This is a genomic window from Bacillus sp. FDAARGOS_235 (genome assembly GCF_002073415.2).
Classification (GTDB): Bacteria; Bacillota; Bacilli; order Bacillales; family Bacillaceae_G; genus Bacillus_A; species Bacillus_A toyonensis.
In genome coordinates this window covers 173,015-230,685 of record NZ_CP020437.2, presented here as the reverse complement: position 1 = coordinate 230,685, position 57,671 = coordinate 173,015, and the positions used below count along the sequence as shown (strand labels likewise).

Below are 57,671 nucleotides of genomic sequence, written 5' to 3'. Positions count from 1 at the left end.
TTGTTGGCGAATATGCTGCTAACTTTGTAAAAGATGGAATGAACATTGGACTAGGCACAGGATCTACCGTATATTGGACGATACAAAAATTAGGTCAACTTGTACAAGACGGGCTATACTTTCAAGCTGTACCAACATCAAAGGAAACTGAAGCTTTAGCAAAGCAACTAAACATCCCGCTGATTTTTTTAAATAACGTACAAAGTCTTGATCTTACAATTGATGGAGCGGATGAAATTGATTCCGATTTACAGCTTATAAAAGGCGGCGGTGGCGCATTACTTCGTGAGAAAATTGTTGCCTCCTCCTCTAAAGAACTCATTATTATTGCTGATGAATCAAAACTTGTGGCTCGTTTAGGTAATTTCCCATTGCCTGTTGAAATTATCCCTTTTTCATGGAAACAAACCGAAAGTAAAATTCAATCTTTAGGGTGTCAAACAACGTTACGTATAAAAAATAATGGAACCTTTATTACCGATAATAATAACATGATTATCGATTGTATATTTCCTAATCATATATCTAATCCTGCTAATTTACACGAACAATTAAAAATGATTACTGGTGTAGTTGATTCAGGATTGTTTATAAATATGACAAAGAAAGCGATTATCGGTACTAAAAACGGGATAAAGGAACTATAATGAAAGCTGACTTTTTAAAGTCGGCTTTTTATTATTTTCTTCTTCTCTTTATAGGTATTTATTATGATATACTATGAAAACAAAAGCTGATTACACTAGAAAGGACTGAACAATTTGCAATCCAAACTCATAACAGAACTTACAGATTTAGAAACTGCCTTTCACATTCGAAAAGAAGTATTTATAAAAGAACAAGGTGTCCCTCTTGAAGATGAATTCGATACATTTGATGAAATTGGTGAAGAATGTAAACATATTTTAGTTTATTATAATGAACTTCCTGTAGGTACAGGTCGTATACGATTTGTTGATGGTGCCGGAAAATTAGAACGCATTTGTATTTTAAAAGATTATCGTACATACGGATTAGGTAAAGTAATTATTCAAACGTTAGAAGAAATTGCCCGTAGTAAAAAAGCTACAAAAGTGAAACTACACGGGCAAACACAAGCTGAAGGATTTTATAAAAAATTAAACTATCAAACTTCTTCCAATGTATTTATGGAAGATGGCATTCCACATATACTTATGACGAAAGTATTATCATAATAGAAAGGTTACTATATGAATTTACATGAAGTATTCTTATAGTAACCTTTTTTGTATCTTATTCGTTTTGAATTATTTTTGGTGGATATTCTAATATCATATCTATAAACCTTCAATTTGCTGGCAGTATAATGTTCCTACCGCTTTCGAGTTATTAAAACCAACGACCCGCAAGATGAAATTCTTGTACAAAAAATTTAATCCCCATGTATTGAGAGTCATACATTCATGTACCTAATAGTGACTTCTATATAAAATTAAAAATTGATACTATTACACCTACCCCTGTATTGCTGGCCAATTTCAAAATTTTTCAAGAGGACTATTTATATAGTTTTTATAATATATAACCTTTACAATTATTTAGATTGCATGATTTGGAATGCGGTATGCTATATTTTTTTCTTTAATGGTATTTGAACCCTCTGAATAAAGATCTATATCCCGTCAATATTCTCCTGTTTTCTCTTTAAAAACCTACCAAGTAGTTTGCTAATTCGGCTAGCTGCTTTTTTTCTATATAAAATTAAAAATTATCCGTAATAGTAACACTTCTGCACTTTGTACTATAAATTTTCATATATTGTATTATGCTTGTCCAAAACGTGAGATTATTACTTACGTTATCTAAATGAAAGAAAGGAGTGAAAATATGCTCTCATCTAGTCGTAAATTCACGCACTTTAATTGTGGTGCACAAGCCCCTAGTACACTACCTGCCCTTGGTTTTGCTTTCAATGCTACTTCACCTCAATTTGCAACATTATTCACCCCACTACTATTACCTAGTACAGGGCCAAATCCTAATATTACCGTTCCCGTAATAAATGATACAATTAGTATTGGAACTGGTATTAGAATTCAAATAGCTGGTATATATCAAATTAGTTATACACTAACAATTAGCCTTGATAATGTTCCCGTAGCACCGGAAGCAGCACGATTTTTCTTGACACTAAACTCATCAACTAATATTATTGCAGGATCTGGAACCGCAGTCCGTTCTAATATTTTTGGCACTGGTGAAGTTGATGTATCCAGTGGTGTCATTCTCATTAACTTAAACCCTGGTGATTTAATTCAAATTGTACCCGTTGAAGTAATTGGTACTGTAGACATTCGTTCGGCAGCGTTAACGGTTGCACAAATTCGGTAATAAAAACGCAATGTGAGCCGAAATATATTATTATAGATTCGACACACATTTATATTAAATAAGCATATTTTATTGTATGGTGACTATTTAGTCATACAAATTTAAAGCTTTCATAGGAGCACACTTTAATGTGTGCTTTATTTTTACTTAAAAACTAAAACATTCTCAAATTATATACATATCAAATAGCGTTTTCAATTATTTACGATAGCGGATGTTAACCTTTTGTACAAGCACTTTTTCCTTTTGTTTAATAATATATATTGATATCTCAAAGAAAGGAGAGTAACATAAGTATGGCAAATTATTTTTATAAAGATGGTAAAAAATATTATAAAAAACAATCACATTCGGACGATCAAAAAAATAACTGTTTTATTGAAACCCATACAATTGCTGGTTCTGCAGAAAATGCAAATGGAAATATACCTGTATCTGTTTTCCTTGAAACCACTGCTCCACAAACTGTATTCGAGGATTTTACAAACAATCATAATAAAACATTAATTCAGTTATTCGTCGTCGGCATGAGTGCACCCGTTCAAGTAACTATTCTCACAAGAAAATCTAGCCGCCCAATTACTACAACATTACAACCTGTTCAAACAAAAATATTTCAAGTTGAAGATTTTCAAAGTCTTACTCTTACAAAACAGGAAGGTTCTACTAGTATAGTTAGTTTATTTGTCCAAAAAACATTTTGTATTTGCTGTAACGAGAATAACGATTCATGTGATGAATATTATCAAGATTGCAATTAATAGATTCACTCACCAGAAGAACCCCTTTTATAAAGGGTTCTTTTTTTCACTCACCACATTTTTAAAAACATTTTAGAATCATACTCAACGATTTTTCTATACATTTCTCATTTCTCCTTTTTTATTATATTAACGCTTTTGTTTAATTACGGGACTTATCATCATTTAATGGAGGAAAGTAAAATTTATAAAAAAGACGACGCTGAATACGTCGTCTTTTTTATAAGCAGAAAAGTGAATTCTCAAGCTTCCTTTTTTTGCATCAAAGCCCATTATCTTTTATTTCATTTTGAGGTAAAACTTACACTGCTCTCCATAAGGATAAAGCATAAATCCAGTTTGGATCCCCATTTCCTTGATGATTTTGTACGGCTTCATACACTTTTCCTTCGTATAGGACTCTATCACCCTTTTTATACGCTTTCTTTGCATCCCACTCTCCATATGAAACGCTTTCAGTTTTTGTAGTAATTGTGAATATATCACTTTGTACGGATTCATTTCCAGCTACATCAACAGCTTTCACTACATATTTATAAGTCTTATTAGCGAGTAAATTATTATCCATATAAGAAGTCGTATTAGATGTTGCGATTTTTTTCATTGTTCCTTCTATTTCTCTATAAATATCGTAATGGTCTACACCAACATTATCGTCAGATGGACTCCACATTAGGTCCACACTTGACGCTGTCGTTCCCATACTATGTAATCCTTTTGGTTGTGTTGGTGCTTCTGTATCAGGAGCCTCAACTGTTGTTTTTGCTGTAAGCGCTGTACTTTCTTTCGATACATTGCCAGCTGCGTCAATTGCTTTTACAGTATAAGAGTATTCTGTACTTGGTTGTAATTTCTTATCAATAAAATGAGTGCCTGGTACGGTGTCAATCATCTCTCCGTTACGGAAGATTTGATACCCTTTTACTCCTACATTATCCGTAGAAGTGTTCCATGTTAGTTCTATACTATTCGCTGTTACTTTTTGTGTCTGAATTCCATTTGGAATACTTGGCGCTTCTGTGTCTGGTTTCACATTATTGATGAGATTTACATCAATTACATTATAGAACGCATTTGCTGTATCAGCTACATCCCATACAGCTAAAATCACATGGTAGCCACTACGATCCGTAGGTACATTGATTTTGTGTGCTACATTATTTGAAGCTGCGGAACCATCATGTTGTACAGTTCCAATTGGCTCAAAGTCTGCTCTTGTTAGTGCTTTATTTGGATTCCAGCCTATTTTAGTAATGTAGTAGTGCCATTTGCTTGTTAAATGTGGCGCTGTAAACTTCCAAGTAAACGTATTTTCTCCGCCAGTGATTGTATTTTTAAACCAACGATCCGCTGTTTGTTGATCCAAAATACCACCAAATTTTCCGCCTGCAGAAGCGATTTGTCCATCAACTGGACCAGCTTGCGGGAATCCTTTTGGTGCTTCTAAGCTTTGTGGTTCATACATAACACTTCCGCAGTTTACATTTAGTGCACCATAAGTTGGACTACATAAAGCGGAACGGCTGCCAGGCTTTTCAACAAAACCATGCGCGTAAGCATTTTGAGGAATAAGTGTCGTGCCGATAATTCCCGCTGTTAATGCAACAGCTCCTAGACTTTTTTTGTTCATTTTCATGTTCTGTAGATGTTTTAAAATTCGATTATTCATGTTCATGTCCCCTTCTTGTTATACTTCGTAGTGTAATGTGGGCTTTGATGTAAAAGAATAACACGAGACAATATTGTAGTGATGTATGCATAAGTTATGCATACACCGTAGTAAAGAAATATTTCATTCCATTTGATATATTTCACTTACTGAATATATCATGACATAGAAATTACCTAAACACGTGCAGAAGTTGTGCAGAAACAGTGAAATTATTACTAACACATAAAACTACATCTTAAAATTATAAAGTAAAAGTTCGCAATAGCAATTATAAATCTTGTAAAAAAAGGCCATATAAAAGCATTTTGTATAAGCGGATGGATTGCACCAAGTCTTCTCGAAATATTTCTTAATCAACTTGATATGCATAGTAATGTGAGATTAAATTTTTTGAAACACCCTTCCATTTCCATATTCAATATATATCTCTATTGGGTACGTGAAATTACTTATGTATTGCGAATAATCCTTAATGTTTCAAAATAGTCTCATAAAACTTGTCATACTCTTCATAGTATTGGATTTTTAATTTTTCTATTAAACTTGTATCTGGTGAAATAATGTCAATTACGTCTGTACTTATATACAGCAAATAAGTATCGTTATAAAAAGAAATATACGCTTGCTGACCACCACTAACGACATACTTGCAATATTTATATACTTCATCTTCATTGACACCTTTAATCGTAGTAAATATGATTGTACTTTCAAGATCATCAACGTCTACTTGCGTTTCGGTCCAATTTTTAATCTTCATGAACCTTCCAATTTTTGTTTTCTCATTTACTCTCTTACTTTTACCATATGTTATATAACCGGAAGTAAATGAAACGTCAATTGTATCGGGGCTTTTAAAAAGTTCAGTCAGTAGTCCTCTTAATTTTCTCAAATTCCCCTCAAATAATTCTATATCGAATCTAATTCTATTTTTTGCCTCCACTTGAAAAAATGGTGTAGCTGTCATATCTTCAAAATTCACATTTAATACCTTCATTCTTTCCATATAATTAATTCCTCGCTTCATATAACATAAAAGTGTCTACATCATTTAATATAGACACCCTTTCACATATATAGTTTTAATACCGGCCAGTAAATTTAAAAACTTCATCAACTGCTTGCGTATACCCACCTGATTTTCGGAGAGACTCCTTCAAATTCAAAGCAGCTTCTTTATATGATGGATTACTTAATACTATTTCTACACTTTTACTAAGTTTATCCGCAGTTAATCCTTGCATTTGCAATTTAACTCCTGCTCCGAGACTCTCTACTCGCTTTGCGATTACTGGCTGATCTGCATTTTGCGGAATTACAACGAGTGGAACTCCGTTATATAGTCCTTCATGCATACTGTTCATCCCGCCATGTGTAATAAATAATTTTGTATATGTAAGTAGTTCAGTTTGCGGTACATAGTTTTTCACAATGAAGTTTTTAGGAATATCACCTAAATCACTTATTTTCGTTTTACTACCAATAGACATAACAATTGTATGTTTACTATTTTCGAATGCCTTCATACAAAGTTTATAAAAATTAATTGCTTCATTAAAAACAGTACCTAGTGAAATGTAAATCAGGCTTTGTTCTTCAATTGAAGTATAATCAAAATCTTCATTTTCCCCTTGTGCAGAAATAGATGGACCTACAAATTTAAATGTTTCATTAAACGTATTACCAAAAGGTTGGAACTCCTTAATCGTATACACAATAGTAAGCGGTGCTGGATTACAGAAAACTTCATACGGTGAATTTATTTCAACACCATATTTCCCTGCAATTTCTCTAGTTAAGTTTTGAAAATCATTATATATTCTATTCTGCACTTCCACTGGGATATTTTTAGAAAGATGGTCTAACATTTGTTTAAATGATTTTTCATCCTGCGCAAAAGATGTACAGGAATTTATGGCCGGAAGATTAAGAATTTGGGCAATTAAATGACCACAGCCAAACATAGAATCGTGGATCATGTAATCAAAATATTCTCCTTCAATTTGCTCTAAAACACTAGGTATTACAATATCTGCTGTATGTAGAAGGCCGTTTATTCTTTCCTGTAAATAATTTCGACCACCGGAAAGAAATGCTTGTATAAATTTTTGATCATCTATTGTTCGTACAGTAGCACCTGTCTTCTCAATACGCTCCCTGAAAGCCTCTATTGAAAAATAAACGACCTCTTCACCGCGAGAAATCAGTTCTTCTACAACTTGTAATGTTGGATTTATATGTCCTTCTGATCCAGCGTTAATGAATAAAATACGTGCCATTCAAAATACTCCTTACATTTTAAAATTTCTATGTTGTAAAGAGTATGGATATTTTCCATACTCTTCACGGTATTTTATGTATCATTTTCCTGCTCAATTGACCTAGCAAGCCTAAAACCGAGATCGTCTATATGAAATGTAGGATGGCTACGACGGCGACAAGTCGCACCGCAACCTCTAGCTGCTTCAGCCCAACTACCACCACGAAAAATTCGGTACGATCCGTACACTTTTTCATCATACAAATCATAGCACCATTCCCAAACGTTTCCTAACATATCATAAAGTCCCCATGCATTCGGCTCTTTTTTACCGACGTCATGAATTTGTCCAATTGAATTTTCATTATACCACGCTATTTTCTGAAGTTCCCCATATGTATATCCCGTCGTACCTGCTTTACATGCGTATTGCCACTCTGCCTCATATGGCAATCGGTAGCCGTCAGATTCTATATTACAACTAACCTTTTTTCCATCATCACTAATAGAATAATACGCTGTTAATCCCGCTTGTTTAGAAAGTAAATTACAAAAAGCAATTGTATCATTCCATGAAATATTTACAATTGGTTTATTACTATCTTTATCATTATTTAATGTAGGATTTGTAATGGCATTATATATTTCCATTGTTACAGCATACTTTGCAAGAAGGAATGGTTTTATTTGAACTTGCCATTCTTTTTTTATTCGATCATCTCTTAATACTACCTCTCCTGCTGGAATTTCCATCATATTAGAATCAATCGAGCGAATGAATGTATTCAATAGTATCCCCCCATATTACTTCTTTTTAAAATCTAACTACTTATCGTACTTCTTCAAAAACCGTTTCACTTCATTTGGAGATTTTAAAATAATCACTTCTTTTCCTTTACTTAATTGATCTAGTCTTTTTAAAATGGCAGGTTTTTTCTTATTCGGATACTCCCATATCCATTTAAAGAATTGTAAATCTAGTCTTTCTTCACATCCGGCACCCATATCCGGTCTTGTTTTATTTCGATATTGTACAATTCTTTTAAAAGCACGATAAACACAAATCGTTCTATGAATATCAAGAAAGATAATTGTATCCGCTGCATTCAGTCTTAAATCCATCGTCCCGCCATAATTCCCATCAATAATCCACTCTTCTTCTTTAATTAAGTTTTTTTGAACTTTTCTTTGTTCTTCTCGAGGAACACCTTCCCAGTTCGCTTTCCAAAACAATGCATCAAGATGATGCACCTTAATATTTAGTTTATTTCCTAACTGCTTTGCTAATGTAGATTTTCCTGAACCACCAGAACCAATTAATATGATTTTTTTCATATTCATACGGTCCTTACTATAGATTCTTCAATATCTTCCTTATTTGCAAAAATCCAGAAGAACATCTCTTCATTCAACTTTAATAAATTTGGTAACTGAACAAAATAAGTAATAAAGATAACTTGAATAGAAAGCATGACATACCAAATAGATTGTAGTTCTTCTCTCGTTAAAATGCTTTGTTTATAATATCCTTCAAAGATTTTGCTGACAATATGTAACCATTTCCCTCTTCCTGTTTCATCACTAAATAGCTCACTTAATATACTTGTACAGCAGTAGCATAAATCGAATACTCTTACATTGCTTTCTAAAAGTTCAAAATCTATAAATCCTTGAAATTCATTGTCATGAAAAATCACATTCGATAAGTGCATATCACGATGAATAATTTGTTTTGGTAGTGGGTGAACCGTTTCCTTCAAAACTGTACGTATTTGATCCATTTTTCGAACGACATTCCGATGGACAGATGCATTCTTTTCTAAAATTGGTAAGGCCCATTTGTATACCACTTTATACAATTCTCTTTTTATTAACTCGTTAGCACTATTCATTGAATATAGTGCTTGATGTAAATTAGCTATCTTCTCTCCAATTGTACTTCCTAGCTCTTTTAGCTTTTCTGTATCTTTTATTTCTAGTACACTTCCACCAATATATTCGTACAAACAATAATACTTCTCTTTATAAAATACGTACCTTTCATCATTTCTCATTTTTACTAGTTTTTGTACTTTAACTCCTTTTTCATCAAGCTGTTCTAATACATTTAGTTCAACTAGAAAATGTTTTATCGATCCCTTTTCCTTTAAAATATACGCTTTATTATTACAGTAAATCTTCGTTACGTTTGGTTGAACTTCAATAGTTGTGATATCTTCATCTTCAAACCAAAACTTTGCAATTTCTAATATATCCTCCATATACAAATACCCCTTTTAAAATTCACTTATTTCTTCCGTAACATAAATTCACAAAGCATTCCTATCCCAACACCAATTGTATAAGCAACTACATCACTCCACAAAAATCCGTAACCTAAAACGAGTCCCCCTATAGTCGTTGCACGAATATTATCAATCCAAGGTGCATGGTACAATTGGCTAATTTCAATCCCGTAGCAAAATATTAAACTCATAAAAGCTAATTTCTTCGTTTCTATTTTAGGAAACAAAAATCCGAATCCAACGAAAATCATTAATGCCCATAAAGCATCACCTAAGTAATCATTTAATAAATGAGGTAACGCAAAAGCAAATTTTCTAGAACTAAGACCTAACATAATAACGACTATAGTAAACATTACATATAGTAATTGATTTCGTTTTATATTCATTTCAAAAGCTCCTAATTCATCATGTAAAACTGCAAATAGCTAGTAAAATACAATCATTTTACTAGCTATTTATTACTTGCTTTCATAATAAGAAAATGTGGATTTGTACTTAAATAATGATATGATTTTCTGTCTACTTCTCTCATCTTTTCAATCGGCTTCGGTTCCACTATTTTTTCTAATACAAAATAGTTTGTTGTTTCATTGATTATGTCTTGGAGCGACCTCCTAAAAAAACTAACTTCTATTGTAATATTTGGTTTAACCCAAGTATCTACTAATAATTGTTTTTCAAAATAATCTTCACATGTAAACTTTGTGAAATCCATAAAAGGATGATGAACGGAATATATAAGTTCTCCACCCGGCTTCAATACGCGCTGAAACTCTTGAAATACTTGCGTCCAATTTTCTAAGTAATGAAGAGTTAACGAACTTACAATGATATCATACGTATTATTTTCAAATGGCAATGTTTCTTGCAAATCGTGACAAAGGAACGTTGCTTTTTCTCCCATACTTTCTTTTACGGCTTTTACCATTTCAGGACTTATGTCAATTGCTGTAACGTTAGCCCCTCTTCCTACGAATTGAGAAGTATACCATCCAGCGGCACACCCAGCATCTAGTATTCTCTTCCCTTCTAGTTCCCTTGGAATAATCTCCATCATCGCAGGTCTTTCATAATAACTATTATATGGATTTGCCAAATCTACATTTTCTTTATATGTACTCGCTAATTTATCATACGTATCTTTGACTGCGTCTTTCATTATATCCACCCCTAATACATATTAATCCATTAACTCTTGCTGCTTTTTCTTTGAAAATGATTGTAGTACTAACTCATACGACCAATCGATCATTTTATTAATTTGCTCCTGTTCTACTCCCTTATGTATATACACTGTATTCCAATGTTTCTTATTCATATGATACCCTGGAATTATTGTGTCTGGATAATCTTCTCTTATTCGTAAAGCGAGCTCAGGATTACATTTTAATGTAATTGCAGCTTTTTCACCTTTTTCATGGTTCACTATCGCAAATATTTTATTATTGAGTCTCATACATGTTGCACTCCAGCCATTTGGAGAATCCTCTGTCGCTTTTCTTTTTGATAAACAATATGCTCTCGTTGCATTCATTTTAAATGGCACCTCTTATTCTTTCACTATTTGATTACGATGCATCACAATTTGCTTCGTCGCTTTAAATTGCTGTTCCCCATAAAACTTTATGAGTTTCTCTCCGCAAAATAGACTAACAATATCAATATGAGATATCTCTTCCAGTAACATTGTAAGCATATTCTCTCCAATGCCTTTATTTCTTACACTTTCATGTACGACAACATCTTCTATGTACGCTCGAAAAACACCATCTGAAACGACTCTAGCAAACCCAATTAACTCATTTTCTTTCCATACCCCAATTGCTATGCTATTCTTTAACATTTTTTCAATATCGATTTCTTTTCTTTCTGGCCACCAACCGACAGAGTCGTAAAGCTTCTTTATTTTCTCTGCACAAATTGGTCGTTCATGTTGTAATTTATACGTGTACATATTCTTTCTCCCATCAACTAGTATACATAATATTATTATAATCTCTTTTCTAAAAAGTGTTGACTATACCCTTTCGGATGATCTTCAACGACACCATATTCTCGGTAGCCGTGCTTTTTATAAAATCCCGGTGCTTGGAAACTAAATGAATCTAGTAATATGAGTCTACATCCTTTTTCCTTCGCAATGTCTTCGATTTTATGTATCAGTTGACTTCCATAACCATCATGACGAACGGATTCATCAACCCATAAAAAATCGATATGAAGATGATAAAAATACATCGTTCCTGTTACGCCGCCAAAGATTTTTCCTTCCTCATCTTTCACTACAAGGCTTACTTGTTCCATCGGCTGCTTTACTTCATCTGTTAAGATGGACATATTATATTGAATGACTTTATTTCTAATGTATTCTCCTTCATTACGAGTACCATTCTCTATGTGTTTCATATATATTTCTTCCTTTCAACTTAGTAAATTACATCTAATTTTTATTCCGCCTTTTTAAAATACTAATGAATACAAATCCACCATATGTAACAAAACACGAAAAACCAATTATCCCAGGTACAGAGACATAGCCTGTTCGTACATAACTTATAACTGCAAAACTAATAATTAACATTATTATAGATGGCCAAAATATTAGAGCCGTTTTTCTTCGTCTCTGTTTCGATGTACGTTCTTTCTCTTCAGAAACACGTGTACCAAAAAGCAATACAATACAAATAAGAATCGCTGCAAAGTAAATGGTATCTAATGACAAATTGTGATCATATAGTGCGATTCCAACTTCAAGAGCAATAATCGTTACAATTAAAATAATAATTGTTGAAGTCTTTAAGTTTCGTTTCAATCGCTCACTCCTAGCATGCTTTCACTATATGCTTTGTAAATGTATTTCAAAGCTGTTGCAATAGTTTCATCAACCTCTATATTATGAACTCGCTCGGGTAAATCTTTTCCCCCAATTACATAAAGAAACGGGAATTCGTTAAACATTCCCATTATACCAATATTTATTGTAGCTGTGGGCAATCCACCTGTCATATGAGCTAAATGAAAATACGGTATACTTTCATAATCCCCTTGTTGTCTTACCATTCCATTGATAATTGGTTCCCATACTGCTGGTTCTACTTTATAGCCTTGAAAAATATGTACTAAAAGCGAAAGAACTTGATTTAATTCTCCAACATTTTTCTCATCTCTAGCATTCTCTTGTATATAAATTTTTGAAAAATACGTTTGAGCATTTATTTTCACAGCATCCCATCCACCGCAGTGCTTTACAACCGAGTGAGCAATATAACTGTCGTGACAAGCTATCATCACTTCTACTGCTTTACTAAGTGTTAAAGTACTTCTTCCTTGTAGATGCGGATATAACTGTGCACTATCTTCATGTGGATGAAATTTAATGTGATGAAGTATATCATTCCAATTACGTTTATTTTCCTTCACCATTTGTGCTGCTACAAATCCAATTACTACTTTTGCTGCCGATGCTAATGGAATATATAATTCACTATTATATGAAATAATTATACATTCGTTTTTTGTAGAATAAATAGCTACTCCTACATGACCAACTTGTATCTCTTTCATTTTTTGAATGACAGTTTCCATTTCCATTCCTCTTTTCACATCGTTATATCACCTTCTAATAATTCAATATGGAATATAAAAAACCTTTTTTGACAGGTTATATTTGTAATGACAATTAGAAAAAGGTAGCATGAATTACTCCTTGCTACCTAAAACATTCATTTTCACGAAAAACTTCTAATCTTCTATAGGATTTTCAGGCCCGTTAAGCTCCAATTGATAAAAGGCTAAATCTAGCCATCTATTAAACTTATAACCAGCTTTTTGTATTGTTCCGGCATGAACAAATCCATAATTTTGATGCAAGGCTATACTTTTCTCGTTTTCCGCATCGATTCCAGCAATTAAGGTCATATATTCTCTTTCTTTTGCGGTTGCGATTAATTTTTCCATCAAAGAGGAGCCAATTCCATTTTTTCTATATTCCTTATCAACATACACAGAATGTTCAATTGAATATTTGTAAGCAGGCCACGCTCTAAATGAGCCGAATGTCGCAAATCCTACTACTTTATTATCTAGTTCGTATACGAAAATTGGATAGCCATCAGCCTTTTTTTGTTCATACCAATCTATTCTATTTTCAAGGGTTACAGGTTTATATGCATATACAGCTGTTGTATAAAGTATCGCATCGTTATAAATGTCTAAAATATATGCTACATCTCTTTTCGTTGCTTCCCTGATCATCGTTTTCTTCCTTTCCTAATGTTAATCTTCTTTCGCTATCTTTTTAATAATTTTATTTTACCGAAATTTCTGTTTTATTTCCACATACGAATACTTGCTTTTCGGAAACCATCAAATATATTAATCGCAGCGGACAACGTATAAATGATAATTCCACCGCCAACTAACCACGTTTTAAATCCTTCTGGGGAAATAGTAAACACATTTGCCAAATACGTAATAAATCCTTCGTTAAATATATGTGGATTTACTACAATTACAATGAATACTATCGTTCCGACTACTTGAAGAATACCATTTCCGATTGCCAATCTTTTCGTCCATTGTCCTTGTACTAACTTATAAAGAGATATAGCTACTTCAAAAACGATCATAACCAAAATAATCGGCCAATATTGAAGTAAAACATCTTGATTAAACGTTGGCGCGATAAACTTCAGTCCGTTTTCCGTACCATTATATACGCCTACAAGATGGTTTGCATAAAAGTAAAGGGTAGCCCATATTGCTGTCCACATTAAACCTCCAAAAACTTCAAACTTTGAGATTGCCTTTTTCTTCGGGATATACGAGATATTTTTCAAATCATCTGGCGTCCATTTTTTTAAACTTGTTGTTAATGGGTGTGGATCCTTTTCTTTATCAGTTCTTTCTAAAACAGCAAATACAAGTGTCAACCAGAAAAACACATGGAGGCCTACTTCAACAATTTCCCCAATGCCTTTACCTATCAATTTTAAAATAACATCTAATACTACTTGATTACCAGTATAGCCTATAAAATTTTCTGCAACCATTGCAATGAGTGCGATAACAGCTGCAATTGGTATAATCATTTTTAATAACGTCGTATATACATCAAAATAACGTGGTCCAATTAAATGCATCGGTCTATCCAAATACCCATTAGCCAATGAAACCGGACTTCCCAATTTTTCGAGAACGCTCTTCACATCATCTTCATTATAATCGTCTGGTAACATATCCTCTATTGTCGACCGTAGCTCAAGCGTAATATCTTCACGATTTTTTTCAGGTAATCTCTTCGCCACTTCTTGGACGTACATATCAATCAAACTCATTCTCGTCCTCCTCCTTTAATAGGTTATAAAGTTCTTTCGAATCCTTTATCCACTCCTTTTTCAATTGTAAAAATATCTCTAGTCCATATTCACTTAAAACATAATACTTACGAGGTCTACTCTCCGTTTTATCCCAACTACTCGTAACTAGTTTCTGCTTTTCTAATCGACGAAGTAGTGGATATAAAGTACTTTGATCAATTGTAATCCCTGATTGCTCCAATAATTGGACAAGTGAATATCCATACTGCGGCGTTCTTAATTGACTTAAAACCGCTAATGTCAATGTCCCTCTTCTTAACTCAGTAATTAATGAATTTAATAAAGTATCCATTCACCCACCTCATTTTTATTACTATATGTCATACAGTATGTGTTTTATACTATGTATCGTACAGTATTCGTGTGACAAAAACAATTATCATTTACCAAAAAACGGATAAAAAAAGCACGAACTATACGATTTGTGCTTTTCTAGCTAACTTATATATTTATAACACGCTTAACTTTGTACCTCTGGTAATATAAACTCTCCTTTTTCTTTAGGAAATGGGATAACCCCTACAATCGACTCAACATTGATTACTCCATATACATGCGGGTATTCTTGACCATTTGAAGCAAGTTCATATTTTATTTCTGCTTTTAACAAGGATGGATTTATTGTAAGTAATAAAACCTCTTCTTCATGAAAGAAATGTTTTTCTGCAACCTTTAAAGCTTGTTCAAATAATGAACAATGAATAAACCCCTCTTTTATAAGTGACTCTTCATGAATTTCTCCAGTTGTTTTTGCGATTTCCCATTTTCTTTTTGTTATTACTTTTGTAATCATAGCTTTTCCCCTTTTTTAATATATGTAATGATATAATAACACTAAAATTTCCAACAAATGATTAGTTGATTGGAGAATCTTAATGGATAAAAAATTAGAAGAGATCATTGTAAAATCATTTTTTACTAAGCGCCTTCAAAATAGAGTACTATTTGAGCTTTCTTCTTCAAAAAAACGTAAAGATGCGATCGGTCGACTTTGCCATAATTACAGAACTACGTTACGTGAAGAATATATGATTGAAATTCCTAAGCCTAATTCTTGTCCAATTGATATAGGAGATCTGTTAAAAAAACATGGGGCTGTTGATTCTTGTTACGCCATATCATAGGACACAAAAATCGATGGAAAAACACTCCCTTTGCTGGACGCATTAGAGGCTGCTGTTGGAATGGGAATGCCTTCTATTCTATACTCAATTACAAATCAAGTTGCGTATTTTGAAGCAGAACAAGAAACACTTCCATCACCAAGATTTATACTTAAACGCACATATTAATGCATATAACTCCATTGCACTTTTTTTACTTTATTATATTATTTAAATAACCGCTCAGGTCGTTAATTCATCTAGCTTTTAAATATAAAAAAGAGGATTTTCATACCCTACTAGAAAATCCTCTTTTTACATTTATTTTAATCCTTTAATTAAAGGCGACGCTTCACCGCTATGGAAAATCCATAAATCATGCAGTGATCTCGTACATGCGACATACATTAACTTCGCATCATGCTTTGTATTTTTATAATGTTCTTCATCAACATCCATTAGAATTACAGCGTCAAATTCTAAACCTTTCGCTAAATATACAGGTACTACTGAAATACCACCTTCATATTTACTTTGATTTGCTTCAATGACATTTACCGTCAATCCTGCATTCGTTAATTTCTCATACATATCGTGGCATTCATCATCTGTTCTACCTATTACTGCAATTGTTTTTACATCTGCATTTTGCAAATGCTTTATTGTCTTCAAAACTTCAGTGAATTGATCTTCTGCATGGATTACTTTTACGTCTTCACCGCTACGGAAAACTGGTGTTGCGAGCCCCACTGGTATTTCTGCATTTTTAATTATTTCATTTGCGAATTCAATAATTTCTTTTGTAGAACGATAACTTCTAGTCAATTCAAAATAACCTGTTTCTTGGAATACTTCCTTAAATGCGTTCCAATCTTCAATTCCTTGGTAATCATAAATCGCTTGCGATAAATCACCTAATATAGTGAAAGAATTACCTAGTGTAATTTCTTTTAATACATACACTTGAAATGGCGAAAAATCTTGCGCTTCATCAATAACGACATGATGAAACTTCTGACCGATTTCAATACCTGTTATGCGATGATGGATGTAAATTAAGGCAGGTAAATCTTCTACATACACTTCTTTTTTACGACAACTCTTTTCTGTTTCTTTAACAAGTTCTTCAGGTAAAACTTCGAGTATTTCTTTACTTTTCAATATTGAACTATACAGTGAAAGAGCACTCATTTTTGGCCAAAACTTCAGATATGTGTTCAATCTCTTAGTCGCTTCTTTTTTGAGCAATTTTTTCTCGTTCGTTTCCCCAAACTTTTTAAGTTCAATTTCAATCCAGCGCTTCATGCGGCCTACTAAACGTTCTCTTCTTTTCTTTAGTGGATAATGTTTATATTCAACTTGCATCCATTTTTTAATGTCTTCTACTGGAATAATCGCTTTATCCCACGCCTCAAAATCCTTTGTCGGAACTAAGTCATTTTCAAATTGAATCATTCTCTCTTCAATAAACGCCTTAAATTCCAGTGTACCCTTTAATTTACCGAGCATTACCTTACTTTCATCACGATTAATTGAAAATGCTTCTTTCAATTTCTCTTCTGTTTGCTTTAGTTTCACTGAATCATCTAACGTACGCAATGCCCAATCTGGAAACGTTGTTTGACTAATATTCCCTACCCCTAATTCAGGCAGTACACTCGAAATATAATCTAAAAACAAGCTGTTCGGAGCAAATACAATCATTCTTTCTGCCTCTAACTGTTCACGATATTCATAAATTAAAAAAGCAAGGCGATGTAAAGCGATTGTTGTCTTTCCGCTCCCTGCAACCCCTTGAATAAGTAATGGTAAATTTCTTTCCGCTCGAATAATATCATTTTGTTCCGATTGAATCGTTGAAACAATATCCTTTAGTTTATTATCTTTATTCTCACCTAATCGATATAGAAGAAAATCATCGGCATGCGATACATCTTCATTTCCTTTCACATATGTATCAACAACACGTTCAAGTTCTCTTTTACGAATGGAAATGTTTCGTTTTAAATACACATCACCTTCAACTAACCCATCTGGTGATTGATAAAACGCTAGTTCTTCTCCACCGGTAAATGAATAAAACATACTTGCGACAGGCGCTCGCCAATCGATAACAATTGGTTTCATCGTGTCCTTATCTGAAACACCTACTTTACCGATATAAATCGGCATAACTTGTTCTTTTCCATCCTCTTGAAAGTCTAGTCTTCCAAAATACGGCTCTTCCACACCGATACGTAAGTTCTGTCTATTTGACTCCCTCATGCTTTCAAGAATTTGCTCTTTAAAATCTTCTCCATAATAAACCGGGATTTTTTCAAGCTGTTCTAATTGATCATCCATCGTATGTAAAGTATCCCTCATTTTTTGTAACTCATCTTCAAATATGTTGCTCATTTCGACGATTCCCTCCTGTCCGTTCTAATTTTTCAGTCGAAATACAATTGTATTAAAAATCCATTCGCAAAGTCAATAGTTCTAGTGAGAATTTTCTAAAATATAAAAGAGTAACCATTAATCCCTACTCTGCTTTGCTTTAATTCGATATAACATATTTAAAACATTCTTTATTAATTTGAGAAGTTCAATTAAAAGAAACAATAAAAAGCAGATAATGAAATATTTCATTATCTGCTTTCCAATTTTATATAGTTACTTTTATTATACTTTTTGATATAAAAGCCAATCCCCAGAATCAATCACTTTCTTTAACATCTTTTTATCCTGAGCAATATACACATACGCATGTATTTCCGTATCAGCAACATACACTGTTTGCGTTATTCGGTCATATAAATCAGTCTCTGCATTACCTGTATATTCTTCTAGTTCATCTAACTTATGCAAAACATCATCATTTACTTCATAAACTTCCCCATATACCTTTACTTCATTAGAACAAATCATGGCCGGATATCCTTCGTTTGTATCAAATAATTCCCCATACGTCCATGCTCCGTCTGCGATGCATGTTGCACCTTGCATATAATGAGCATTCGTTTGCCCTCTTCTTAACGTGCCATAAACGAAAACATGATACATAAATCCCTATCCCCTTTATATGTCTCTACTTTCTTATTTGTAAATAAGCACGGATCATAAAGTAACTCACTTCATTTGGAAGCTGTTCTTTAATAGATTTCAAACCACCTTCTGCATTTTGTACAGCAGTTTCTATAAGAGATTCATACTCTTTTGGTACAAAACTTTGCCAATCTACTTCCATCCCATCCTCAAAAGAGCGAATTAAATGGTTTTCAATTGTTTGTCTTGATAGATCACGTTCTTTTGCAATCTCATTTAGGTCAATTCCTTGTTTATACATTTCATACGTTTCCAAATGAGAATTCACTGAAGCTTTTCCTGATTTTTTACGCTCAGAAACAACTTCTGTCTTAATTGTTTCTACATAGTTTGGATTTTCATCAATAAAATGCTGAACTGCTTGTAAGAAGTGCGAGCCATACTTCACAAGTTTGTGTTCTCCAATACCTTTTACTGTTAACAGTTCGGAATCATTTCGCGGCATTTTGGCACACATATCTTTTAATGTTTGGTCAGAGAAAATAACGAACGGAGGTACACCTTCTCCTTGTGCGATTTCTTTACGTACTTCACGCAACACTTCAAATAAAGGATGATCTTGGACGATTTGTCTCGTCTCTACTCGTTCTTTTCGTAGAACATTCTCATTACCAAGTAATATTTCTTTCCCTTTTCCCGTTACTTTTAATGTCGGATACGTACCATGTTCAACTACAATTAACTCATCTGAAATTAAAAACTCTATAAAGTCACTCACTTCTTTTACACTACGGTTTGATAAAAGGCCATACGTTGGTAAAGTATGAAAATTAAATTCAATAACTTTCTTATTTTTCGATCCAGTTAATACTTGTGCAATCATTTGTTTTCCAAATCGTTGGTTCGTTCTAATCATACAGGATAAAACCATTTGTGATTCTCTCGTCACATCGATGCTCTCACGGTCATCCGTACAATTACCGCAGCGTCCACAATCTTCTTTCGGTTCTTCTCCAAAGTATTGCAAAATGAATGATTGTAAACATTGTTCTGTATGACAGTAATCAGTCATATTTTGCAATTTTTCAAGTTCATTCGAAAAACGTGATTCTCCTGTTGATTGATCAATTAAAAAGCGTTGTACTTGCACATCTTGAGAAGAATATAACAAAATACATTCACTATCTAATCCGTCACGACCAGCACGTCCTGCTTCTTGATAGTAACTTTCCATATTTTTTGGCAGCTGATAATGAATAACGTAACGAATATTCGATTTATCAATACCCATTCCGAATGCAGATGTCGCTATCATTACACTTACTTCATCTCGTAAAAAGAGTTCTTGTTGCTCATTTCGATCATGATCACTCATACCAGCGTGATATTTTGATACCGAAACTTCCGCTTTCATTAAATCTTCATACAACTGATCAACTACTTTTCTAGTAGCTGCATATATAATCCCTGATTCCTTTTGATTTTGACGAATATAATCCGCTAAATAAGCATTACGATCCTGTCCTTTAATGACAGAAAATGATAAGTTCTCACGCTCAAAAGTTGTCATAATTGTATTTTCTTGATTAATTTCAAGCGTTTTGCAAATATCATCACGTACTTGCGGAGTTGCTGTCGCTGTTAACGCTAATACGAGCGGTTTTTCTGGGAGATAATCTAGTATACGATGTATATGTAAATAACTTGGACGGAAATCATGTCCCCACTGCGAAATACAGTGCGCCTCATCAATCGCAATCATCGGGATTTTCATATCGATAAGTTGATCAACAAACTCCCTTGAATCAAGACGCTCAGGAGCGACATAAAGTAACTTATAATGCCCTTGTTTCGCTAATTGAATTCTATGATTAGCTTCTGTCATTGAAATAGAACTATTAATATACGTAGCGGATATACCGTTTTGTATTAGTGTATCTACTTGGTCTTTCATAAGTGAAATCAAAGGTGATATTACTAACGTCGTTCCTTCGAATACTAATGCGGGAATTTGATAACAAATTGACTTACCTCCGCCCGTAGGCATAATGCAAACTGTATCTTTCCCCTCTAATACATTTTTAATTGTTTCATCTTGCCCTCTTCGGAATGACGAATAACCGAAATAAGACGCTAAAAGTTCTTGTGCTTTTGTAAACAAAAAAGATTCACCTGCTTTTCTTTATCTTTCATCTACTTCTATTATATCATCACTTATGCGACTTGAAAGCGATGAATAAGTGCTTATTATTTTTTCATTATTCTATATTTCACCTCGTATTTAATATTAATTAGCATCGGTGTTTTGTATGTTTCACAACATTTAAAACATACATCCATTACACATGAAGAAAGCATTTCAATTTAAATATTCATTTTATTGCCCTTTCTTGAATACTACTAATCGTATACATATAAATGCAGGAGGTTATTATATGAAGCATCGTAATATGAGTTCCATCAAAGCAAAAACAAAACAACTCCAATTCTCTAATAATGATGCGTGGAAATATGAATCATATTATAAGTACCAGCCATTATTTTCTTATAGAAATTTTTTTGATTTTCTTTCTCAACTTTTTAGACGTTAATATATGCGCAAAAAATAGATCATCCACAGAAGTTTTCTCAATATGAAACGTATAGACTTACTACAATTCAGTTGCTACCATATATAATAATCTGTTGGATAAACCCCTTAAGTTGACCTGCTCATAATAGCAGGTCTTTTTCATGATTACATATTTCTGTGCACTTCAATTTCACTTCCAAGTCTTTTCTCCATTTTATAACCAGATTTAAATCCCAACAATTCATGATAATCATAAAAAGTAAAATATAAATTGTTCACATGTAATTATGCAATTCTTTTTTCTCAATACACAAAACGCATTTTACTTGTTACTATAAAAGTAATCCAGATGAGTTTTTGCTCATCTACATTATCTAGTTAATGGGGCCTGCCGCGGGAAGCAGGTCCCTTTGACTTTATTAAAGTTCCATTTTTATTTGGACACATTTACCAGGTTTTTTTAAAAGAATTTTATGATAATATTACGTAGTCGAGTCCGACATCTCGGCAATACCCTTTAGAGGCTCTGCAACTTCCCTTGCAGAGCCTCTTTTACTTTATATTCAATTTATTTATATATATCACAACATCATTTATCGAATTTCTCCATTTCAAATTACCTGAAAATTATCTAGGACACGTAACTAAAAATAAATCTTTATCATACTTTGAGTTATACATGTTCAAAGGAGTGTTACTTTTTATGTATTCTTATTGGCAATCGTATTACTCCCCCTATCATAACCCTTATGTAAACTATGATTTATCCGTACGTAACTACCGAATAAGTAAAAACGAGAATTTTTTAAAAGGATATATGCGTTCTTTATGGGAACAACACGTCGCTTGGACGAGATTGGCTATTATAAGTATTGTCTTTAATTTACCCGATGTTAACGTTACTGTTGGACGGCTTCTACAAAACGCAACACATATGGGACTATCACTTGAGCCCTTCTATGGCGAGGATGCAGTAAAGAAATATAGTGCATTAATTAAAGATCATTTAGTAATTGCAGCCGATCTTGTGAAAGCCGCAAAAGCTGGTGATCAAAATGCAGCTGCCGCTATAGAGAAGAAATGGTACGCTAATGGTGATGAAATTACTGAATTTCTTCACAGTATCAATCCATATATAGATAAAGAGGAATTTAGAAAAATGTTTTATGAACATTTAGCACTAACGAAAGCAGAAGCGCTTGCCTTCCTAAATAAAGATTATGAAGCAGGAATAAAACTTTACGATAAAATTGAAAAAGAAGCATTAGAAATGGCCGACATGATAACAAACGCAATCGTAAAACAATTCCCGCAAGTATTTCAATAAACTGAGACGTTAACCAGTGATGGGTTTGTACATCCCCACCGATTACTAACCCAGACCAATCAGGGTTTCACGAGCATTTTATCTCCCGCCTAACTTCTCTACTTAAGCTGAATTTCAAGGTGTGATTCTTACTTCTCGTCAATGCGGGATAAAAATAAGCATAAGCCGATTTCAAAAAAAAATCGGCTTATTTAGCTTTCTCTCAATGTTATTTCGCCTCTCCTCTTTACATTTAACGTATATCGATATATTTTATTTATATCCGTTTTTTATAGGAGGAAATAGTTTGATTAACGCCATTGGTCTCGTATTTATACTCACAAATAAACACGAGAAAAAGAAGAAAGTGTATTTGAATGAAAAATTTGCATTAATAGACATTATTGATTCTAAAGAGGTAATTGATGATGAAGGTAACTCATTAGTAGAACTCACTTGTAAATACAGTATATATTTAGATGAAAAATACTACTGTAAATCTCTCGATGATTATACTGGACAAGTATTCCCCTTTTTAAGCGCTAAAATAGGAAAAGGACTTCTTAGAAATTTAAATTATTACTTTTCTTACGTTGATGCCTATGATAAAAAACCACCTGTTAAAGAAATAAGACCGCTTATGAAACAAGTAACGAACAGATAACAATAATCATTCAAAAAAGAAAACATCTAACTTCTGATGTTTTCTTTTTTGAATCAACAACTTGTTGCCTTCTATCATCTTCTAAATGTATGTATCCAGGCATACTTTAAATTAAAAACATTGGAGGATTAGACTGAATGAAATACTCAGAAACAATTGTTAGTAAAAGACTTCGAACACTAAAAATGTCTAGTATGTTTATCATGCTAGTTTTAATCGCCTGGCTTGGATATACAAAATTACTTTATGAAAATGGATTTCTTCAAGAAAAAAAGAATTCAGTAGAAGTAATGAATACTAGCATTACAGGAGAAATTGAACAGATTTTCCATGTGAATTTACAAGGTTATCGTAAAACAAACATTGATGCCGTTATAGCTGAAAGTAAAACCGACCCGAGCGAACTATCCTTACTTGAGCTCGTTAATACATCTTGTTCACGAGATTGCATAAGTGAACCAATAACATACGTAAACGCAAACAATGGCTATATTTTTTATAAAGAATCTGGCGGAACTAATGTAGCTATAAAAATTAAAAAGCGAGATACATGGGAAATTGAAAAAAAATTAGTTCAAGATGGAATATAAACTCATAAAATAAAAGAGTACGTAAAGTACTCTTTTATTATTAATACCCTTCCTGTTTACAATGGCATTTTTCGCAATCACACTTCGGCTTTTCCTTGCAACGACACTCGTCACAATCACATTTCGGTTTCTCTTTGCAGCAACATTCGTCACAGTCCCTGCGTTTACATCTACATCTTCCAAACATTAAATCATCCCAAAATGAACGTCCACAATGACAATGATTCCCCATGAATATGCTTCCTCCTCAATAGAATTCATAATATTCTATGTTTAAAAGTAGAAAAAGGCTTGTTTACTAGTCTATTTTCTACTTTTAAACAATAGTTTTTTAAGTATTACACTTTCTTAAAAATTTTCTATTAAATATTCGTAGGAAATATTGCAAATAAAAAAGCCCAATGCTTGGGCTTTACATTCATGTATATTTTCTTACTTCTCGTTCATAATAATAGGTAACTACTACGTTAACTAAATATGAAACACCACTACTATAGTTCCTTTACCTCCGCCACAGCTCCTTTCAACCTCTGCAGCATATACCCGATCCCTTTACATCCTTCTAACGGATATGTAATGATTTCTTCTGGATATAACTTTGTGACTACTTTTTTATGCTTCTTTCCCGCAAGCAAAACAATTTCGTCAAACTGTATTAAACCTTTATCAATCATCTGTTTTTGTAGTTGCTCTATACTAATAACTTCATCACTCTTCGAATCAAATGCAAGATCATAGTTTTCTTGTACAATATCATTCGGCTTTAAAAATCCATGCTTTGCTGATAAAATAACCCAATCATCAAAAAACTCAGTTGCGTACGCCTGACATGCTTTCCCGAAAGGACTAATATATACATTCTTCGCCTCAGTAGGTCCATAATCTACATACTTATCCCAGATTTTCTTCTTTCCACATGGGATTATACATAATCTTTTCATCTATATTTTTTACCTCTTTTCTTCCTTATGTTAAATCAATTATTTCATACATTTCCCTCGCAAAATACTATATAATAATTCCAAACGTCACAATTGAATATTTTACCATATTTATATCGATTTCCACTCATATTTCACTTCTTTTCAGAAGCATAGTCCAATTTTTTTCGTTCTACATCTACGTAGTACACTGCACTCTTTACAAATATAATACTACTTCATAAACATTTTGTGAGCTTAATCTTTAAAACGAATCACAAAAATTTTAATATATGAATATATTTATTTTATTGTTTTTTAAAGGAGGTGAACAATAATGAAAAATATTATCCCTGCACTATTCGTCTATTTTATCGTTTGTGTTATTGTTATGATTGTTCCAGCATCTGAAGGCTATAATTCTATTAGTTGGAAGTTGTTTGTTGGGCAAGCGTACGCAATACCCATTTTCCTCATTACTGCTGTTTTTACATTTTATATAAACAGGAAAAAGTCTTACGAATAAAGTGAAACTTTAATCCGTGAGGGTTTTCTTCATCCCCCACGGATTATTGGCCTTCACCAATCGGGCTCTTACGGACAGTTGATCCCTCACCTAACTTCTTTACTTTCGCTGAACTTTGAGGTAATGCTCTTACTGTCCGTTAATGCGGAATAAACAGTTATAAGGATAGCTAATGCTGTCCTTATTTTCATACCAGTATCCTATGTAACAAATAAAAAAGACAAGTAGCCATCCGACTACTTGTCCTTTTTGTTAATCAGTACTGAATAGTATTAAGCTTGGAATGCTTCAGTTAATACTGGTACGATTTGTTTTTTACGAGATACAACACCTTTTAATGTAGCTGTGTTGTTTTGTAATGTTACGTTGTATGCTTTCTCAACAACGTTTGCTGCTTTACCGATCGCAAGACCGACAGAATCGTTAGTTAAGATATCAGTTACAACGAATAAGAATAGGTCTAACCCTTTTTCTTCTACTACTGCAGAGATAACTTTTTCAAGTTCCGCTTGGTGTACAAGAACGTCGTTAGTATCGACAGCGTTTACTTGTGCAATTTCAACTTTCGCGTTAGCCATTTGGAATTCTTTAGCATCAAGAGAGATTAATTGCTCCATTGTTTTTCCGCTTAAGTCAGCACCAGCTTTTAACATTTCTAAGCCATAGCTATCTGCATCTACACCAGCGATTTCCGCTAATTCACGAGCTGCTGCTACGTCTTGTTCTGTGCAAGTTGGAGATTTGAATAATAAAGAATCTGAAATGATTGCAGATAACATTAAACCTGCAACTTCTTTACGAATTGTAACGCCATTTTCTTTGTACATTTTGTTTAAGATTGTAGCTGTACATCCAACTGGCTCACAACGGTAGTAAATAGGATCGCTTGTTTCAAAGTTAGCAATACGGTGATGATCGATTACTTCTAACACACGAACAGATTCGATATCGTTAGCACTTTGTTGACGCTCGTTATGGTCAACTAAAATAACGTTGTCCACTTCGCTTGCAACTGTCTCAACAAAACGCGGTCCTTCTACTTTAAAATAGTCTAACGCAAATTGAGTTTCACCGCTGATTTCGCCTAAACGTACAGGCTCAGCATTCATTCCTAATTCTTTTTTCAATTCTGCATAAGCAATTGCAGAACAAATTGCATCTGTATCTGGGTTTTTATGCCCGAAAACTAGTACTTTTTCCATGTTTTCCACCTCTTCATGAAAAGGATATCTTAAAGAAGCAAATATGACAATATTTAAACCCGAATTTTTTATAAATAATTGTACTTTCCTCTATATTTTTCATAAAAAAGATCATCTAAAATGAATTAGATGATCAAAATGTATATTTAATTTAAAATAGTGTAGGAACTTGCACTGCATTGTTAAATGCAAAATTGGAATTTAAACCATTATTCACAAGGTTCACATCAATAACTTGATAAAATGCATTTCCAGTGTCCGCAATCTCCCAAACAGCTAAAATAAGATGGTAGCCACTACGATCAGTTGGTACATTTGCTTCATGCGTTACTGTTGTCCCCGGTCTAACTCCGCCATCATTTTTCACATAGAACGGCACTATATCTAAACTAGACCTTGTTAAAGGCATATTTGGATTCCAATCCTTCTTTGTAATGTAGTATTTCCATTCTTTCGTACTATGAGGAGCCGTTAGTTTCCACTTGAATGTATTCGTCCCGCCGTTTAACGTAACTTTCTTCCACCTATCCACTGATTGAGCGTCTAAAGCAGGAAAATGACCAGCACCTGCAATTTGTCCATCAGAAGGTCCTAATTGCGGAAAGCCGCCTATTCCTTCTACACTTTGTGGTTCATATTGAACTGGACCGCAATTTACATTTACCCCTTGCTTACATAAATAAGATCGGCTCGCTGGTGATTCTACATACCCATGAGCTGAAGCCTTTTCTGAAAATCCAAATGTTAATAATCCCGTAAGTAATATCCCACCACTTAACATAACCTTTTTCATCTTTTGTAAACTTGTCTTTTTCATTCTTTCATCCCCTTCCCAAAAATGAAACGAAAATAACTATAGTTGCCTAGTCATCTTCTCTACATCCATTATAAGTGGAAGAGCATTACTAAAAGAACCCTCTAAAAACTTTCTCAAATTCGTTTAACTACAACAATATCAATTCTTCACGTATATTAATTACCAGTTATCACATCTATTATTTATTTTGTCGTTTTATTGTTAACTACTTACAATTATATATCACAGTGTAGCGCTTAAAAAAGTTTGATTACATTAACTCTATAAACCTGGATAAAATAATAAATAGAAAAAGTGGGTTTTGAAAAAGATTGATTATTACTTGATCCTTGTGCCATTAAAGCGTGCAATTACGAATTTGGCAAAGGTAGTCTAGTTATCAAATAGCCCTCTCCCTCTCAGATTTGCGGAAACTGGCTCCTTTCCTATCTCACGTGCCCATATAGATAACTGGCCGATATGATGGATTTCGTGGACAATGACATGACGTATTAACTCTCCGTTTGTACATTCAATGACTCGGCGCCTAATTGGTGCGTCTCTTGAGCTAATCGGCTCTTCCTTGAAGTCAGCTTTTGAAAGTTTCCGAGAATCCATTTCATTTGTCCAAGAAGTCACAAACGGCTTCACTTTCTCGTGGTATTGAGCTGAAAGATTTTTCACTTTTTGTAAGCTGGCATACTCTTCAAACACTGGTTCCTCAGGGACTGATTCACCGCGCAACCCTAAGATCCACATATATTCCACATCTACAATATGAAATAGGGTATGTAGTATACTGCCGAACCCACCGACCCGTTTCTTTACTAGTTCTTCAGCCGATATGTCTTCGCACCATGTAAACCAATCATCACGAACTTGCCAGTTATATTGAAACAGTTTCAACATCACAGCAACCTCCATCTTTTAGATTAACATTTACTATTCACCAAATGGCTTCAAAATCCCTATTTTAATACTACCTCTTAAAAACCTGTTAAACTCTTATATAAACTGGACTTCAAATTGAACGTTCAATTTGAAGTTAAAGAATGAAAAGAAAAAACTAAATCATTTTATAATAAATAACCGTTGCATCTAACTCACCATCCGGAGAAATTGCATACCCTGGTATTTTACCGGATTCTTGAAAGCCTAATGACTTGTACAATCTATTGGAAGGGTCTCCTTCTCTAGTATCTAATACTAAAAGAGATCTGTTTTCTAGTTTCGCTCTTTCCTCTGCTTTTTGCATAAGTGAACGTCCAATACCGTTACGTCTAAAATTCGGATGAGTCATTAACTTGCAAATCTCAGCTCTATGGGTCCCGTTAGGCTTTGTAACTAAATGTAATTGAACACTTCCTGCCACTTCATTGTTTATTTTAGCAACATACAATATTACTTCTGGTGCTAATACCGCTTGCCAATAATTTGTTGCTTCTTTTTGTTCCAGTGGAGGTAAAAAACCAATTGATGCCCCATCATCTACAACCGTTGTCAAAAGTTTAGAAAGATCTTCAATCTCATTTTCTAGTTGCTTCATTTCTTCAATTACTAAATTTCGCATTACTTTTCCCCCTTTTGTTTTCATTTTAACAATTTTTATAGCAGGAATAATTAAATATTAAGATGAAATTAATTAAGATACGATTTTTTAGAGAAAGGATCACTATATGAAATATATATTAGACAGGAAATACGCAAGAAAATTACTGGATTGGGCATATGAACAAAACCCAGGTCCTTGGTTCGAACATTCAATTCATGTTGCCAATGCAACTGAAAAAATAATTGTAGAACTTATAAAAAATGGGTATGACTTAGATGTTGATATAGCATATAATGCCGCTCTCCTGCATGATATAGGAAGATATAAAGGTTTTACTAAATCTGTTATTCATTCCTATGATGGTTACATGTATATGAATGATTTAGGGTATACAGGAAACGCCGTTATATGTGTGACGCATTCATTTCCTTGCAAAAATGAGCATATAGATATCGCAGCAGAGTGGAGCCTTGTTCCTGATTATATGAAAAGCCGGTTAATTGAAATATTGAATGAACATAGTGACTATGACTTATACAATAAAGTAATTACTCTTTGCGACGCTCTCGCTGATGCAGATGGTTTTACTACGCTTGAAAGAAGATTGGTTTCTGTTGGTTTACGTCATGGCACAACCTCTCATACTTCGTTACATTGGAAAGGATTCTATACAATTAAGAATGAATTAGAATCTTTAATTGGGAAGAGCATATACACCCTTCTCCCTGATGTAGAGAAATCAATTTGCAAGAATACAGAATATTAAAACAATCATAACTTAAAAACGATACAATTTGTAAGTATGCTTCTAAAAAACTCATTTAAAAGTGGAGGGATTACTTATTAGTAAAATAGGATTTGACTTAATAAATCATGAAGGTAACTTAAATATTGGATATGAAGATATAGTTGATATCTCTAGGAAATGTAAATTTTCTAACTGTTCACATACAAATGAACCACAATGCGCGGTTAAAAAAGCCATGTCTGATGGAATTCTTTCTGAAGAAATATTTAAAAATTATTATAGACATTTAAACGAGGCACAATATGTTTCTAAGCAAAGAAATAAAACAAAAGCTATCGACTATATGAAGCAATTGAAACTTTTTCAAAAAAATTAGGATAAACTAGAAAACCCTCCTTAAAATAATATTTTAAGGAGGGTTTTCTAGTTTAATGACTTTGATTTTTTAATTCCACCATACACTCTTGTACTAAAGTTACTGCTTGACTCATTGCAGCTCCGCCAGCAAACGCGGTCGAAACACCACAAGCTTCTAAAATTTCTTTATCAGAACATCCTTGATCAATACATCCCTTTGTATGATAAATCGTACAGTATTCGTCTTGTGTTGCTAAACTAATCCCTAATGCAATAAGCTGTTTTTCTCTTTTAGTTAATGCACCCTCCTGAAAACACGCTTGTGTAAAAGCGTTATAGGTTTCTGCAATTTCAGGAATTTGTTGTGTGAAATTCCCAATACCTTCTTTGTAATGAAGTAATACATCATTTATAGAGCCAAATTGTTGATTTTCCATCGTATATCCTCCATTCATTTTATTTACACTTACTTTAGTATGAGATAAAATGAATGATATATACAAATACTCACTTTAAAAATAGAAAGAATTTTCAGTTTATTAAACTTTTAAATTTACACGTTTACAGTTTCAGCCCATCATCCACCGACATTTTTTCTTTAGAACTTTTCCTTTCTCCCTCTTTACTTCGCTCTTCCCAAATCGTTAAACCTTCCATTCCTACTTTTTTAGGATCAAATACTGGATCTTTCCCTTCTTTTTTCTGCGCCTCATAATCTTTTAACACTTTTAATGCGGTTTTGCTTAATAATAGGATTGCAATAAGGTTTAACCATGCCATACTACCGATTCCTAAATCTCCAAGATTCCATAAAAGTGAGGCTGATTCTACGCTACCGATGTATACCATAATTAAAAATCCAATTTTTAAAACTGGTTTTAACCATCCATATTTCAATCCACGATCTAAATAAGTGAGAGTCGTTTCTGCGATATAGTAATAAGCAAGCAAAGTTGTAAATGCGAAGAAGAAGATTGCGATTGAAATAAATATTGGACCAAATCCAGTCATAACAGTTTCAACTGCTTGTTGTGTATAAATAGGACCTGCTTCTACATTGCCTATATTTTGTACAATTGCACTTTTCCCTTCAGGTATAACATTGTACATACCTGTTATTAATATCATAAGCGCTGTCGCTGTACAAACTACAATTGTATCGATATATACAGAAAACGCTTGAACTAACCCTTGTTTTGCAGGGTGCGATACTTCAGCAGCAGCCGAACTATATGTTGCCTCTCCAACACCTGCAACGTTTGAAAACACCGCTCGCTTTACACCCCATGCAATTGCTGCACCAACGATCCCGCCAAACATTTCATTTACACCAAATGCACTTGAGAAAATTAAAGCAAACATACTTGGAATTTCTGTTACATTTGAAATTAAAATGATGCATGTAACAATTACATAGCCAATTGCCATAAAAGGTACTAACATTTGTGACACACCAGCAATTCTTTTTACTCCCCCAAAAATAATCGCTGCTAGTAACACAACTAAAAATATACCTGTTACATATTTACTAATACCGTTAGAGTTTTCAAATCCAACAGCGATACTACTCGATTGAATACCTGGTAATAAAACGCCGTATGAAAGTGTTACAACTACCGCTACAATGACTGCAAACCATTTCATTTTTAAACCTTTCTCAATGAAATATGGTGTACCGCCACGATATTCATTTCCTACTTTACTTTTGTATACTTGAGATAATGTTGATTCAACAAATGCGCTAGCGGCTCCTAAAAGTGCCATCACCCACATCCAAAATACAGCGCCCGGTCCCCCAAAAGCTATTGCTGTTGCTACCCCTGCGATATTACCTATTCCAACCCTTCCTGATAGAGCCAAACAAAATGCTTGGAAGGATGATATTCCAGTCTCTGAACTTTTCCCTTCAAAAAGTAGCTTAATCATCTCTTTAAAATAACGAATCTGTAAAAAACGAGTCGCAATGGTAAAATACACTCCTGCTCCTAATGCGAAAACAACTAAACCTATACTCCATACTTGCCCCACTAACCACTCTACTAACTTTTCCATCCAAATCCCCCTTATCATTCTTTTGAAAAAGTAATTTTTTATATAAGAAAACGGACAACCTTTATCCCACATTCCAGTTGTCCGCTTCTCATACTATTTTATCATTCTTTTATCTCACTATTAATCGTCTGCAAGACTCTCACAAACTAGTTTTTCACTTAATATTAACCCAAACACTCTTCACTTCTGTATAATTATCAAGCGCATAGGAACCTAGTTCGCGCCCAATACCAGATTGCTTATATCCACCAAATGGTGCAGCTGCATTTTCTAAGTTATAATCATTAATCCATACTGTTCCTGCCTTTAATTTATTGGCAACTTGATGTCCTGTTTTAATATTTTGTGTCCATACGCCTGCTGCAAGTCCATATGAAGAGTGATTTGCCCTTTCGATTACCTCTTCTGTTGAATCGAATGGAAGTACAACGACAACCGGTCCAAAGATTTCTTCCTTAACAATTGTCATATCATCAGTAACATTTGTGAATACGGTTGGCTGAACAAAATAGCCTTTTTCAAATGCACGTTCACCACCAGCTGCAACAGTAGCACCTTCCTTCTTTCCTTGTTCAATATAATGCAGCACACGCTCTTGTTGTTTTTTAGATACGAGTGGCCCCATTTCTGTATCAGTTTCCATCCCAGCTCCAAGTTTAATATTATTTGCCCTTTTTACTAACTCTTCTACTACCGTTTCATAATGCTTCCGATGAACGAATACGCGGGATCCCGCACTACAATTTTGGCCATGATTATACATAATCCCTTGGAATGCACCATTAATCGCTTCTTCTAAATCAGCATCTTCTAAAATGATATTTGGTGACTTACCACCAAGCTCTAACGTTACATGTTTAATTGTTTCTGCAGATTGACGCATAATATATTTTCCCGTAACAGTAGATCCTGTAAAAGCAACTTTATTAATATCATGATGATTTACTATCGCAGCTCCTGCTTCAGGGCCGAAACCTGGTACAAAGTTTACAACACCGTTTGGAAAACCAGCTTCTTTAAAAAGTTTTGCTGTATATAGCAACGATAAAGGTGTTTGTTCTGCAGGTTTTAATACAATCGTACAACCAGTTGCAAGTGCAGCTCCCATTTTCCAAGAAGACATAACGAGCGGAAAATTCCACGGAATAATTTGACCTACAACACCAACTGGTTCATGGCGTGTGTAATTTAAGTAATCTTTTGAAATCGGAATTGTTTGTCCGATAATTTTTGTAGCCCAACCTGCATAATAACGGTAGTTTTCAACCGTCGCTGCAATATCATCTTCAAGTGCTACTTGATATGGTTTTCCATTATCTAATGCTTCTAGCTGTGCTAATTCTTCTTTATGTTCTTCAATTAAATCCGCTAGTTTATATATAAGATGTGCTCTTTCAGCAGTAGTCATTTCTGTCCAAGGGCCTGATTCAAAGGCCAATCTCGCAGCTTTTACTGCGACATCAATATCTTCTTCTTGTGCTTCACATACGACAGCTAGAACATCCTCTGTTGCTGGATTATATGTTTCAAACGTCTTCCCGCTAATAGAAGGAACAAATTCACCATTAATAAACATTTTAATTTCTTCATTTAAAAACGCTTTCACTTTTGATTTTAGCTCAATGTTTGTCGTTAACATATATACACGCCTCCCTATTTAAACAGCTGCATGAGCTGCGATTTCGGATAATATCATTTGAAGCTTTTGATCTTCTACTTCAGTTAATCCTAATCTCGGATAACGAGAAGGTCCTCCAACTTGCCCGTGTAATTCCATTGACCGTTTAACAATTTGTACATATTTCCCTGATCCTTCAAGAAATTCACAAAGCGGTAAAATCGCATCGTTTATCTCCCATGCTTTTTCTAATTCACCATTTTGAAAATGCTCATACATTTTCGTAACGAGTCCTGGTACGATATTTCCTGCAACTGAAACCCATCCCGAGGCACCAACTAAATAAGACTCCATAACTAAATCTTCAGATCCGCAGAAAACTTGAAAAGCACCTTCGCCTTGTCTTACTAAATCTCTTGCTTTACGAATATCTCCACTAGACTCTTTAATATGTGTAACATTTTCACACTCTTTTCCAATTCGAAGCATTAGCTCTGTACTCATATCAACACCAGAAGTAAATGGATTATTGTATAACATAATTGGTATATTTACAGCGTGTGAGATTTCTTTAAAATGAAAATAAATTTCCTCTTCCTTTGGTTTACAATAGTAAGAGTTTATAATTAATGCGCAATCCGCTCCGTGTGCTTCTGCATGTTTCGTATATTCAATCGTTTCTTTCGTCGTTTCTGCTGCAGTTCCAACAATGACTGGAATACGGCCATCGACTTCTTTTAATACTGTTTCTACCATGTTAAATCGTTCTTCTTTTGATAAACTAACAAACTCCCCTGTACTTCCATTAATAATAATTCCAGCTACCTTTTGCTCAATAAAGTAGTTTACGTTTTGTTTTACACCTTTCCAATCAATCTCTTGAAATTCATCCATTGGTGTTATTAATACTGGAAATGCTCCTTTAATTTTTTGCATATTTATCTCTCCCTTTAACATTTTATTTTAATAAAAAACCTGTTGGAAATGGATCAGTAGGGTCTAATAGAAACGTCTGCATCCCTGTAATAAAACCTCTACTCTCAAAACGGAAAATATATCCTAGTTCTTCTTTCTTCACTTTTTCTACTGTTATAAAGCTATTAAATATGCTTTCATTTTTAAAAGGTTTATCCGTTATATACTCATTATTAAATAACGCATGTACATAGGACACAATAGTAGAAACAAAGCCCGGAGAACGGACAATAAAGTTATCTTCATGAAATGTAATCGACTTTATATGTTTCTCTTCTGTTTGCGAAGAATCTACTAAAATAAGTCTTTTTATAAGCGACTGTTTTTGTATCGCTTGAAGTGTAGCTTCTCCCCATTTCTTTAATTCAGAGATATTTTTAATACCAATTTCTGGTGAGTACGCATCCTTTTCTACAACTGCATATACTTTATCAGCCTGTATAAGAGAGTAACGTATATTACCAATCTTCAAATCTTTCTCAACCATATAACATAGTTTACTTTCAAACGACACCGATATCACTTCATCATCCACTACATAGGCATGAACTGAAAATATTCCAGATAGCGTTTCAATTTTGTATTGATTAGACTCTTTCTTTTTTAAATATCCACTTTCTAGTAACATCGTTATTACTGCGACAATACCTCCATAATGAAGAGGAATGGTTCCTTCATGATTAAAAAATAACACAGCTGCATCAACTTCCTTATGAATAGAAGGAACGACAATACATCCATTTAACCCAATAAAACCACGTGGTTCATTTAATAAAAGCTGCATTTCTTCTGCTAATTCGCCTGAAAATTGTTCATTTAAATGTTCTAAACTGTAGTAGTATTTGCATGGTACGTCCTTTATTACACGAAACGCTTCGCCAGCTACGTGCACATCTACTGCTGTATACATTTTTTGAATGTTCATTTTACATCCTCCGTTTCATGTTCCATCGGCGGAATTAGCAAAAAGCCTTCTTTCAGTGAATCCTTTTCATTGTAGAAAAATCTATGCATCCCCATAAGCCAAGCTGAGCCGGTAATCTTTGTTACTACCGCTTCAATATTTTCTACATATGTTGTATTCATGACACACCCTTTAAATAGTGAACCTACAATACTCTCATGAACAAATTCTTCATCGATGTCGATTTTTTTATGAGCGTATAATACAGCTAACTTCGCTGATGTTCCTGTACCACATGGAGATCGATCAATTCCTCCTGGCGGAACAACAACTGTATTTTTCACATGCGCACTTTTATGAGTAGGATCTGTATAAAATTCAACATGTGTTAATCCTTTTATAAACGAATACTCTGGATGAATAATTTCAAACTTCTCATTTATTGAGTTTCGAATATGAATCGCCTTATCAATAATTATGGATGCATTTTCTGGTACTAACTCTAAACCAACTGACTTCGCATCGATAATGGCATAAAAATTTCCTCCATACGCAATATCAGCCTCTACAGTTCCAATTCCTTCGACTTGTACAGTAATATTTTTCAGTAAAAAAGCTGGTATGTTACAGAATGAAACTTCTTTCGCCTTTCCATTTTGAACAGTAATATCCACTTCAACTAAGCCGGCTGGTGTATCAAGCTTTAAAGAAGTAATCGGTTCAACTATTGGAATTAAACCTGATTCAATTAAAGCTGTACACACACCAATTGTATCGTGACCACACATCGGTAAATATCCACCTGTCTCTATGTATATAACGCCTATATCAGCTTCAGGATGACATGGATCTGTTAACAATGCTCCAGACATTACATCATGACCACGCGGCTCATTCATTAACAATTTGCGAATCCAGTCATATTCCTTTTTCATATGTAACATCTTCTCTGCCATCGTCTCTCCAATTAGCTTAGGAAGGCCGCTAATTAATGTCCTCGTTGGATTCCCGCCCGTATGTGTATCAATCGTCGTAAAGACTTTTTGTGACCTCATCCGTTTAACACCCTTTCTGTAAAACGACTCAAACGAAGTGGTTCAATAGGAATAATTGTTTCTTTTTCATTTAATAACTCTTCAATCACTTTCCCAGTAACTGCCGCAAGACTAATTCCATCACCTTCATGTCCAGCTGCAATATAATAATTTGGAATATGATCCACTCGTGAAATAATTGGCAAATGATCTTCTGTCCACGGACGTAAGCCGGCATATGAACGAATCACCATCATATCTGCCATTTTCGGATAAAAACGAATTGCTCTGTTCGCAATGCATTTAATAACCTCGTTGTTAATTCTCGTATGAAATCCTACAAACTCTCGACTACTACCAATTAAAAAATTTTGGCTTTCTGTCGGTTCAAATACAAGAGCTACCCCGTATTTTTCAGTTAAAGCATCCACTTTTCGTTTTCCGCCAAATTTAGAAATTAAATAACCAAATTCCATTACTTTACGGCAACCTACATGTTGTTGCCTTGAGGCTACAATAATATGCCCTTTTCTCGGTTCGATTGGAATATTTACATCTAACATCTGCCCGATTTTAGGAGCCCACACACCGGCTGCGTTCACAATTTGCTTCGCAGTAAACGTCCCATTTGTCGTTTCTACAATAAAGGAGCCGTCTATATCTCTTTTCATTTCTTTTACTTCTGTATGATTAATCGCTTTCGCACCCATTTTTTTCGACTCTGCTAGAAGTGAAAATGCAAGGAGATATGGATTTACAGTAGAATCAGTTGCGCATTCTAAACCACCCAATAAATCATCCGCAAAAAATGGTGATTCCTCTCTTATGTCTTGCCTATCAAGCATTCGAAACGGTAACCCAGCATCTTTTTGACGATTCACCCATTGCTGCGCTGCCTCCATCTCTTCGTCTGATTCACAGACTAGAATACTTCCTGGCGCCCTATATTCAAATGAGTGCTCCAACTCCTCACTTAAATCTGTTACTAATTTTTGACTTACTAATGACATTTGACTATCAAACCCTGGGTCTTTATCAATCGCCAAAATGTTTCCGTCACATCGTGAAGACGTCCCACTGACAAACTCACCTTTTTCAATGATTGTTACGTCTCTTCCGTATTTTGAAGTGTAATATGCAATAGAACATCCTATAATTCCACCACCTATTATTAAAACGTCACAGTGCCTCACAAAACACCCCTCCTTTCACTTACATCTCTCATTTTCTTTTATGCAATTGACGTGCCAACTCTACATATATACACTTTTTATAAATAATATTTTTATTTGTAAAAATATTTTAAATTTATCGTAAATAGGTGTATTATTTTTTTATCACTGTCTAAATTTTTATACATATCAGGAGGACGCTATGACATTTTCATTTCCAACAATCAAAGAGTTTATGAAAATTTTGTCTATCGATTGTACAAGTAGCATGAAACACATTAACACAGTAGATGGGACATTTTATTACCTCCCTTCTACTACAGAAGAATATAGTTGCGGCTATATATATGAGGACGACTCGTTCACTACTTTAATTGATGCACTTTCACATGCATTAGCCGTTGTCATCATTAACAAAAACGAAGAGCCAATATGTTGTATAACGGCTCAGCAAATGATTCCGTTTCTTTATAAGTCTTACACTGAGCTACAATCTTTTTATAACACTGTAATTCAAACGACTGATTCTTCTGTTACAGTCATTGATGAAAAAGAATGTGTCCGTACGTGGACAGATGGTGCTGAAAAAATCTTTTCGGTTAATCATAATGAAATTATTGGACAACCAATTACTCGTTTTTTTGATTATAAAGACTTGGAAATCTTGCAATCATTGCATGACGGAAAAAGTATAATCGCTCAATTCCATCAGCCTCGTCCTGATTTGTTCGTATTAATAAATTCAAACCCCGTTTACTGTAACGATGAAATTATAGGAGCAGTCGTTTCAGAAACAGATGTGACAAATCAAGTTGTATTGAATGAAAAACTATTTAATATGTCACATGAAATGCACCGATTAGAGCAAGAAGTAGCAAAATATAAAGATACATCCGATCCTTTCCTCGCGATGAATGGAAAAAGCCCTGTTATACAAAGGACTATTCAATTAGCTAGAAAGGTCTGTTCAGTGAAATCAACCGTTTTAATACTCGGCGAAAGCGGTGTCGGAAAAGAAGTATTTGCGAAAGCAATACATGAAGCAAGTGAGGCAGCAAAGGCGCCTTTCATTTCAATTAACTGCGGCGCAATTCCAGAAGCTTTATTTGAAAGTGAATTATTCGGATATGAACGTGGGGCGTTTTCTGGAGCGAATAGTAAAGGAAAAAAAGGTAAAATAGAGCTCGCTCAAGGTGGTACTTTGTTCCTTGATGAAATAGGTGAAATGCCTCTCGATATGCAAGTGAAACTTTTACGTGTATTGCAAGAAAGAAAGTATTATCGAGTTGGTGGAGAGAAAGAAATAAATATTGATTTCCGTATTATCGCTGCTACAAATCGTGATTTACAAGAAGAAATGCGAAAAGGAACTTTCCGAGAAGATTTATACTATCGTTTAAATGTAGTTAGCTTACAGATTCCACCGCTGCGAGAAAGACGAGAAGATATTATTGAATTAACATACTCTTTCTTAAACGATTTTTCGATTAACTATAACAGACCTATTCGTGACTTACCTTCAAGCATTATGCATGAACTACTTCATTACGATTGGCCTGGTAATATTCGTGAACTTCGAAATGTAGTTGAGAGACTCGTCGTATTTGCGACAGACGGTATTATAAAACAAGAATATTTACCATTTCATACAAATGATACTATAGACAATCATACGTCTCATTCCCTATTACTCAGCAATAATCATACGATTCTTTCTTTACAAGAAGAGATGGTTGAGCATGAGAAAAAAGTAATTGAAAGAGCTTTACACATTTTAAAGGGGAATAAATTAGAATGTGCGAAAAAACTTGGGGTAACGCGAGCCACTTTATATAATCGTTTAAAAAAACTTGGGTTACAATAAAGTGAAACTTTAATCAGTGGGGGTTTTGTTCATCCCCACTTGATTATCAGCCCTCACCAATCAGGCTTTTACGGGCAGTTGATCCCCCTCCTAACTTCTTTACTTTCGCTGGATTTTGCGGTGGGGTCTTACTGCCCGTTAATGCGGGATAATTCTTAACTCCTCTATATTGGCATAGTTTTTGCATTATAATTTGTGCAAACCGAACTAGAGGAGGAATACATATGACGAATAAAGAGAACTTAATTGTTTGTCGTTGTGAAGAGATTACATACGGACAACTTCAATCGACAATTGCTGAATATAAATGCTCGGCAAGAGAATTAAAACTAAGAACACGTGCCGGTATGGGATTTTGCGGTGGCCGCACATGTAGAATGATGTTAGATCGAATGATTGAAAGTGCAAATCCTGACGTAACTCCTAATGAAATACCGTTAAAATATCAACCACCAATACGTGCTGTTACCTTTGGAGCGGTAGGTGATAATAAATGAGTAGAATTACACATCACCCTATTTTAGGTAGTTTACATAATAGTCAGCGCATCACTTTTCAATTTAACGGGCAACAATATGAAGCATATGGGCATGAAACAATTGCTGCTGCCCTGCTAGCAAATGGAATACGAACGCTACGCGTACATGAAGATAGCGGGAACCCGCGAGGTATTTATTGTAATATCGGTCATTGTTCAGAATGCCGTGTGACAGTAAATAATCAAACGAATGTACGCGCATGCTTAACAGTTGTAGAAAACGATATGATTGTTGAAAGCGGAAAACAGCATCCAAATATCGTGAGAGAGATGGTGAAAAAGCGATGATCGATGTAATTATTATTGGTGCAGGGCCGGCAGGATTATCAGCTTCCATCTCTTGTGCACGTTTTGGACTTAACGTACTTGTTATTGATGAATTTATGAAACCTGGCGGGAGATTGTTAGGACAGTTACATCAAGAGCCTACTGGAGAATGGTGGAACGGAATTGAAGAAGCAAAACGTCTTTACGAAGAAGCCGAATCACTGTCAGTCGATATTCGGTGCGGTGTTTCCGTCTATAATTTAGATAAAGATGATAGTTCTTGGTTCGTACATACAAATATCGGTATGTTAGAAGCTCCGTTCGTATTAATTGCTACTGGCGCTGCGGAGTATTCTATCCCCCTTCCTGGCTGGACACTTCCAGGAGTTATGTCAATTGGAGCGGCTCAAGTTATGACAAATGTTCATCGCGTGCAAGTCGGAAAAAAAGGAATCATTATTGGTGCTAACATTTTATCATTCGCCATTTTAAATGAATTGCAATTAGCTGGAATTAAAGTGGATCATATCGTACTACCTGAAAAAAGTGAGTTAAGCCAAAAAGCGGGTGAACCAGAAGAAGTTTTGAACTCCCTTTTAAATGCAGCTCATCTCGCTCCTTCTGCTTTTTTGCGTATAGGTAGCCGTTTTATGAAATATGATTGGATTCGAAAAGCCGGATTAACCTTCTATCCAAATAACGGAATGAAAATAAACGGGACACCACTTCATCTTCGGAAAGCTGCACTTGAAATTATTGGAACAGATCAAGTTGAAGGTGTTCGTGTTGCTACTATTGATTCTAAAGGAAACATTATGAATGGATCAGAGAAGATATATGAGGCAGATTTCGTTTGTATCGCTGGAGGTTTATATCCGCTTGCTGAGCTTGCTGCTGTAGCTGGATGCCCTTTCCATTACATCCCAGAATTAGGTGGACACGTCCCTCTTCATTCCGAAACAATGGAAACCTCTCTTCCAGGTTTATTTGTAGCCGGAAATATTACTGGGATTGAAAGTGGGAAAATCGCGATGGCGCAAGGGAGTGTCGCTGGATATTCAATCGTAAAACAAGCTAATATAAAATCAAATTCAGTTGAACAACACTTACAACAAGCAATCCAACATGTTCACACCGTACGCCATCATGCTGCGATTCAGTTTAATCCAATGATTGATGCTGGTAGACGAAAGATGAATGAAATTTGGCGTGATTATTCCACCACATATGCACATACTAAAAAGAGCTGCTGAGATTACTCTCAACAGCTCTTTTCACTACTCATCCGAGTTATTAAATTTCGCTAATGCATAAATGCCTTCTTCATCATCTAATTCAAGTTGTAATCTTGCTGCGAATGAATTGACATTGTATTCTCTGTCAAGTAATAAGCGTAGTGCCTCGATTAAGTTCGCTTGAATTAAAATTTGTTGACGACCATTTACCTCTACTTCAGCAGAGAAACCATACTCATCATCATACATTAGTTCAACTAATACTTCTTCTGGACCCACTTGTCTTTTTTCAGCGATATATACGCAAAGCGCATTTATAAGCTCTTGCTCAGAAATTTTTATTGTTTCCATGCTACTTCATCTGCCTTTTTCTTACGTTGATCTTTGAAGTATTTAAATGCACGAACTGCTAACATTACGATACCAGCCATTACTAACATATTTACCATAAACGCTAATACAGAACCAAGAGCTCCCATATTTGCAAATAAGCTACCCATTAGTAAACCACCAAGACCACCTAGTAATAAACCTTTCATAAAGCTTCCTTTATTACTTTTTGGCGCTGTGTTTGCTGCTTTTGTTTTTGAATCTGGATTCGTTTTTTGAGAATTCACGTTTGAGTCTTTTTTGTTTAAATCAACTTTTGACTTTTGACCTGAACTTGGTGTAAATGATTTTTTACCAGATTTGTAACTCTTCGCTGCTGCGTGATCTACAAACATGAAGCTACTAGCTCCAAAGATAACCATGAATGCTGTCATTACTGCTACAAGTTTTTTCAACATATTATATCCATTCTCCTTTTATATAGATATATGTGAAATCTATCTTTCTTGTAAATTTAGAATGATAGATTTGTTTTTAAGAACATTTTAAAGGTTCTTATGAACTTATTATATGAACTTTTGTCGAAATATGCAAGTATTATTTACTTTCAACAGTTTGGTCACAAAGGAAAAATTAAGCAAAACAGAATTGACTTTAAATGAAACAAAACATATTATAAGTTCATAAGAACTTTTTATTATTTTGGAGGTGAAAAGATGGAAACATTTCATCTCACACGAAACGAAATGGCTACCCTTCTTCTATCACTAAGAGGATGGAATACGAAAAAGCCTCTCGGTATTTTACAAGAAGCTTGGGCAAAGTCACATAAAAAAGATATTGAAAGCGGACAAAGCGTTACAGCTTTTATTACTACCGCACTTTCACCTATTTTTGAAAAGCTGATTAAAATTGACGATACTGATGTCGGTTTTTCTTTAAATGAAATAGTTGCGCTTGGCAATCAGATTGAAAACACAAGTTTCTCTGTAACTGCTATGCAAAACTGGGTGAAACGAGATATAAAAGAAATGATTGGCTCTCCTCAAAAAGGGAAAAAATATTCAATTGAACAAGCAGCCTTACTATTTATTGTCGAAGATTTAAAAACAGCACTTGATTTTGAATCCATTCGTAAGCTATTACGCCTTATTGTAAATGACCCAGCCGATCGAAGTGATGATTTAATCAATCCTGTTCATTTATATGTAGCATACTCTTCTCTATTTGAAGAACTCAATCAAGGGAATTGCTTACAATTAAATGCAACAGATACCGTTCATACAATTGAAAATATCGTAAAAGAAAAAGCTGATAAAATCGCAAGCAAGTTCGATCAAATTAATAACGAACAACGCGAAGCAATTCGTAACGCTATTATTATTGCGACCCTTTCTGTACATACCGCATATGTACAAATGTTAGCGAAACGTTACGTAACAGCAACGTTATTTTTACAAAACTTAGATGTGAAACAGTAAAAAACAAGCACCCTCCTGTCCTACGTATATGACAGGGGGATGCTTGTTTTCAATCAATATAAACTACACAAATCATTTTACATTTAAGTTTCGTTCTACAATAGCTCTTGATTATGTAAAAATCATTACTAACCTAACATTCAACAATGTTCATTTCTTTCTATTAAATTCCTATCAGATTTTCTCGATAAACTTAATTACTTCATTTTTATAATTATATTTATCATTAATTTCTTGTAATAATTCAATATCATGCGTATGAGTTTTTCCTGTCTCTAGCAGCTCACGGTATAAATCAATATAAGGAAGATTTTTATTAGTGGCATTTTTATATTCCTTTTCTACATCGTAAAAAACCTTTTTAAACCTCACGTCAGTAATCCCTGCCTCATCAATTTCAAGAATTGCATACTGAGCACGTAAGTCAGAGTTTAGCTTATTCCACTTGTAAAAAGGTTGTCCAACTGTTCCTGGGTTAATAATTAATTGATCATTGCTACTATAGCGCAACAATTGATGGTGGGTATGAGCGTAAATCGCAATATCATAATCACAATCAAATAACCGATCAAACTGTTCTTGATTATTAGTGGGCCATAAATCCCCTCCGTAATTTTTATTTTGTAGATTATGACTAATACTTATTGATAAATCATTAACCTGTTTTGTTATATGTAATGGTAAATTTTTAATATGATTAATATAGTTTTTATCCAAGTTTTCACATTGATACTGAACTAATCTAGAAACATAAATATCGGTTGCGTTATCAATATCAATGTTTTTATTAAGAACGTCAAGAAAGCTATCTTCCCAGTTTCCTTGTACATAAGTATCAACGTTAACACTATCTAACATTTCAAATAAATCATTCGATCCAGGACCAGGCATAATTAAATCTCCTAAAAACCAATAATCAGTCACACCTTCTTTCAAAGAATCTTCGATAACTGCTTTTAAAGCAGTTGCATTTCCATGTACATCTGCCAGTACAGCAATTTTATGTTTCATGTATTTCATCCCCCTAAATTAACATTATATTCCGAATTAACTGCGTGTATTTTTCTATATTGTTTCTCCTTTCTTAACTCTGTGCATATCATACACTTTCACTTGATTCTCTATATACGATTTTTCTTTTTTAAATCCAGCTTTCTCATAACAACGAATGGCCCTCTTATTATCTTCCCTAACTTGTAATACAACAGCTTCTATATCAGGATCTAAAAATGATTTACTAATAAAATACTTTGTAATCTCTGTTCCAAGCCCTTTTGAATATAAATTCGAAACACCAATGAGGATAGAGTATTCCATCATGTACGCATCTTCATATTTCTTCTTTTTTAATCCGACTCTCCCTATTACTTCATCTTCTACTACTATTACATGATAGCTCGCATAAGACCGCGACAATTTTTCAGTCCAATACTGCCGAAGCTCTTCAATTGTATATCGCTTAAATGATTTCACATCTGCTATATTTTGTAATTCCTCATTGTTATACCATTCTAACATAATTGATAAATCATCTATTTGTAATAAACGTTCATGCCAATCCATATTTTCACCTCATCTACATTTCAAATTACTACACCTAATTAAAAAAAATACGCATATTCTTTTTTAGGCAATTTTACTATCTCTTGAATGAAATTCGATTTTTCTAAAATGTCATCTAGCTGCCCCTCACTATAAACATAAATACCACCTACGTATGAACTGTAAGCCTTTTTCTCAGTTATTACCACTGCGGTGCTATTTTCCTTTTTATAATCGCCCTCTATTCCTTTTTCAAATGACAAACTTTTAGTTGCTGAGAAGTAAAGATGGATTAATTCTGCTATTTCTATGTCATCTGATTTTGCAAAGCACTTTATTTCATTTATAATCATTTCATCTTGTAACGGAAGAAAGTCCTCTATCTCTATCTGCTTTCTTTTATAAAAGAAATTTTGTATCTCAGGAGTATGGAACGAAAGATTTTTCTCCTTTATCTTTTGAAAAATGGATTGCAACAATAAGTCTTTCCCTACTACAAACGGATGGCCAAAGCCATTATTGTAAAGCCCTTTTTTCATTTTCATTAGTTGTTCAATGTACGGGATTCCTTGTTCTGCAATAACCAGTTTACCGTTAATAAAACGCATATTAGCAATCAATCCTTCTATTCGCAAGCACTCGAATTCAAGCGAGGAATAATATAAATCTCTATTCCAAAAATCTAATTGATCCATTCCTAATGAATTAAATAATAGTTCATCTATAATTGGAAAAACTCCATCTTCTGTTAAAGCTTTCATTACATCATCTAATAATCCAGGAGTTTGGTTTAAAATCGCGCGTATTTTTTCATCCTCCTGAATGATTCGTATCGTCCACTCACCATGATCTTCACCTGATATTTGCTGAAAACAATGTGAATACGGACCATGTCCAACATCATGTAGAAGAGCTACAGTAGATACTAGCTTTCGTTCATATTTCGATAAATGTATATCACCAATCTCAGTAAGGTGTTCGATCACTTTATTTACTAGTACATATACACCTATCGAATGTTCTTCCCTCGTATGTATTGCGTTCTCATGTAAAAAATAAGTATGTCCTTGTTGTTTAATATAGGCCAACCTTTGAAATGCTTTTGTATCTATCAATTGAAGGATATCTATATCATGAATAGAGATTGGGCCATAAATTGGATCTGCAACATGCATACATTCTCCTCCTATTTTGTAAATTAAAACCTATATTATTATACTTAATTTTCAGTCTATTTTCATTAATATATGAGAAATTTTTAATGAACTTCTCATTATTTCCGCATGAAAATTTGGCTTATATCCTTTACTATAATACTTATACGAGACATAAAAGAATTGAAATAGCAATCCCCTATATAAATAAGGTATAATCTACACATAGTGAACCTTTTATATCATTAAGTAAAAGGGCGTATATTCAAAAATCCATACATTAGAAGGTGCAACAATGTTAAGTAGTTTTATTCACTCAGTATTAACGTTTTTTGAAGGATTAGGTTATTGGGGCATTATGCTTGGACTTATGATCGAGATTATTCCAAGCGAAATTGTTCTCGCTTATGCAGGATACTTAGTATTCAATGGTAGCATCTCATTTATAGGCGCAGTTGTATTTGGTACTATTGGCGGCGTTATTGCTCAAATCTTTATTTATTGGATTGGACGATACGGTGGACGCCCTATATTAGAACGTTACGGAAAATATATTTTCATTCATAAAAAACAAATCGATGCTGCCGAAGATTGGTTTAATCGTTACGGAACTGGCGTAATTTTCACAGCTCGCTTCATTCCGGTAGTGCGTCATGCGATTTCAATCCCTGCTGGTATTACAAAAATGCCATTACTACGTTTCACTACGTTAACGGCACTTGCAATCATCCCTTGGTCTATTATTTTTATTTATTTAGGTGAAAAACTAGGTGAAAACTGGGAGAATATTAATGATATTGCTGGACCGTATGTGAAATCATTCGCTATCGGTGGCGTCGTACTTATTCTTTTATATTTCGTAATAAAAAAGTGGACAAAAAAACGTAAAAAACTTGCTTAAGATAATAAAAAAACCGCTAAAAATTCATTCAGAATTATAGCGGTTTTTATTATAGGCTCGACTATGTATTAAAAATTGTATTATTTCCTCTTTATGCTTCAAGTCATGCTGAATGAGTAATGAAAAGTAATTAATTAATCTCACTTTTTTTGTATCAAATTAGTAGTCATTATAAAAATATCGGGTGGGAATCCGCTCAATTTGCTCCACTAATTGTTTATGAGTAACACTAAATTGATCTAATTGTTCTTCTTTTGAAATACATGATCTCGCATATCTTTTTGCACCCTTATTCATTTGCTCTACATCTATCGAAACATTAGGTACAGATTGAGTACTTAGAAAATAAGAAATTCGATATTTCATTACAAACTCGTCTCGAACGATAAAATGTGAAATCACATCCCTCTTTCAATGCTTAACATCATTCTATTAAACTTAACTTTTCATCCATAATATTTTCTTTCTTCATTTTTCATTCCTTTCCGCCATTTATAACCCACTCCTAATAACACCTTCTAGAAATTGTATGAAAAGCCCCCATATTTACATGGATAAGCAACAATTTAGGCATTCCTTTCGTATATTATCCCAAAAAGGAGTGATTTCCCCAATGCACTGGCAACAAAAAATACCATACTTAATTGGACGCCCTATCGGCATTTCCTTCATGAATGGGCAAGGAACTACTGGGGTATTATGTTCAGCACATGATGGCCAATTATATGTGTATGAATACCTTTACCAATCTCAGTTCGCGATGAAACATTATGATTTCAGACAAATTCAAGATATACACGCATTTCCGAATTGCCCACATCAAAATCCTCTTTATTAAAAAACAGGAACAGCTCATAGCCGTTCCTGTTTCTAAGTTGTTATTTCTCAGAGTAAAACTTCTGCACAGCTTCATCAAAATAGATCCAGCCTTTCCAGCCTAGATGAATCGTATCTTTTAAGAAATACTTATCATATTCATGGCTAGAGAAATCGACTACTGGATACCCTGCTTTCTCAACTTGCTCTCTAACCTTTGTATAATACACTTCACGGCGTTCTTTCGGGAAACCAGCGTAATCATACCAAGGTCCATTTACAGGTACAGAGATAAAGAGTGGCTTAACATTTTTTTCTTTGAAAAGATCTAAAACAATTTGTAAGTCATCATATTCTGGTGATTCATCATACGATTCATTTGCTCTAAAATTTTTTAGGCCTTTTAATTTTTTCTTTAAATTATGTTTATAGTAATACGGGTTTTCAATTCCAAATGTATTTGTAGTAGACTCCGCTTGCCCTTCTTGTTCCGCATGTTTACGTGCATTCTCCCAAGAAATTGAACGTAGTCCCATATTTGTTTTCTCTTTCATCGGTTCAATCTTAAATAAAGAATTAAATAAATCTCTATGATCTAAAATGTTTCGGTACATATAAGCAAGTGGTTTGGCTAGACCTGCTTTTATGTTATGTTTCGTATCATTATAAACAATACCTTCTAATGAATTTTTTAATATATCATCTTTTTGAACAACTTTATAATCTAATAGTCGTTTCGCGATCTGCTTCTTCATTTCAGGTTTAATGTCATCATTAAAAATAAAATGATATGCTTGTTGTTTGGAGAAATTATTAGTAAAATCTCCTTGTGATACACCCGTTTTTGTAAACCATTGTGGCGAAAGAACAAAAACGACTTTTTTACCTTCCAAATCATCCATTGTAGACGTCATATTTAAAATATGAGCTAAACTTTGCGTACCGCCAGTTCCAATTAAAAATGGTGTAAAACCTGCTGGATTTACTTTGAAATAGTTAGATGGATGGTATGCATCCATTCGTAAAAATTCAGATGAACCGTACATCGGTAAATACTGCGAATTCTCTAACATTTTCTGTTGTAAGAAAACACTTTGTAGTTTTTCTTTTTGTAAGGACGTTGCCGCATCTTCTATCTTTTTATCACTAATTAGCGATACTAAACTTTTAGACGGAATAAGCAATACAATGAAAAAAAGTACACAGGCTAAAATAATTGGTCCGAAAGCATGCTTCATCTTCATTAAATATTCCTCATTCCATTACTATTAAATTGTAACCCTTGTTTTTGACACGTCATCTTTTCTCTCCTTTTTCTCTATACATGTTCCATTCTATTTATCTATTATATACATGTATGTATTTCCTTCCTTGTTCTATTAAGTCCTATACAAATAGCGCAAGCAAATGTTTCCATAGAAACACGTTAATTATACAAGATTCTACATAAATTTCACACTGGAATTTTAGTAATAATTTTATTTTTAAACGTCGAAAAAACAAATGAAATGTCTATAATTCATCCGATTATGTATTACATAAGAAAAAAACAGACCACCACATACGTGAAGTCTGTTTCTTCATCACTTTATTTTTGTACCTCTGCCCATTTTAAGCTTGTAGCTGGACCGAATTGATGCACATATAAGTCTTTCACATATGGTTTTTGTAAGTAAGATAGACCGCGCTGGAATACCGGTGCAATTACTGCATCATCCAGAAGCATTTTTTCAGTATCTTGCAGTGCTTTCCAACGTGCTTTTTCATCGTTACCTAATTCAGTTTTTATCTTCTTAATTAACGCATCATATTCTGGATTTGCATACCCTGTATTATTTACAGTACTTCCTGAAAGGAATACTTCTAAGTAAGTCATCGGATCTGGATAATCAGGTAACCAGCGCGACAACGACATTTCATATTCTTTTTTCTTCTCTAACGCTAGTTTTTGCGTATGTGGTTGTAATTTCACATTTACTTTTAAGCCAGATAAGTTTTTCTCAAGCTGTTCTTTAATATATTCGCCTACTTTTTTAAAGTTTTCTAAGTCATAGTTTAATAACTCAAGCGTTACTGCATTCGTTCCTGTTTCTTGCTTTGCCTTTTCCCAATATTCTTTTGCCAGTTTTACGTCTGTCTTATTAAATTCGCCCGCTGTACTTCTAAAGTCTTTCTTATCTGGCCCTTTTAAAAACCCTTTTGGTACATAGTAGTTTGCAGCAACAGAACCATCATTTAAAAATGAAGTCGCAAGGCCCTTCTTATCAAACACTGTACTTAGTGCCAGACGCGCATTTTTATTTTTAAGAATCGGTACATTTTCATTGAAACGGAAGAAATACATGACTGGATCTGTATATTGTTTCAGTTCCTTATTCGTTTTATATTTATCTACAAATTCTGTAGAAATGACCGCTCTATCAACCTTATCTGTTTCATATAAATTTACCGCAGTTGAAATTTCTTTAACAATTTGATAGTTTACTTCATCTAACTTCACTTCTTGTTTATCCCAATACTTATCATTTTTCTTTATTGTAAAGCTAGCTTCATGTTTCCATTCTGATAATGTAAACGGTCCATTATATACCGTTTTATTTGCTTCTAATCCGTATTTATCACCTTGCTCTTTCGCATATTTTTCATTAATCGGATAGAAAGATGGCAAAATGAGTAGTTTCGTAAAATACGGTACAGGATGTTCCAGCTCTACGACAAATGTTTTATCATCCTTTGCTTTTACTCCTAATTCATCTAATCCTAGTTGTTTCTTATTTATTTTCTCCGCATTTTTCACATCATACGCAATATATGCATATTGAGAAGCTGTATCTGGATTAATAAGCTGCTTCCAAGCATATACGTAATCGTGAGCCGTTACTGAATCTCCGTTAGACCATTTCGCATCACGTAAATGAAATGTATAAGTCTTTCCATCCTTACTAACCTTATATTTTTGCGCTCCAGCTTCAATTACTTCATCATTTTTCGATAATCGGAATAGCCCTTCCATTACGTTATTCAAAACGTTAAATGATATCGCATCTGTTACTTTCCCTGAATTTAATGATGGAATTTCACCCGTTTCTAGTAGCTGCAATACTTTTTTCTCATCTTTCGGCTTTGTAACTGTTTTTTCTTTTGCGCAACCAACTAAAAATGAAGAAACTAATAGAGTACTAACTAACGAGTAGCGAACTACCTTTTTCATTTCCAAACCCCCTCTATTTTTTACGGTAAGTAACGGCGAGCACCAGCGTATTCTTCTATATATCCTGGTGTATTTAACGGGATTATTTCAACTGATCTTTCAGCTCTTGGTGAGTGAATCATATTACCATCACCAATATACATCCCAACGTGATGGACACTACCTTTCCCTTGATCATGCGCAAAGAAGATTAAGTCCCCTTTTTGTAAGTTTTCTTTATCAACGGCAACCCCCGCTCTTGATTGCGGTCCAGAATCGCGCGGTATTGTAATACCGTGCGATTTATAAATCGTATGTGTGAATCCAGAGCAATCAAATCCAAACCCACTTGTACCAGCCCATATATATGGTAAACCTAAAAACATTTTCCCTGTGTTGATTAAATCATCGGCTGTCGGTGTTGGAATATCCTCTTGAGAACGGTAAACCGCTCCATCATTTTTTCGTAGCCATGCTTTCTGTCCATTTGGCAACAATACGCGGTATGAAATGCTATCTTCACTTAGTAGCGGCAGTCGCGTATTATAGCTAACTTCAAGTACTTTTTGTTTTTCAGAAGGATTTATATATAAAATTGCGGTCGGTTTCGTTACTAATACGAATGGTTCGTTTGTTTTATCTGCAAACTCTTGATTATACGTTAATTGTTTTTCCGGCATCCATCCCGGATAACCTTCTTCATTTCGCGGTGTCGGTTGTCCGTGTACTAACACTTTTACCCAGTCACCTTTCTTATCAACAACCGTTACTTCTTGACCGAGTAGTGCTTGCGTTTCTAATTTATTTGCATTTGTTAACCATAGTTTTTCATCGAGCGTCATTGATTTCGTCCATTTCCATAAATCAACTGGATTTGTTGCACTCGGTGCATCAATTGGCCGTAACGAATCAGGTGCAGTCCATAACGTTGCGGCAGATACATCTATAAACGCTTTGCTATCTTTCTTCTCTTCAGCATTTGCCGATGTAAACGATGAAAATATAAATAGAGTTGTTAATAATGCAGTTCCTACTTTTTTCATATATATCCTCCTTAAAAGGTAAGTTACTAGTCATTTCTTCTAAGATTACATATTCACTTTAGAATGAAGGTTTACCTTTGAGCCGGAGTAAGTCATTCCTTCCGGTTCTTCCATTAACCATAGCGGTGCATCAAGATCGAAATAATAAATATTTGGATGTGCAGCAGCTAAGTGTGCTACAGCACTAACGGAAAGTGAAGATTCCATCATGCTGCCAACCATACATTTCACACCTGCCGCTTCTGCAATATCTGCAATACGCCACGCTTCACGTATACCACCGCATTTCATTAATTTAATATTGATTAAGTCCGCATAGCTTCCTTGCACGAGTTTTAATGCGTCACTTGCTGAAAATATACTTTCATCAGCCATAATAGGCGTTTGTACATTTTCTTTTACGTACTTTAATCCATCCAAATCTTTCGCGTGAACTGGTTGTTCAATGAATTCTATATTTAAATTACGATTTTCCATCTCTTTAACAATAGAAACCGCTTCTTTTGGATTCCATCCTTGGTTTGCATCTAATCGTAACGTTGTATTTTTTGGTACGCTATTTCGAATCGCCTCAATACGCTCTAAATCTAAATGCACAGATTTACCAACTTTAATTTTTAAAGTTTGAAATCCTTTTTCTATATGTTGCTTTGCCTCTTTTGCCATAATAATAGGATCATCTACACTTACTGTAATATCTGTATAGATTTCTTTCTTACCGCCTAATAATGCGTAAAGTGGGACGTTTTGATATTGGCAATACACATCATATAAAGCGATATCAACCGCCGCTTTCGCACTTGCATTTCCTATACAACTCATTTGGATATGCTGTAATAACTGCTGAAATTGAATTATATCTTGACCAATTAAGCATGAACGCAGCGGCCCTAATATAGCTTCCTCAATCCCACTAGCGAAATCTCCCGTAATAACCGGTGTTGCGGCCGCAGCTCCTTTTCCAACAATTCCTTCATCTGTATGAATAAACACATCAATACTTTCAATTTCAGTTACGGTACGAAGTGCGGTTTTAAATGGAGTATGAAGCTTTACACAACGACGCTTCACCTTTATATCCGTAATTTTCATTTCGCTCATCCTTTCGTTGTCCAATAAAAAAATCCAGCCGCAAGAACTTCCTTACGGCTGGATTTTGTCTATGATTGAGTAGACAAAGCAGCAATCTGATTATATTTTTTTTTCGCATCTTTTAGCGCTACTAATAATGCCTTTTGAGATGAACCGAAATAACGATCTTTTATTTCTGTTACTAGCGCTGGATCATTAATATTTTTATGTAGAAATAAATATTTAACGAATTGAGATGTTAATGCAATTGTCGCTGAGCAATCTGCATCTACAATTTCCCCTGTCTCCTTCACAAGTACAAAAGCTACAAAATAGCTTTTAAACTTTTCCGTAATGGGATTATTTTGAGGCGCTTTCGCATCCCCTACGACATAAATTGTATTTGAAGCATACACAGCTATCTTCCTTTCTTATACAAGGATAACGGGTTTCTTAATAGTCGTACGAGCGATAAACTCAACATTCATTAAAAAATGTATCCGCTTACGAATATTATATAAAATTATCAGAATTTTAACAATATTTATCTTTACACATATTTCATAATTATGGATAATTGAATTCCATTGATGTAATGGCTTCAACTGTACATCTTACATTATGTTAGAACTCCTTGTACCATGCAAAAATTTAGCTTTTTTGTTTTCGTACTTCATTTACAAATAAAAAACAGTTAGCCAACGCTAACTGTTTCATTACTTTGGTAATACGAAAATCGTTTCATTTGACTTAGAAAATTGGTACTCTTTTCTCGCAAACTTCAAAATTTCCTCTTCATTATCCGTTAAATTCTCAATGTTAGTCTTTAGAAACGATTGATCCTTCTTTAATGTAACTAATTGTTTCTTTTGATTTGTAATCGTATCTTTTTTATTCATTATTATCTCTTGCTGTTTCGTTAAAATATATTGAACATACAAAGTAGTCGCTGCAATAAAAAGAACCATTAAAATAAGTCGTCTTAACTTCTTTTTGTTTATAGTACGATTGTCACTAGGTTGTGATAGTTGCTCTGGTATATTAGGAACATTTACTCTTTTGAGTTTCCTCATTTCAAGTCCCCCCAACCCATATTTTTCACTACCATAGGCACGTTTTCTTACTAAACTAAATTCTATTCTTATAAAATAAGTTCCTTCACAAAAATATCTCACAAATTAACCAATTAAAGATAGCATTCGACGACATTTCCATATTTACATCGAAATTTTTTATGTATGCTGCAATAAAATAGTAGTTTATGTTATTCTTTTTCTACTATTGTAGAAGAGTTTTTTTAATTAGCACTTTATTTTATCTCCTCAACATAAGGATTCGCATATAAATCAATATCAAAATCAGCTTTAATACTGTTAGCAAAATCAATTACTGGATTATCTAAATGAACAGCTGGTGTATGGCCATCATTTATTTTAATTACAATAGTGAATCTACATTCTAATCCAAATTCTCTTTTTAGTTCATTAATAATGGCTGACTTATCTTTTAGTTTTAGAATTACTTGCTCCATTACATCTCCTACATCTAATGATTCCTGATATCCTGTACTTATTTGCCAAGATGTATAATTTCTTGTTATGTTTTCAGTTTCGTTTGTTTTTCTAATTATGTCCCCTTTTTTATAACTTATAGTTGGGCTTACTTGCAATCTTTCAGAAACAACCTCTACTGGAAATTCATCTCCGGACAGATTGAAATAAACCATTACTTGCGTTTCATCCATTAATCTCACACCTTTATTAAAAATAAATTATTATTTAATTCAATCGTTCCATTTTACTACAGACTACAAGTTGAATTTTATGCCAACCTATAACTAATATTAATATGAATCATTCTACAATTACATCTTTTTATTAAGATATAACATTTTTATTTTTATAAAGTAAAACTTTAATCAATGTGGGTTATGTTCACCCCCACTGATTATCAGCCCTCACCAATCGGTCCAGCCCCACTCCCACCTAACTTCTTTGCCCCAGCCGAGTTTTGAGGTGGGAGTTTTACTTCCCGGCAAATAGCGTGATAAACTCTATTACTAACGGCGCATTACTTCTCCATTTAAAATTGTTTACATAATACTATTATTTTTATAATTTATTATCCCAATAAAAAAAACAATCCATTTGTTAGATGGATTGTTTTTTATGTTTCATTTTTATAATTCTTTAAATAATTTCATCGTTTTTACCTTAACTGAATTTGATTTATAATAATGAAATAAAAATATATATTAAAAAACCGAGCACATTATGCATATCAAAAAATAGCTGCCTAATAAACATTTATCATTTGAAAAAAATACGTATAAACCCTCTAAAATGAGCAGACTTATCATACTAATCTATAACAATTTTGCCTTCTCCCCTTACCTGTTTCCTTTAACACATATGATTTTAAAACAAGGGCAGTTAATGAATCCGTTAATGTTTTATATGATAAATTAGACAATGCCAATAGATCGTTTGTATATAACATTCTATGCTTCTCTAATAATAATAGTACTAATCGTTCTGACGGTTTTAATGTCTCATCACTTTCTAGTATAAAGTCTATATTTTTCATTTCTCTAATTATTGCTCCTTATATAAAAAAATACTTTAAATGATTATTTAATATAAAAATAATACATAACAAAATTTGAAGTATACTAAAATAACATCATTTTAAAACACTATTATACTATAACATAGAAAAAGCATTTCCCAAAATAGGAAATGCTTTTCTTAATTCACTTTCTTATATTGCTTATATGATTGTTCCAAACCTATATTATATTTCGTGTTTTTATCCGTCCAGTCTTCTCCTAAATTACCTGGCCATCCTGATGTATTAGCGACATATTTTAATAACTCCCAATCTTTTAATCCTTTTTTCACACCGCGCTCATATGATTTGACCATATTAGTGATTGCTATTTTTGCATTGATTTGTGAATCCATTAAACTTTCTTCAGATAACGAGGCTGGTGCTAATCCGCCCCGATGCAATTGGAATAATCCAAATGATGTGCCATTATCCCCTATCGCTTTTCGATTCAATTTTATTTCGTGGTCTGCGATAGATAGTGGAATCCAATCTGGAATACCATACCTCTTAGCAACTTCACCAATTATTTGTTTATTATTGTCAATCTCTTTATACTTCTCATATTTTGAATAAAGGGCATTCGTTACTGTTACTAACGTAAGTAATATGAATATATATTGCAACGCTTTTTTCATCATTTCATCTCCTGCTTTGTGTATGTTTCACTTCCTACTCACACTATAAAACCTTTATGTGACATTCATTTGACGAAATGATATGAATGATGCATAAGTTAATAATAAATTAAGTTTTTCTAAAATCACTTAAACAAATAAAAACGGTTCGTCTATCATGTTTTAAACATGAGTGACTAACCGTTTTCAAGTGTCTTTTTAATTAACACGTTCTACCTTATATATTTCTTGCAATATGTGGTTTGCTGTAATGACTCGTTCCGCCGCCACCTACTACTACTTTACCGCCTTTTCCAAAGATTAATAATTTACTTGAACCATCTGCAAGAAGTACTATTACTTCCGCATGATCACTTGTAGCTACATAGATTACATAACCGCTTTTTGAAATACACGTTTCCCAATTCTCATCAAATTCTGATCTAACTACCCGATTAGAATACACTTGATTTTCAATTCTTCCTTGTTCTTCGTTTTCCAAATTTATTCTCCCCTCTTCCTTGAATAGTTGTATATATTAAAATAGCAGTCCTGTTTAAAATAGTGACCGATTTTAACATAAATAGTATATGTAGGTAGTAGGAGAATGCTTGGACAATGAAAACGTATCAGCATTTAAAAATTTTACAATCGAAACTTCTCTTTAATCATTTCCGCTACTTCTTTTGCACTCAAGTAAGTATTATTAATTTTTATATACTCTTCTTTTTCAATTTCACCATGAAGAGAGTTTAATCTATGCTTTTTCATCGTTTCTTTTAAATTATTTTCAGACCATTCAATATCTCTTTTTTTCGGTTTATGTTCTAATCTATGCGGGCTTTTATTCCGTTCTAACCTTTCATCTAATTCCGCTTCCAGCTCTACAAAATACACCGTCCCACCTTTTGATTCAAAAATACTTACTACATGATGTATATAATCCCAATCGGATTGGAGGTCAAATGCCCATACATAAGTAAAAATCATTCCAGATAAATCACTTTTAGATACTTCTTCAAATATTTCATTACGAAATAAACTTACTAGTCTTTTTGCTTCTTTCGTACTGTAATCAAAAATTAGACTTACTAAATCAATTGTCATATGGTTATGAAAAAGTTTTAAACCGGTTAATGTTGCTAATTCTTGCCCCACTGTCATTTTCCCAACTGCTTGTGGGCCAAAT

General features: G+C 33.9%; 70 protein-coding genes (2 of these 70 running past the window's edge). 20 read left to right on the top strand and 50 right to left on the bottom strand.

All coding sequences use genetic code 11. The features are described 5' to 3' along the window. From rpiA to A6J74_RS02785, 4 genes are all read left to right on the top strand, one after another. Positions 1-647 carry the 3' portion of a ribose 5-phosphate isomerase A gene (gene rpiA / locus A6J74_RS02800; protein ID WP_080609287.1) on the top strand. 16 nt of this gene lie to the left of the window's left edge, so only the last 647 of its 663 coding nucleotides appear in the window; its start codon lies off the left edge, out of view; it ends in the stop codon at positions 645-647. A gap of 114 nt (positions 648-761) precedes the next feature. Beyond that, positions 762-1,196, top strand: coding sequence for a GNAT family N-acetyltransferase (locus A6J74_RS02795; protein ID WP_001190873.1), 435 nt, complete (start codon positions 762-764; stop codon positions 1,194-1,196). A 652-nt stretch (positions 1,197-1,848) separates the two neighbouring features. Continuing rightward, positions 1,849-2,352, top strand: coding sequence for an exosporium protein ExsF (gene exsF / locus A6J74_RS02790; RefSeq protein ID WP_000953228.1), 504 nt, complete (start codon positions 1,849-1,851; stop codon positions 2,350-2,352). A 296-nt stretch (positions 2,353-2,648) separates the two neighbouring features. After that, entirely contained in the window at positions 2,649-3,113 is a 465-nt protein-coding gene (locus A6J74_RS02785) for a hypothetical protein (protein ID WP_000024959.1), read from the top strand. Between the two features lie 301 nt (positions 3,114-3,414). Here A6J74_RS02785 and A6J74_RS02780 read toward each other — a convergent pair whose 3' ends face one another. The 17 genes from A6J74_RS02780 to A6J74_RS02700 all read right to left on the bottom strand — a co-directional run bounded on the left by A6J74_RS02780 (position 3,415) and on the right by A6J74_RS02700 (position 15,504). Then, positions 3,415-4,782 carry a lytic polysaccharide monooxygenase gene (locus tag A6J74_RS02780; RefSeq protein WP_001065212.1) on the bottom strand — a complete coding sequence of 456 codons (1,368 nt, stop codon included), beginning with the start codon at positions 4,780-4,782 and terminating at the stop codon, positions 3,415-3,417. Positions 4,783-5,254: 472 nt separating this feature from the next. Further along, positions 5,255-5,791, bottom strand: a complete 537-nt coding sequence (locus tag A6J74_RS02775; RefSeq protein ID WP_000440724.1) for a hypothetical protein — start codon at positions 5,789-5,791, stop codon at positions 5,255-5,257. A gap of 76 nt (positions 5,792-5,867) precedes the next feature. Continuing rightward, entirely contained in the window at positions 5,868-7,064 is a 1,197-nt protein-coding gene (locus A6J74_RS02770) for a macrolide family glycosyltransferase (RefSeq protein WP_000101093.1), read from the bottom strand. 74 nt (positions 7,065-7,138) lie between these two features. Continuing rightward, a complete protein-coding gene (locus tag A6J74_RS02765) occupies positions 7,139-7,834 on the bottom strand; it encodes a formylglycine-generating enzyme family protein (protein ID WP_001091311.1) in 696 nt (231 codons plus the stop codon). Between the two features lie 36 nt (positions 7,835-7,870). Next, complete coding sequence (locus A6J74_RS02760; protein ID WP_002106312.1) at positions 7,871-8,380, bottom strand: DNA topology modulation protein; 510 nt, start codon at positions 8,378-8,380, stop codon at positions 7,871-7,873. Between the two features lie 2 nt (positions 8,381-8,382). Further along, a complete protein-coding gene (locus A6J74_RS02755) occupies positions 8,383-9,306 on the bottom strand; it encodes a phosphotransferase enzyme family protein (RefSeq protein ID WP_000389476.1) in 924 nt (307 codons plus the stop codon). A 26-nt stretch (positions 9,307-9,332) separates the two neighbouring features. Then, positions 9,333-9,719 carry a ribosomal maturation YjgA family protein gene (locus tag A6J74_RS02750; protein ID WP_001022591.1) on the bottom strand — a complete coding sequence of 129 codons (387 nt, stop codon included), beginning with the start codon at positions 9,717-9,719 and terminating at the stop codon, positions 9,333-9,335. 65 nt (positions 9,720-9,784) lie between these two features. After that, complete coding sequence (locus A6J74_RS02745; protein ID WP_000650686.1) at positions 9,785-10,492, bottom strand: class I SAM-dependent methyltransferase; 708 nt, start codon at positions 10,490-10,492, stop codon at positions 9,785-9,787. Between the two features lie 21 nt (positions 10,493-10,513). Beyond that, the gene (locus tag A6J74_RS02740) at positions 10,514-10,867 is read right to left on the bottom strand and encodes an MmcQ/YjbR family DNA-binding protein (RefSeq protein ID WP_000994633.1); all 354 of its coding nucleotides are present in this window, start codon (positions 10,865-10,867) and stop codon (positions 10,514-10,516) included. Positions 10,868-10,882: 15 nt separating this feature from the next. Continuing rightward, positions 10,883-11,287, bottom strand: a complete 405-nt coding sequence (locus A6J74_RS02735; RefSeq protein WP_000288960.1) for a GNAT family N-acetyltransferase — start codon at positions 11,285-11,287, stop codon at positions 10,883-10,885. Between the two features lie 35 nt (positions 11,288-11,322). Continuing rightward, positions 11,323-11,739 carry a GNAT family N-acetyltransferase gene (locus tag A6J74_RS02730; RefSeq protein WP_000680422.1) on the bottom strand — a complete coding sequence of 139 codons (417 nt, stop codon included), beginning with the start codon at positions 11,737-11,739 and terminating at the stop codon, positions 11,323-11,325. A gap of 34 nt (positions 11,740-11,773) precedes the next feature. Further along, positions 11,774-12,145 carry a hypothetical protein gene (locus A6J74_RS02725; RefSeq protein ID WP_000828014.1) on the bottom strand — a complete coding sequence of 124 codons (372 nt, stop codon included), beginning with the start codon at positions 12,143-12,145 and terminating at the stop codon, positions 11,774-11,776. Then, positions 12,142-12,918 (bottom strand): serine hydrolase, encoded by a 777-nt coding sequence (locus A6J74_RS02720; RefSeq protein ID WP_000450777.1) that lies wholly within the window; start codon positions 12,916-12,918, stop codon positions 12,142-12,144. Before A6J74_RS02720 ends, A6J74_RS02725 begins: the two co-directional genes overlap by 4 nt. 156 nt (positions 12,919-13,074) lie before the next feature. Next, positions 13,075-13,587 carry a GNAT family N-acetyltransferase gene (locus A6J74_RS02715; RefSeq protein WP_000617533.1) on the bottom strand — a complete coding sequence of 171 codons (513 nt, stop codon included), beginning with the start codon at positions 13,585-13,587 and terminating at the stop codon, positions 13,075-13,077. A gap of 74 nt (positions 13,588-13,661) precedes the next feature. Beyond that, the gene (locus A6J74_RS02710) at positions 13,662-14,669 is read right to left on the bottom strand and encodes an HAAS signaling domain-containing protein (protein ID WP_000052360.1); all 1,008 of its coding nucleotides are present in this window, start codon (positions 14,667-14,669) and stop codon (positions 13,662-13,664) included. After that, positions 14,656-15,003, bottom strand: coding sequence for a PadR family transcriptional regulator (locus A6J74_RS02705; protein WP_000380297.1), 348 nt, complete (start codon positions 15,001-15,003; stop codon positions 14,656-14,658). The genes A6J74_RS02710 and A6J74_RS02705 overlap by 14 nt, the downstream gene beginning before the upstream one ends. Positions 15,004-15,171: 168 nt before the next feature. Further along, on the bottom strand, positions 15,172-15,504 hold the full coding sequence (locus A6J74_RS02700; RefSeq protein ID WP_000629053.1) for a DUF952 domain-containing protein: 333 nt from the start codon (positions 15,502-15,504) through the stop codon (positions 15,172-15,174). 82 nt (positions 15,505-15,586) lie between these two features. On the opposite strand from A6J74_RS02700, the gene A6J74_RS02695 reads away from it, so the two are divergent. Then, positions 15,587-15,835: a hypothetical protein gene (locus A6J74_RS02695; RefSeq protein WP_000358553.1), complete on the top strand. Its 249-nt coding sequence runs from the start codon at positions 15,587-15,589 to the stop codon at positions 15,833-15,835. A gap of 30 nt (positions 15,836-15,865) precedes the next feature. Further along, the gene (locus A6J74_RS29900; RefSeq protein WP_000882914.1) at positions 15,866-16,003 is read left to right on the top strand and encodes a hypothetical protein; all 138 of its coding nucleotides are present in this window, start codon (positions 15,866-15,868) and stop codon (positions 16,001-16,003) included. 132 nt (positions 16,004-16,135) lie between these two features. On the opposite strand, the gene A6J74_RS02690 is transcribed toward A6J74_RS29900, so the two are convergent. The 3 genes from A6J74_RS02690 to recQ all read right to left on the bottom strand — a co-directional run bounded on the left by A6J74_RS02690 (position 16,136) and on the right by recQ (position 20,999). After that, complete coding sequence (locus A6J74_RS02690) at positions 16,136-18,211, bottom strand: HelD family protein (RefSeq protein ID WP_000065185.1); 2,076 nt, start codon at positions 18,209-18,211, stop codon at positions 16,136-16,138. A 264-nt stretch (positions 18,212-18,475) separates the two neighbouring features. After that, on the bottom strand, positions 18,476-18,856 hold the full coding sequence (locus tag A6J74_RS02685; RefSeq protein ID WP_000274911.1) for a gamma-glutamylcyclotransferase family protein: 381 nt from the start codon (positions 18,854-18,856) through the stop codon (positions 18,476-18,478). A gap of 25 nt (positions 18,857-18,881) precedes the next feature. Beyond that, positions 18,882-20,999: a DNA helicase RecQ gene (recQ, locus tag A6J74_RS02680; RefSeq protein WP_000494305.1), complete on the bottom strand. Its 2,118-nt coding sequence runs from the start codon at positions 20,997-20,999 to the stop codon at positions 18,882-18,884. A gap of 274 nt (positions 21,000-21,273) precedes the next feature. Here recQ and A6J74_RS29895 point away from each other — a divergent pair, with 274 nt between their 5' ends. From A6J74_RS29895 to A6J74_RS02660, 4 genes are all read left to right on the top strand, one after another. Continuing rightward, positions 21,274-21,429 (top strand): hypothetical protein, encoded by a 156-nt coding sequence (locus tag A6J74_RS29895; protein ID WP_000682737.1) that lies wholly within the window; start codon positions 21,274-21,276, stop codon positions 21,427-21,429. Between the two features lie 684 nt (positions 21,430-22,113). Beyond that, on the top strand, positions 22,114-22,737 hold the full coding sequence (locus tag A6J74_RS02670; protein ID WP_000287721.1) for a hypothetical protein: 624 nt from the start codon (positions 22,114-22,116) through the stop codon (positions 22,735-22,737). 286 nt (positions 22,738-23,023) lie between these two features. Further along, on the top strand, positions 23,024-23,380 hold the full coding sequence (locus A6J74_RS02665; protein WP_000606238.1) for a hypothetical protein: 357 nt from the start codon (positions 23,024-23,026) through the stop codon (positions 23,378-23,380). Positions 23,381-23,517: 137 nt separating this feature from the next. Next, positions 23,518-23,970 carry a hypothetical protein gene (locus A6J74_RS02660; RefSeq protein WP_000877597.1) on the top strand — a complete coding sequence of 151 codons (453 nt, stop codon included), beginning with the start codon at positions 23,518-23,520 and terminating at the stop codon, positions 23,968-23,970. On the opposite strand, the gene A6J74_RS02655 is transcribed toward A6J74_RS02660, so the two are convergent. Continuing rightward, positions 23,950-24,153 (bottom strand): hypothetical protein, encoded by a 204-nt coding sequence (locus A6J74_RS02655; protein WP_033658376.1) that lies wholly within the window; start codon positions 24,151-24,153, stop codon positions 23,950-23,952. The genes A6J74_RS02660 and A6J74_RS02655 overlap by 21 nt on opposite strands. A 308-nt stretch (positions 24,154-24,461) precedes the next feature. Continuing rightward, positions 24,462-24,911, bottom strand: coding sequence for a DUF6884 domain-containing protein (locus A6J74_RS02650; protein ID WP_000824892.1), 450 nt, complete (start codon positions 24,909-24,911; stop codon positions 24,462-24,464). Positions 24,912-25,227: 316 nt separating this feature from the next. Between A6J74_RS02650 and A6J74_RS02645 the strand changes: the two genes are divergently transcribed. Continuing rightward, complete coding sequence (locus A6J74_RS02645; RefSeq protein WP_000789480.1) at positions 25,228-25,416, top strand: DUF4017 family protein; 189 nt, start codon at positions 25,228-25,230, stop codon at positions 25,414-25,416. Positions 25,417-25,688: 272 nt separating this feature from the next. Here A6J74_RS02645 and ppaC read toward each other — a convergent pair whose 3' ends face one another. From ppaC to A6J74_RS02625, 4 genes are all read right to left on the bottom strand, one after another. Further along, the gene (gene ppaC, locus A6J74_RS02640; protein ID WP_000416867.1) at positions 25,689-26,618 is read right to left on the bottom strand and encodes a manganese-dependent inorganic pyrophosphatase; all 930 of its coding nucleotides are present in this window, start codon (positions 26,616-26,618) and stop codon (positions 25,689-25,691) included. Positions 26,619-26,769: 151 nt separating this feature from the next. Then, positions 26,770-27,435 (bottom strand): lytic polysaccharide monooxygenase, encoded by a 666-nt coding sequence (locus tag A6J74_RS02635; RefSeq protein WP_000753783.1) that lies wholly within the window; start codon positions 27,433-27,435, stop codon positions 26,770-26,772. A 372-nt stretch (positions 27,436-27,807) separates the two neighbouring features. Further along, the gene (locus tag A6J74_RS02630) at positions 27,808-28,323 is read right to left on the bottom strand and encodes a DinB family protein (protein ID WP_000915556.1); all 516 of its coding nucleotides are present in this window, start codon (positions 28,321-28,323) and stop codon (positions 27,808-27,810) included. A 157-nt stretch (positions 28,324-28,480) separates the two neighbouring features. Next, entirely contained in the window at positions 28,481-28,984 is a 504-nt protein-coding gene (locus A6J74_RS02625; protein WP_001245264.1) for a GNAT family N-acetyltransferase, read from the bottom strand. Positions 28,985-29,090: 106 nt separating this feature from the next. Here A6J74_RS02625 and A6J74_RS02620 point away from each other — a divergent pair, with 106 nt between their 5' ends. After that, a complete protein-coding gene (locus tag A6J74_RS02620; protein ID WP_000874097.1) occupies positions 29,091-29,732 on the top strand; it encodes an HD domain-containing protein in 642 nt (213 codons plus the stop codon). 61 nt (positions 29,733-29,793) lie between these two features. Continuing rightward, positions 29,794-30,090 (top strand): ribosome small subunit-dependent GTPase A, encoded by a 297-nt coding sequence (locus tag A6J74_RS02615; protein ID WP_000398687.1) that lies wholly within the window; start codon positions 29,794-29,796, stop codon positions 30,088-30,090. 52 nt (positions 30,091-30,142) lie between these two features. On the opposite strand, the gene A6J74_RS02610 is transcribed toward A6J74_RS02615, so the two are convergent. The 7 genes from A6J74_RS02610 to A6J74_RS02580 form a co-directional block, all read right to left on the bottom strand. Further along, complete coding sequence (locus A6J74_RS02610; protein WP_000431413.1) at positions 30,143-30,508, bottom strand: carboxymuconolactone decarboxylase family protein; 366 nt, start codon at positions 30,506-30,508, stop codon at positions 30,143-30,145. Between the two features lie 124 nt (positions 30,509-30,632). Then, entirely contained in the window at positions 30,633-32,123 is a 1,491-nt protein-coding gene (locus A6J74_RS02605; protein WP_000413791.1) for an alanine/glycine:cation symporter family protein, read from the bottom strand. A 154-nt stretch (positions 32,124-32,277) separates the two neighbouring features. Beyond that, positions 32,278-33,762 (bottom strand): aldehyde dehydrogenase family protein, encoded by a 1,485-nt coding sequence (locus tag A6J74_RS02600; RefSeq protein ID WP_000958339.1) that lies wholly within the window; start codon positions 33,760-33,762, stop codon positions 32,278-32,280. An 18-nt stretch (positions 33,763-33,780) separates the two neighbouring features. Beyond that, entirely contained in the window at positions 33,781-34,677 is an 897-nt protein-coding gene (dapA, locus tag A6J74_RS02595) for a 4-hydroxy-tetrahydrodipicolinate synthase (protein ID WP_080609286.1), read from the bottom strand. 22 nt (positions 34,678-34,699) lie between these two features. Further along, positions 34,700-35,641: a proline racemase family protein gene (locus A6J74_RS02590; RefSeq protein WP_001025533.1), complete on the bottom strand. Its 942-nt coding sequence runs from the start codon at positions 35,639-35,641 to the stop codon at positions 34,700-34,702. After that, positions 35,638-36,675 carry a proline racemase family protein gene (locus tag A6J74_RS02585; protein ID WP_001257494.1) on the bottom strand — a complete coding sequence of 346 codons (1,038 nt, stop codon included), beginning with the start codon at positions 36,673-36,675 and terminating at the stop codon, positions 35,638-35,640. The genes A6J74_RS02590 and A6J74_RS02585 overlap by 4 nt, the downstream gene beginning before the upstream one ends. Next, positions 36,672-37,847: an NAD(P)/FAD-dependent oxidoreductase gene (locus tag A6J74_RS02580; RefSeq protein ID WP_001215237.1), complete on the bottom strand. Its 1,176-nt coding sequence runs from the start codon at positions 37,845-37,847 to the stop codon at positions 36,672-36,674. The genes A6J74_RS02585 and A6J74_RS02580 overlap by 4 nt, the downstream gene beginning before the upstream one ends. Positions 37,848-38,028: 181 nt before the next feature. Here A6J74_RS02580 and A6J74_RS02575 point away from each other — a divergent pair, with 181 nt between their 5' ends. From A6J74_RS02575 to A6J74_RS02560, 4 genes are all read left to right on the top strand, one after another. Beyond that, positions 38,029-39,690 (top strand): sigma-54 interaction domain-containing protein, encoded by a 1,662-nt coding sequence (locus tag A6J74_RS02575; protein ID WP_000144294.1) that lies wholly within the window; start codon positions 38,029-38,031, stop codon positions 39,688-39,690. A gap of 224 nt (positions 39,691-39,914) precedes the next feature. Next, on the top strand, positions 39,915-40,187 hold the full coding sequence (locus tag A6J74_RS02570; protein WP_000182283.1) for a (2Fe-2S)-binding protein: 273 nt from the start codon (positions 39,915-39,917) through the stop codon (positions 40,185-40,187). Further along, complete coding sequence (locus tag A6J74_RS02565) at positions 40,184-40,516, top strand: (2Fe-2S)-binding protein (RefSeq protein ID WP_000087054.1); 333 nt, start codon at positions 40,184-40,186, stop codon at positions 40,514-40,516. Before A6J74_RS02570 ends, A6J74_RS02565 begins: the two co-directional genes overlap by 4 nt. Then, positions 40,513-41,748, top strand: coding sequence for an NAD(P)/FAD-dependent oxidoreductase (locus A6J74_RS02560; RefSeq protein WP_000567614.1), 1,236 nt, complete (start codon positions 40,513-40,515; stop codon positions 41,746-41,748). Before A6J74_RS02565 ends, A6J74_RS02560 begins: the two co-directional genes overlap by 4 nt. Before the next feature lie 24 nt (positions 41,749-41,772). Here A6J74_RS02560 and A6J74_RS02555 read toward each other — a convergent pair whose 3' ends face one another. Next, entirely contained in the window at positions 41,773-42,081 is a 309-nt protein-coding gene (locus tag A6J74_RS02555) for a YxcD family protein (protein ID WP_000447764.1), read from the bottom strand. Beyond that, on the bottom strand, positions 42,069-42,518 hold the full coding sequence (locus tag A6J74_RS02550) for a hypothetical protein (protein WP_000914475.1): 450 nt from the start codon (positions 42,516-42,518) through the stop codon (positions 42,069-42,071). The genes A6J74_RS02555 and A6J74_RS02550 overlap by 13 nt, the downstream gene beginning before the upstream one ends. A gap of 258 nt (positions 42,519-42,776) precedes the next feature. Between A6J74_RS02550 and A6J74_RS02545 the strand changes: the two genes are divergently transcribed. Beyond that, complete coding sequence (locus A6J74_RS02545; RefSeq protein WP_000447232.1) at positions 42,777-43,541, top strand: DUF1836 domain-containing protein; 765 nt, start codon at positions 42,777-42,779, stop codon at positions 43,539-43,541. A gap of 174 nt (positions 43,542-43,715) precedes the next feature. Here A6J74_RS02545 and A6J74_RS02540 read toward each other — a convergent pair whose 3' ends face one another. Genes A6J74_RS02540 through A6J74_RS02530 form a run of 3 tightly spaced genes read right to left on the bottom strand, consistent with a single transcriptional unit; the run spans position 43,716 to position 46,258 of the window. Then, the gene (locus tag A6J74_RS02540; RefSeq protein WP_000680864.1) at positions 43,716-44,552 is read right to left on the bottom strand and encodes a metallophosphoesterase family protein; all 837 of its coding nucleotides are present in this window, start codon (positions 44,550-44,552) and stop codon (positions 43,716-43,718) included. A gap of 54 nt (positions 44,553-44,606) precedes the next feature. Beyond that, positions 44,607-45,104 (bottom strand): GNAT family N-acetyltransferase, encoded by a 498-nt coding sequence (locus A6J74_RS02535; RefSeq protein WP_000383785.1) that lies wholly within the window; start codon positions 45,102-45,104, stop codon positions 44,607-44,609. 38 nt (positions 45,105-45,142) lie between these two features. After that, on the bottom strand, positions 45,143-46,258 hold the full coding sequence (locus A6J74_RS02530) for an HD domain-containing protein (RefSeq protein WP_000557836.1): 1,116 nt from the start codon (positions 46,256-46,258) through the stop codon (positions 45,143-45,145). 274 nt (positions 46,259-46,532) lie between these two features. Between A6J74_RS02530 and uptA the strand changes: the two genes are divergently transcribed. Then, positions 46,533-47,138 carry an undecaprenyl phosphate transporter UptA gene (uptA, locus tag A6J74_RS02525; protein ID WP_000952907.1) on the top strand — a complete coding sequence of 202 codons (606 nt, stop codon included), beginning with the start codon at positions 46,533-46,535 and terminating at the stop codon, positions 47,136-47,138. 159 nt (positions 47,139-47,297) lie between these two features. Here the strand turns inward: uptA and A6J74_RS02520 are convergent, their stop codons facing one another. Continuing rightward, positions 47,298-47,504 (bottom strand): hypothetical protein, encoded by a 207-nt coding sequence (locus A6J74_RS02520; protein WP_002093687.1) that lies wholly within the window; start codon positions 47,502-47,504, stop codon positions 47,298-47,300. Between the two features lie 247 nt (positions 47,505-47,751). Between A6J74_RS02520 and A6J74_RS02515 the strand changes: the two genes are divergently transcribed. Then, complete coding sequence (locus A6J74_RS02515; protein ID WP_000558696.1) at positions 47,752-47,976, top strand: hypothetical protein; 225 nt, start codon at positions 47,752-47,754, stop codon at positions 47,974-47,976. Between the two features lie 40 nt (positions 47,977-48,016). On the opposite strand, the gene dltD is transcribed toward A6J74_RS02515, so the two are convergent. The 11 genes from dltD to A6J74_RS02460 form a co-directional block, all read right to left on the bottom strand. Then, positions 48,017-49,198 carry a D-alanyl-lipoteichoic acid biosynthesis protein DltD gene (dltD, locus tag A6J74_RS02510; protein WP_000782332.1) on the bottom strand — a complete coding sequence of 394 codons (1,182 nt, stop codon included), beginning with the start codon at positions 49,196-49,198 and terminating at the stop codon, positions 48,017-48,019. Positions 49,199-49,542: 344 nt separating this feature from the next. Further along, complete coding sequence (locus tag A6J74_RS02505) at positions 49,543-51,165, bottom strand: peptide ABC transporter substrate-binding protein (protein WP_000758273.1); 1,623 nt, start codon at positions 51,163-51,165, stop codon at positions 49,543-49,545. A 20-nt stretch (positions 51,166-51,185) separates the two neighbouring features. Next, complete coding sequence (locus A6J74_RS02500) at positions 51,186-52,187, bottom strand: C40 family peptidase (protein ID WP_000755464.1); 1,002 nt, start codon at positions 52,185-52,187, stop codon at positions 51,186-51,188. Positions 52,188-52,232: 45 nt separating this feature from the next. Beyond that, positions 52,233-53,279, bottom strand: coding sequence for a dipeptide epimerase (locus tag A6J74_RS02495; RefSeq protein WP_000704541.1), 1,047 nt, complete (start codon positions 53,277-53,279; stop codon positions 52,233-52,235). Positions 53,280-53,347: 68 nt separating this feature from the next. Then, positions 53,348-53,674 (bottom strand): DUF3870 domain-containing protein, encoded by a 327-nt coding sequence (locus A6J74_RS02490; RefSeq protein ID WP_000271325.1) that lies wholly within the window; start codon positions 53,672-53,674, stop codon positions 53,348-53,350. Between the two features lie 300 nt (positions 53,675-53,974). Then, positions 53,975-54,331, bottom strand: a complete 357-nt coding sequence (locus tag A6J74_RS02485; protein ID WP_001228732.1) for an FtsB family cell division protein — start codon at positions 54,329-54,331, stop codon at positions 53,975-53,977. Positions 54,332-54,567: 236 nt separating this feature from the next. Then, a complete protein-coding gene (locus tag A6J74_RS02480) occupies positions 54,568-55,002 on the bottom strand; it encodes a DUF4279 domain-containing protein (RefSeq protein ID WP_000344618.1) in 435 nt (144 codons plus the stop codon). Between the two features lie 611 nt (positions 55,003-55,613). After that, positions 55,614-55,844: a hypothetical protein gene (locus A6J74_RS02475; protein WP_000789036.1), complete on the bottom strand. Its 231-nt coding sequence runs from the start codon at positions 55,842-55,844 to the stop codon at positions 55,614-55,616. Between the two features lie 161 nt (positions 55,845-56,005). Next, positions 56,006-56,506 carry a hypothetical protein gene (locus tag A6J74_RS02470; RefSeq protein ID WP_033659254.1) on the bottom strand — a complete coding sequence of 167 codons (501 nt, stop codon included), beginning with the start codon at positions 56,504-56,506 and terminating at the stop codon, positions 56,006-56,008. Between the two features lie 214 nt (positions 56,507-56,720). Beyond that, a complete protein-coding gene (locus tag A6J74_RS02465; protein ID WP_000426647.1) occupies positions 56,721-56,984 on the bottom strand; it encodes a hypothetical protein in 264 nt (87 codons plus the stop codon). A gap of 143 nt (positions 56,985-57,127) precedes the next feature. Next, positions 57,128-57,671: the 3' portion of an AAA family ATPase gene (locus tag A6J74_RS02460; RefSeq protein WP_000668770.1), read on the bottom strand. 17 nt of this gene lie beyond the right edge of the window; the window shows 544 of its 561 coding nt (coding positions 18-561); its start codon lies beyond the right edge, outside the window; its stop codon occupies positions 57,128-57,130.

Bases quoted from the DNA above. Each gene is read 5' to 3' on its own strand.
- exsF (WP_000953228.1), top strand. From the start codon at position 1,849: ATGCTCTCATCTAGTCGTAAATTCACGCACTTTAATTGTGGTGCACAA.
- A6J74_RS02785 (WP_000024959.1), top strand. From the start codon at position 2,649: ATGGCAAATTATTTTTATAAAGATGGTAAAAAATATTATAAAAAACAA.
- A6J74_RS02780 (WP_001065212.1), bottom strand. From the start codon at position 4,782: ATGAATAATCGAATTTTAAAACATCTACAGAACATGAAAATGAACAAA.
- A6J74_RS02775 (WP_000440724.1), bottom strand. From the start codon at position 5,791: ATGGAAAGAATGAAGGTATTAAATGTGAATTTTGAAGATATGACAGCT.
- A6J74_RS02770 (WP_000101093.1), bottom strand. From the start codon at position 7,064: ATGGCACGTATTTTATTCATTAACGCTGGATCAGAAGGACATATAAAT.
- A6J74_RS02760 (WP_002106312.1), bottom strand. From the start codon at position 8,380: ATGAAAAAAATCATATTAATTGGTTCTGGTGGTTCAGGAAAATCTACA.
- A6J74_RS02755 (WP_000389476.1), bottom strand. From the start codon at position 9,306: ATGGAGGATATATTAGAAATTGCAAAGTTTTGGTTTGAAGATGAAGAT.
- A6J74_RS02750 (WP_001022591.1), bottom strand. From the start codon at position 9,719: ATGAATATAAAACGAAATCAATTACTATATGTAATGTTTACTATAGTC.
- A6J74_RS02745 (WP_000650686.1), bottom strand. From the start codon at position 10,492: ATGAAAGACGCAGTCAAAGATACGTATGATAAATTAGCGAGTACATAT.
- A6J74_RS02740 (WP_000994633.1), bottom strand. From the start codon at position 10,867: ATGAATGCAACGAGAGCATATTGTTTATCAAAAAGAAAAGCGACAGAG.
- A6J74_RS02735 (WP_000288960.1), bottom strand. From the start codon at position 11,287: ATGTACACGTATAAATTACAACATGAACGACCAATTTGTGCAGAGAAA.
- A6J74_RS02730 (WP_000680422.1), bottom strand. From the start codon at position 11,739: ATGAAACACATAGAGAATGGTACTCGTAATGAAGGAGAATACATTAGA.
- A6J74_RS02720 (WP_000450777.1), bottom strand. From the start codon at position 12,918: ATGGAAACTGTCATTCAAAAAATGAAAGAGATACAAGTTGGTCATGTA.
- A6J74_RS02715 (WP_000617533.1), bottom strand. From the start codon at position 13,587: ATGATCAGGGAAGCAACGAAAAGAGATGTAGCATATATTTTAGACATT.
- A6J74_RS02710 (WP_000052360.1), bottom strand. From the start codon at position 14,669: ATGAGTTTGATTGATATGTACGTCCAAGAAGTGGCGAAGAGATTACCT.
- A6J74_RS02705 (WP_000380297.1), bottom strand. From the start codon at position 15,003: ATGGATACTTTATTAAATTCATTAATTACTGAGTTAAGAAGAGGGACA.
- A6J74_RS02700 (WP_000629053.1), bottom strand. From the start codon at position 15,504: ATGATTACAAAAGTAATAACAAAAAGAAAATGGGAAATCGCAAAAACA.
- A6J74_RS02695 (WP_000358553.1), top strand. From the start codon at position 15,587: ATGGATAAAAAATTAGAAGAGATCATTGTAAAATCATTTTTTACTAAG.
- A6J74_RS02690 (WP_000065185.1), bottom strand. From the start codon at position 18,211: ATGAGCAACATATTTGAAGATGAGTTACAAAAAATGAGGGATACTTTA.
- A6J74_RS02685 (WP_000274911.1), bottom strand. From the start codon at position 18,856: ATGTATCATGTTTTCGTTTATGGCACGTTAAGAAGAGGGCAAACGAAT.
- A6J74_RS29895 (WP_000682737.1), top strand. From the start codon at position 21,274: ATGAAGCATCGTAATATGAGTTCCATCAAAGCAAAAACAAAACAACTC.
- A6J74_RS02670 (WP_000287721.1), top strand. From the start codon at position 22,114: ATGTATTCTTATTGGCAATCGTATTACTCCCCCTATCATAACCCTTAT.
- A6J74_RS02660 (WP_000877597.1), top strand. From the start codon at position 23,518: ATGAAATACTCAGAAACAATTGTTAGTAAAAGACTTCGAACACTAAAA.
- A6J74_RS02650 (WP_000824892.1), bottom strand. From the start codon at position 24,911: ATGAAAAGATTATGTATAATCCCATGTGGAAAGAAGAAAATCTGGGAT.
- A6J74_RS02645 (WP_000789480.1), top strand. From the start codon at position 25,228: ATGAAAAATATTATCCCTGCACTATTCGTCTATTTTATCGTTTGTGTT.
- ppaC (WP_000416867.1), bottom strand. From the start codon at position 26,618: ATGGAAAAAGTACTAGTTTTCGGGCATAAAAACCCAGATACAGATGCA.
- A6J74_RS02635 (WP_000753783.1), bottom strand. From the start codon at position 27,435: ATGAAAAAGACAAGTTTACAAAAGATGAAAAAGGTTATGTTAAGTGGT.
- A6J74_RS02630 (WP_000915556.1), bottom strand. From the start codon at position 28,323: ATGTTGAAACTGTTTCAATATAACTGGCAAGTTCGTGATGATTGGTTT.
- A6J74_RS02625 (WP_001245264.1), bottom strand. From the start codon at position 28,984: ATGCGAAATTTAGTAATTGAAGAAATGAAGCAACTAGAAAATGAGATT.
- A6J74_RS02620 (WP_000874097.1), top strand. From the start codon at position 29,091: ATGAAATATATATTAGACAGGAAATACGCAAGAAAATTACTGGATTGG.
- A6J74_RS02610 (WP_000431413.1), bottom strand. From the start codon at position 30,508: ATGGAAAATCAACAATTTGGCTCTATAAATGATGTATTACTTCATTAC.
- A6J74_RS02605 (WP_000413791.1), bottom strand. From the start codon at position 32,123: ATGGAAAAGTTAGTAGAGTGGTTAGTGGGGCAAGTATGGAGTATAGGT.
- A6J74_RS02600 (WP_000958339.1), bottom strand. From the start codon at position 33,762: ATGTTAACGACAAACATTGAGCTAAAATCAAAAGTGAAAGCGTTTTTA.
- dapA (WP_080609286.1), bottom strand. From the start codon at position 34,677: ATGCAAAAAATTAAAGGAGCATTTCCAGTATTAATAACACCAATGGAT.
- A6J74_RS02590 (WP_001025533.1), bottom strand. From the start codon at position 35,641: ATGAACATTCAAAAAATGTATACAGCAGTAGATGTGCACGTAGCTGGC.
- A6J74_RS02585 (WP_001257494.1), bottom strand. From the start codon at position 36,675: ATGAGGTCACAAAAAGTCTTTACGACGATTGATACACATACGGGCGGG.
- A6J74_RS02575 (WP_000144294.1), top strand. From the start codon at position 38,029: ATGACATTTTCATTTCCAACAATCAAAGAGTTTATGAAAATTTTGTCT.
- A6J74_RS02570 (WP_000182283.1), top strand. From the start codon at position 39,915: ATGACGAATAAAGAGAACTTAATTGTTTGTCGTTGTGAAGAGATTACA.
- A6J74_RS02565 (WP_000087054.1), top strand. From the start codon at position 40,184: ATGAGTAGAATTACACATCACCCTATTTTAGGTAGTTTACATAATAGT.
- A6J74_RS02560 (WP_000567614.1), top strand. From the start codon at position 40,513: ATGATCGATGTAATTATTATTGGTGCAGGGCCGGCAGGATTATCAGCT.
- A6J74_RS02555 (WP_000447764.1), bottom strand. From the start codon at position 42,081: ATGGAAACAATAAAAATTTCTGAGCAAGAGCTTATAAATGCGCTTTGC.
- A6J74_RS02550 (WP_000914475.1), bottom strand. From the start codon at position 42,518: ATGTTGAAAAAACTTGTAGCAGTAATGACAGCATTCATGGTTATCTTT.
- A6J74_RS02545 (WP_000447232.1), top strand. From the start codon at position 42,777: ATGGAAACATTTCATCTCACACGAAACGAAATGGCTACCCTTCTTCTA.
- A6J74_RS02540 (WP_000680864.1), bottom strand. From the start codon at position 44,552: ATGAAACATAAAATTGCTGTACTGGCAGATGTACATGGAAATGCAACT.
- A6J74_RS02535 (WP_000383785.1), bottom strand. From the start codon at position 45,104: ATGGATTGGCATGAACGTTTATTACAAATAGATGATTTATCAATTATG.
- A6J74_RS02530 (WP_000557836.1), bottom strand. From the start codon at position 46,258: ATGCATGTTGCAGATCCAATTTATGGCCCAATCTCTATTCATGATATA.
- uptA (WP_000952907.1), top strand. From the start codon at position 46,533: ATGTTAAGTAGTTTTATTCACTCAGTATTAACGTTTTTTGAAGGATTA.
- A6J74_RS02520 (WP_002093687.1), bottom strand. From the start codon at position 47,504: ATGAAATATCGAATTTCTTATTTTCTAAGTACTCAATCTGTACCTAAT.
- A6J74_RS02515 (WP_000558696.1), top strand. From the start codon at position 47,752: ATGCACTGGCAACAAAAAATACCATACTTAATTGGACGCCCTATCGGC.
- dltD (WP_000782332.1), bottom strand. From the start codon at position 49,198: ATGAAGATGAAGCATGCTTTCGGACCAATTATTTTAGCCTGTGTACTT.
- A6J74_RS02505 (WP_000758273.1), bottom strand. From the start codon at position 51,165: ATGAAAAAGGTAGTTCGCTACTCGTTAGTTAGTACTCTATTAGTTTCT.
- A6J74_RS02500 (WP_000755464.1), bottom strand. From the start codon at position 52,187: ATGAAAAAAGTAGGAACTGCATTATTAACAACTCTATTTATATTTTCA.
- A6J74_RS02495 (WP_000704541.1), bottom strand. From the start codon at position 53,279: ATGAAAATTACGGATATAAAGGTGAAGCGTCGTTGTGTAAAGCTTCAT.
- A6J74_RS02485 (WP_001228732.1), bottom strand. From the start codon at position 54,331: ATGAGGAAACTCAAAAGAGTAAATGTTCCTAATATACCAGAGCAACTA.
- A6J74_RS02480 (WP_000344618.1), bottom strand. From the start codon at position 55,002: ATGGATGAAACGCAAGTAATGGTTTATTTCAATCTGTCCGGAGATGAA.
- A6J74_RS02475 (WP_000789036.1), bottom strand. From the start codon at position 55,844: ATGAAAAATATAGACTTTATACTAGAAAGTGATGAGACATTAAAACCG.
- A6J74_RS02470 (WP_033659254.1), bottom strand. From the start codon at position 56,506: ATGATGAAAAAAGCGTTGCAATATATATTCATATTACTTACGTTAGTA.